We start from the raw sequence: 57,671 nt of genomic DNA, 5'->3' as shown, positions 1-57,671 counted from the left end.
TTCTACCAGCATCCCGCTTTCCTGTAGCGCCCTCTCACCAGATCCCATTCCGTCCGACAAAATTGCCGCCTCTTTTCCACCCGGAAGTGTCTTCATAAGAAAGCTGTCACCAGATATCTTTTGTCCGTTTTTTCCCATTTTTGCCACACCCTGCAGCACATAATATCCCGGTCCTTCCACACATACAATAGTTTCATACTCCTGTCCCAGAACCTGCCTCTCATTCTGAGCTGGGCACATCCTTCTCTTAGTACAGACTGATAAAAGCTCTGCCGCTTTTCTGGTTGGGATACAATTCCCCTTCTCACTTTTTACCGTTACATGAATCTCATATCTGCCATGCTCATCCACAAAAAAAACGGAACTCAGCATCCGGATCCCTGCCTTTTTGAAATGCTGTGCAACCTTTTTTGCAAGCGGCGGATCCGTAAAAATACTCGCATCCAGATCTCTCGTCACATGGCAGAGCATGTCCGCAAAAGAATCCAGCTGTGCCGCACATCCCTCACGGCTCTGTACCATCTTATTATTCCACACCAGAATCCTTTTTGCCTCCTGGAAAGTCTCCAGTGATTCTCGTAAAAACCGTGGTGCCTGAATGCACTCCCTCTGAAGATGCTGTTTCATCTCTTTATTCAGTTCTGCACCATATCCTTCAATCGTACACAAAAGATCATAAAAAAGCTGCCAGTGTTCTGCCTTCTTTCTCTCCAGACACTCTGATTTCCTGCTGCATCCTCTGCACACCTTTTCCGTAATCCGATCATACATTTCTGTCATTTCGTCGGGTGTAAAACACTGCTTTTTCGGCTCCATTTTCAGGAATCTGTCTGCCAGATGCCGAAGCGATACTGCCATCTTATCTGCCTGCGTTACATATGGACTTGTGATCACTTGCTCCTCTCTGTATTTAACCTCCATTTGCCACCACCCTCTAAATTTCTATGAACGAAAAAAGCTTCGGGATATTTTCTTCCCAAAGCTTTTCTTACGTTACTGCTGTGCGCGGAACAGAATCTCATTCTCCTTTACAAGTCCCAGCTTCTCTCTGGCAACTTCTTCGATGTATTCATCTGTTCCTACATATTTTTTCAGTTTATTAATTTCTTCTGAGCGTTCTTTTTCCGCATCGATCTGTGTCTGCAGTTCTTCTTCCTGCACCTTATATGCATCATTGCTCTTTTTGAGCGCCATCCCATGTACAATAACCATGCCGCATAATAATATAATAACTGCGGTAATCGCAACAATACTTCTTTTGTGCTTCTGAAGCCCGCTCCCCGGACGCTTTTTCCGGTTCTTCTTTAAGCTTCCCATCTAATCTATTCACCTTTCGCTATCAGTTGATCTTGTATAGCTTCTTACTACTAAACCCATTTATTCTTCTACAGTGTACCGTTTTTAACCAGATTTATCAACTCTTTTTACTTTTTTTTCACAAATTCGTGTAGAAATCTTCTTATAAGCTCTTACAAAGACAGCTGAAAGCAGCGCCATCCAGATTGCTCCGAGCGCAATCCCCAGTCCGATATACCACCGCAGAACACCATCACTCGTATGATAGATCTGCACAAAGGTATAAACAGAAATTCCTGCCCAGTAACAGGCATCCTCCAGATTGATCAGCCACAATCTGTGAGCAACCAGTCTGCGCAAAACCCTGATCCACAGATAGACTGCCACGATCAGGACACCGGTCAGGATTGCATAGCAGAAAACCCTGATCTCCGTTCCGATACCAGACATTTTTCTCCTCCTACCGAAACAGTTTTGACAACAGATTTTCTCCGGCTTTTGCTCCCGAATGGATATCCGAATAAGAAATATTGTCAATATTGCCTGCCAGGTCGACCTCCCCTTTTTCAAGATTCAGCCGGTTTACATGCATGTCCGTACCTTTTACCATCAGCATTCCCTGCTCTGTCTCAAGCAGAATCTCATTTAAATCAAAAGAAAGAACGTCCAGCACTCCCGTTACTGTACCTGTCTTCCGGTTATTGATAACCAGCCTGTGATTCTGAGGTTTTACCAGCTGTCTCTCTTCCATACAAATCCCAACCTTTCCTATACTGTCTTTCTAGTTATTGTATGAATAACATCCGGTAAATATGCCTCGGATCCGCTGTCGGAATGATCTCAAACCACATCTTTTCTGATGTTCCGGAGCATTAAAGATAACGGAATAAATCTGCCGCCTCTTCTTTTTTAGTCGTATCTCGCAGATCCAGAACCTCTGCCTTTACAGTCTTGGTTCCAAACTGGATCTCAATGATATCACCTTTTTTTACTTTCGTGGAAGCCTTCGCCACCGCCCCGTTGATCAGGACTCTTCCTGCATCACAGGCTTCATTTGCAACGGTGCGCCGTTTGATCAGGCGGGACACCTTTAAAAATTTATCAAGTCTCATTTTGATTTTCCCTTCCCGTAATACGAATAAAGCGCAGCCCTTTTCAGACTGCGCCATTTTTCAAAAATGTTTTACAAATTATGCATTAACAGCATCTTTTAAAGCTTTTCCTGCTTTGAATTTCGGAGCCTTGCAAGCTTCGATCTTCATAGTTTTTCCAGTCTGTGGATTTCTTCCTTCTCTTGCAGCTCTTTCGCTTACTTCGAAAGTTCCGAATCCTACTAACTGAACTTTTTCACCTTTTTTCATTTCTTCTGTAACAACATCAACAAATGCTTTTAATGCTTTTTCTGCATCTTTCTTTGAAATATCTGCCTGTTCTGCAACTGCAGCTACTAATTCTGTCTTGTTCATGACCTACGTCCTCCTGTAAAATATACTCCCGGAACACCCCGGCATTTTGTCTTTTTGCTAGGTTTATTCTGCGTATCCATGCGGTCTGACACGCCCCTTACCCTACATATGTTATATAGGTTTTTACCTTCTTTGTCAAGTCTAAACCCTTAAAATCTAAGAAAACTGAACGCTATATCTGAAACGCAAACAGATTCCGCAAAAACCGCTTTTTTTCTTCTGTCTGTGCGACAGAAAGTGAAAGTTTTTCGACATTTTTTGCAGGGATCCATGCCTTTCCTGAGTGGTAATAAGAATTGGTGATCTTCCAGAATTTTTCCGGATAAGCAAGACGGATTGCAAGGTAATCCCGTTCTTTTTTTCCAAGCTTATTCACCGAATCATACGCTCTCATCATCCGATATCCAAGCCGTTCATCATAATGATGCTTTTCCATACATTTGCGCAGGAAATAATACAGATCTTCCATCTGAACATCCCGGTGTGCATGTTCAAATCCCGTCACCGCCATGCCCTCCTGACAGACCAGAAGATTATGATAATTATAGTCTCCGTGGACCATATGATTTTCTGCCTCCGCTTCTTTAAAAACACTGTCCAGATCCATATTTTCCAGTATTTCCAGCACTCTGTCTGCCCAGAAATACATCTGGTCATATCCCTTTAAAAATGCAATCTCAAACGGGCTTTTCACACTTCTTCTGCAGACAAATTCCCGAACCTTTCTGAGTTCTCTGTTATGCCTTGCATACTCCTTGATCACCGGATTTTCTTCTCTTCCTGCAGATCCGTTTTCTTCCCCGGCCAGACGCATGCGCAGATGGATCCGGGCAAGATTTTCCGCACCGGCGATCAACTCATTTTCACGTCTGACATCACACTCACGTCCCTGAAACCATTTCTTTAAGATATAGCCTGTTCCGTCCTCGGCTTTACTGACATAAACATCCTCTTTATTAAGCAGAGGCGTATCCACGCACTCAAATCCATCCGCATTTAACTGCTCATATATTTTTGCAAGCGCGCAGATCCGACTCTCCTCCATGCGCGTCTCCTTCAAGAGGAGCAGCCCCTTATCTGTATCGCATAAAATAGCACCCCTTACTTTGTGGGTGCCGAATACTTCCATCTGATATTGTGTCAATACACTGATTCCATAATCTTTCATGGCTTCCCCCTGCCGCTTTGTTTTACCGGTCTTTCTAATGTATGCAGGGGGAGACTTAAGTCATGCATGATTTTTGATTATTCCAGCTCTTTTATTCTGGCAAGTAAATATTCCCGTGTATTTTTCTCCGGTTCCTCGATCACTTCCTGTAAAAGTGTCTGGAGTGTCTGACCAATTTTCGGTCCTTTTTCAATACCTGCCGCGATCAGATCCTGACCGTTTACCTTCAGTTCTTTTAAAGAAACACATTGCTTTTTCTTCAGAATCTCCTGGTAGCACTTCTCGATACCAGCCAGGTTTTCCAGCTTCTTATCACGCTGATAATCACTCTGCGCCAACGTATCAGCCATCCGTACCTTCATGTAATACGGGAACAGTTCCTCACTGATCCGGTTCATTGCACGGCGTACATGCTTCATCGTTGCAGGCATCCGGTCATCATGATACAGCACCAGCTTTGACACCTTACGCAGCGTATCATTATCGAATTTCAAACGATGCATGATCGACCTTGTGAGTTCTTCACTGACGTATGCATGCCCTTTAAAATGTGCCGTTCCGTCCGGATCGACCGTCTTTCGTGCCGGTTTCCCCGTATCGTGAAACAGCATTGTAAGACGCAGCACTTTATCTGCCGGAATGTTCATCAGCGCATGGATCGTATGCTCACCTACATTATAACAGTGATGCAAAGTTTCCTGTGTTGTTTCCATCATTGCATCGAATTCCGGGAGGATCACCTTTGTGATTCCAAGCTCATATGCATCCCGGATCTTTTCCGGATGATCGGAAACCAGAAGCTTTACAAGCTCTGTCTGGATACGTTCTGCACTGATATAGGAAAGATTTGGTGCAAGTTTTCTGATCGCCTGTCTGGTCTCTTCCTCGATCTCAAATCCAAGCTGTGCCGAAAAACGGATCGCCCTCAAAATCCGCAGGGCATCCTCCGAAAAACGTGCCTCAGCATTTCCCACACAGCGGATCACACCTTTTTTCAGATCCTCCATCCCATGAAACAGATCCACCAGTCCGTCCTGTTCATTGTACGCCATCGCATTGATCGTAAAATCCCTGCGCAGCAGATCCTCTGACAGGCTTCTGGTAAACTGCACTTTACTCGGATGCCGGTTGTCTTCGTATTTCCCGTCAATCCGGTATGTCGTCACTTCAAATCCTTCTCCATTTAAAAGCACCGTAATCGTTCCATGCTCGATTCCGGTGTCAAAAGTTCTGGCAAATAATGACTTTGTCTCTTCCGGTGCTGCCGATGTTGTGATATCCCAGTCACCCGGCACACGTCCGAGAAAAGAATCCCGGACGCAGCCGCCGACTGCATATGCCTCAAAGCCATGTTTTTGTAATGTAGTTATAATTCGATTCACCTTTTCAGGTAACTGAATTTTCATATACATTCGCTCCTAGTATGCTTTTCCAAAATAAACAACGTGTTTAGCCTGTTTGCCACAGAAAATACAGGTATCTCCATCTTTTACCTGATCCTCTTTGCAGATACAGCGAGTGGTTGCTCCACCTGTTGCTGCCTTGATCTCATCTTCACATTCTGCGCTTCCACACCATTTTGCTTTGATGAATCCACGTTTGGTGTTGAATTTTTCATTCATTTCATCCATGGTTTCAGCAAAATCAATGTGGCTGTCAAGGAATGCTTTTGCGCGGTCATACATATCCTTCTGGATTGTTTCAAGGATCTCGCCAAGTTTTGTCTCGATCTCATCTAAAGAAACAACGATCTTTTCTCTTGTATCACGACGCACAACAACAACCTGGTTCTGTTCGATATCTTTTGGTCCGATCTCGATACGTGTCGGGATACCAAGCATTTCCTGTTCGCTGAATTTCCATCCCGGGCTCTTCTCAGAATCATCAATCTTCACGCTGTAGCCAGCTTTTTTCAGCTTATCGGTCAGTTCATTTGCTTTTTCAAGAACGCCTTCCTTATGCTGTGCGATCGGAATGACTCTTGTCTGAACCGGTGCGATTCTCGGTGGAAGAACAAGTCCGCTGTCATCACCGTGAACCATGATCAGAGCTCCGATGATACGTGTAGAAAGTCCCCATGAAGTCTCATATACACTGTGAAGTTCATTGTTCTTATCCAGATATTTGATATCAAATGCATCCGGGAACGCATTTCCAAAGAAATGGCTGGTTGCAGACTGAAGTGCTTTTCCGTCATGCATCAGCGCTTCTACGGTGTAAGTATCCTGTGCACCGGCGAACTTCTCACTCTCTGTCTTCGGTCCTGATACGAACGGGATTGCAAGGGAATCACGAATCAGTTCCTGATAGACACGAAGCATGGTCAGTGTTCTCTGTTCTGCTTCTTCATAAGTTGCATGGATGGTGTGTCCTTCCTGCCATAAGAATTCTCTGGAACGGAGGAATGGTCTGGTTGTCTTCTCCCAGCGAAGTACAGAGCACCACTGATTCCATACCTTCGGAAGGTCACGGTAAGACTGTACGGTTCTTGCCCACAGGTCGCAGAACAGTGTCTCAGATGTCGGACGGATGCACATTGGTTCCTGAAGAGTTTCAAGACCACCCTTTGTTACCCATGCTACTTCCGGTGCGAATCCTTCAATATGATCGCTTTCCTTCTGAAGAAGGTTCTCCGGAATCAGCATTGGCAGGTATACATTTTCAACACCTGTCTCTTTAAATCTCTTATCGAGGTCTGCCTGGATCTTCTCCCAGATTGCATATCCGTTCGGAAGATAGTTCAGACATCCTTTTACACTTGAATAATCACAAAGCTTTGCTTCTCTTACAACGTCGGTATACCACTGTGCGAAATCTTCATCACGAGAGGTAATCGCCTGTACAAATTTCTTTTCCTTAGCCATTGATAAGTTCTCCTTCTCTTCATTTTTGATTTTATAAATAAGGTTATCATAACAGGGGAACACAAAAACCGCCGAATCTTCATGCCCCTGACAAGGGACCGAAAATTCGGCGGTACCACCCTAATTAATCGTATTACGATTCACTTCATTACCCGTTAACGCCAGGCATACGCCACACTTTTCATGCGGAACTCCAAGGTCGGTTCTATAATTTCCATGCAGCTTCCTCCCACCAGCCGGAAGCCTCTCTGTGCCACTTTCATCATATACTAGTCCTCTTCATCGTCAAATCTCTTCGATTTACTATAGAGTTTAATTGAGATTTTCGGATTTGTCAACCCAATTGACAAGCCCTTTCCGTTATGTTTTAATCAAAGAAACAAAATTTTCGCATATGGGGAGGAATTATTTTGCAAACACCTGAAATTCTATATGAAGACGACCAGATTCTGGTCTGCCACAAACCTGCCGGTGTTCCCGTGCAGACAAAAAAGATCGGTACACAGGACATGGAGAGCATTCTGAAAAATTATCTGTTCATCCATTCTTCACATCATGCCGAACATAAGCCACCTTATCTTGCCGTGATCCACAGACTGGATCAACCGGTTTCCGGCATCCTGGTTTTTGCCCGCACACCTGCGGCTGCGAAAAATCTGAACCAGCAGTTACAGAACGATCGATTTGAAAAATACTACCAGGCTGTAGTATGTGGATCCCTTCCGGACTCCGGCACTCTGACTGATTATCTGGTAAAGGACGGCCGCACCAACACCTCCCGCATCTGCAGTAAAAATACACCCGGTGCCAAAAAAGCTGTCCTTTCGTATGAAATACTGGAAACTTCCGAAGTAACTGGCTTATCCGTTGTTCAGATCCATCTCGGAACCGGACGCCATCACCAGATCCGTGTCCAGATGGCAGGTGCAGGCGCACCACTCTGGGGTGACAACAAATATAACCCGGAATTTGTAAATAAAAGAGGATATTTCCCGATTGCACTGCGGGCTTTCCGGCTTTCTTTCTGCCATCCGACCACCGGAAAACGCATGGAATTTGAAGTCCCATGTAACTGGGAACAGTTGGAAACAAAAGCAGATTAGAATGGAGAATACAAAAAAATGAACTTATTAGAAGAATTCAAAAAAAATCCCGGATTCGTCTACCGAATCGGGACTGATTACTATTATATAGGAAAATGGATCTGCAAGCCATGCACAGACGAAGCCGTTACAGACTGCCATGCCATGTATGAAATGTGCATCCAGGCAAAAGAACAGGCAAACACAGCCCTTTATTTTCAGAAGCTGCGTGCCTACAGTGAATTTGCCCTGGACATTCCATACAATCCGGCGAAAATCCTTCAGGACCAGACCGCTCTTGTCGAAGCACTTTCCGATGCTGATATCCAGTCTCTTACCGACCAGCTTCGACATTTTCACGATCAAGCAGCTTAATCACATCCAGAAGTGTAGGATACACATACCGGCATAATCCTCTCTCTTCTTCATCCGGCTGTGCAAGATCCGGGATCATCACCGGGATCATGCCCGCAGCCGAAGCCGAGCGGATTCCTGCCGGTGCATCTTCAAGCGCAATACTATGTATCGGCTCGGCTCCGATCGCCTCGCACGCTTTGAGGTAAATTTCCGGATCCGGCTTTGCATGTTTCACCGAATCACCAAAAACCCCGCCATCAAAATATTTCCACAACCCCACTTTCTCAAGAGATGCCTTTGCATGGATCTCTCTGGATGACGTCGCAAGTCCGACCTTGTATCCGTGTTCCTTCGCATAGATAAGCAGCTCTCCTGCCCCTTCTTTTACGCCTATCCCTTCTTCGTCACAGATACCGTAATACTTCTCCCGCGTCAGTTCATTGAACTTGTCCATCGGAAAATCTTCGCCATATACACTTTTAAAATACTGCTCTCTGCGGACCACATTAAATCCAAGCGTATGATAAATATGCTCCCCGATCCGTCCGTATCCGAGCTTCTCTCCTGCATAATTCCAGGATCTCTGCACAACACGTTCCGAATCAAGGAGCAGTCCGTCCATATCAAATACCAGTGCTTCTACCTTCATCAGAATTCAATTCCCTTTCCGAGGGCATCTTTTAAATACGTGGTCACGTCTTCCAGTTTTTCCAGAATCTCATCACGTTCTTCCCACTCTTCACCGGTCATATCTTTGCTGACCAGTGCCTGCTTGACATCTTTTAATTTTTTGATCAAATCTTCTGTCATAATAAATCCCCCTTTTCTTATCAATTACTGTTTTTCTATAAATTTATTTTACCGATATTGTCAGCAAATTACAACAGTTCATCCGAAAATGTAAACAAATCTTAACATTCACCGCTATAAAAAACTCTTAGCTAACTTCCATTTTTCTACTTCCATTATATAACAAATGTGCTATAATAATTCAGTATGTAAAAAAGTGTTATATTCATAAGGGGATTAAGAAATTGGATGACAACAAATTAGAAGCAAAACTGCTGAAGATTAAAGCGCTTGCCGAACGGGGAGAAGGTGGCGAGAAAGAGGCCGCCATCAAAATGTATCATAAGCTTCTGAAGAAGTATGATATTGATGAAAAAGCATTACAAAAAGACAAGCTCAGCAAGCACTGGTTTACATATGAGACAGATATCGAGGAAAATCTTCTGGTCCAGATTTTTTACATGGTGACCGGAGATCCCGAATATTTCCGCCGGACAAGCCGTACACGCGGAACCCAGTGCGGATGCATATGTACCGATTTTGAGAAAACTGAAATTCGTTTTTATTTTGAATTTTACAAAGATGCACTCAATCAGGAACTGGAAGCCTTTTTGATGGCTTTCAAATTAAAAAATCATCTGTTTCCGGATGAAAGTGCAAGATGCTTTGTTCCTGAGGAAGAGGAAGAGATATCAGAAATGCTGTTAAAAGCGCAGAAATTTGCAGAAGATATTGATAAGTCCAACCCGGTCCGCCGGATCGCATCTGCCGATCTTTCTGCTGATCCGGATGCACTGGAATCATAGGTATATACGCCGTTCTTTTGCGATACGCATTACAGCCAAAAAGAAGATATTCTTAAAACAGGAGGGTATGACTCATATTGAATCATACCCTCCTGTTTTGATTTCTCGAGCTGTATCTGTGATAAAACTTATCCTCTGTACAATCAATCTATAGCCTGCAGATACCGCCCTTAATAACTCTTTTCCATCTGTCTGACCGCTTATGCAAGATCCCGAAGCCTTGCGATTTCTTCTTTATGTCCCGCATCATCCAGTGGCGTTTCCAGATAAAACGGCAGATCTTTTAACTTCGGGTGACGCATGACATTTAAAAGTGCCTCCATCCCGATCTCTCCGCCGCCGATCACCGCATGCCGGTCTTTTCTTGAACCAAATGGCATCATACTGTCATTTAAATGAATCGCTCTCAAAAGCTCAAGTCCAAGTACTTTGTCAAACTCTTCCAGCACCCCGTCCAGATCATTTACAATATCATATCCTGCTGCAAACACATGACAGGTATCCAGACAGATTCCGATCCGCTCCGGATGGGATACCCCATCGCGGATTGCTTTCAGCTCTTCAAATCTCCAGCCAATCTCTGTCCCTTTTCCGCTCATTGTCTCAAGCAGAACCGTAATATTCTCTTTCCCGGTAATCGCCTGGTCAAGCCCCGCAATGATATTCTGAATCCCTGCTTCTGCGCCAATTCCGGTATGGCTTCCCGGATGAAACACCAGATTCTCGATCCCCAGTCTGTCCATCCGCGCCACATCCTCCCGAATCACCGTACAGGCAAATTCATACACCTCCGGCTTCGCACTCGCCAGATTCATCGTATAAGGTGCATGCGCCAGAATCGCTCCAAAACCGGCCTCTCTTCTGATCCTCTGAAACTCCTCCGCTTCCTTCACTGTCGGATCCTTATAATTCGATCCCCGCGGATTCCTGCTGAAAATCTGCATCGTATCCGCATGCATCTTCACCACGTTCTCTGCAGTCTTCACAATCCCTTTCGCAATCGACATATGTGTTCCTATTACCATATTTATTAGATCGCTCTCGTATACTTCTTCAGCCATTCTTTCTCTTCATCATTCAGATAAGGAGATACCTTGTCATATACAGTTGCATGATAAGTATTCAGACGTTCCTTATCTTCTGCATTCATGATATCCGGATTGATCGCATCCAGGTCAAACGGCACATAAGTAATCGGTTCAAAATACAGGAATTCTCCATACTCATTCTTCTCGCCTTCACAAACAAGCAGTTCATTTTCCAGACGCACACCGTGAGATCCTTCGATGTAGATTCCCGGTTCATCTGTAATGACCATACCTGGCTGAAATGCATCAGACTCACCTGCTCTGTAAGTATAACGGAAGCCTGCCGGTCCCTCGTGGATGTTCAGAAGATATCCAACCCCATGTCCTGTTCCGTGATTGAAGTCCAGTCCTCTGTCCCAGAACGGCTTTCTTGCCAGATAATCAAAGTTCATTCCGCAGCAACCCTTCTTGAAGATCGGACTTGCAAGGTTCAGGTTACTGATCGCAACCAGTGTAAAATGATCTTTCATGATCTGTGAAACTTCTCCAAATGCATACGTTCTGGTGATATCAGTAGATCCTTCGTAGAATCCTGCTCCTGTATCCGTCATCAGGAAAGTTCCCTCATGAAGCTCTACATTGGTCTCCGGTGAAGAAGAATAATGTACGATCGCACTGTGCTCTCCGAACGCGGAGATCGGTCCGAAGCTTGGACGGATAAATCCACCCATCTCGGCACGGAACTCGTCCAGTTTGTCAGAAGCACTCATCTCTGTGATCGTCTCTTTGCCAACATTTTCTTTCAGCCATTTCATAAATCTGACATGAGCTACGCTGTCCTTGATCTCAGCGATACGGATATTTTCAACCTCTGTCGGATTCTTTACACATTTGAATAAGATCGCCGGATTTCTCTCTTCCACTTTCTTCACATTCTCCGGAATGTTCTTGTAAAGTGCAAAGTTCAGTCTTCCCGGATCTACCATCAGGACTTCTTCTGCTGCAACCTTCTTGATGTCCTCATAAATATCATTGTATGGGTGCAGAATAACCCCGTCTGCTGCAAGATGTGCTTTGATCTCATCGCTTAATTTTTTCTCATTTACAAAAAGATCCACCTTGTCCATTCTGATCACTGCATAGGTCAGAACCAACGGAAAATATTCCACGTCATTCCCACGAATGTTCAGTGTCCAGCAGATGTCATCCAGTGTGGTAAGAACGTGTGCTGTCGCACCTGCTTCTTTCATTGCTGCACGTGTTCGTGCAAGCTTGCTCTCCACAGTCTCTCCTGTGTATTTCTGTTCCAGTTCAAATACCGGCTCTTCTGAAAGAATCGGACGGTCTTCCCATACTTCATCGATCAGATCATATGCATAAACGACCTTTCCGTTCTTCTCAGATGCGATCTTCTCGTATTCTTCTCCTTCTGTTACAGAAACAACACGTCCATCAAATCCAACATTTTCGCCTTCTGCCAGAGCTGTTTCCAAATATTCCCCAATCTTCGGAACGCCCGGCTGTCCCATCTTCATCAGTTCTACTGTTGTTCCCTCCAGCTGCTTTGCCGCCTGGATAAAGTATCTTCCGTCTGTCCACAGACGTGCTTCTGTCTTTGAAACCACTGCTGTTCCTGCAGATCCCGTAAATCCGGTAATATACTCTCTTGCTTTAAAATGCTCCCCCACATATTCGCTCTGATGAAAATCTGCAGTTGGAATAATATAAATATCTATTCCCTTTTCCTGCATTTTTTCACGCAATTTTTCAAGTCTTTCCGGTATTGTAGACATTTTAAAAAACCTCCTTTATTGTTTTCATTCTCTGACCATTATAACCCGTAAACTTTTGAAAAGCAACCTAAGAAAAGGAGCTGACTTCGGCAAAACCAACATGCCTGTTCCAGCTCCTTTTTACTGCCTGCATTTTCTGTCACAGACAGCTTTCATCACCTTTCGCAAACTTTCACGGACACTAGCTTACTAGAAAAATTTGTTCTGTCTATGGGAAAATGGTGTTTTTTCTGTGAAATTAAAGCTGATGCATCGCCGCATGCTCCTTTTCCAGCTCTTTAAAAAGTTCCGGCACAGTCCACTGACTGTTTGTATCTGTCAGAACCGCTTTATAATCAATGCCTTTCATACCTTTCTTTCGCATCATAAATAAAATCTGATCCAGATGGCTGCCTGTCACTCCGGCAAATACCATCATCTCATCTGCCAGCTCTTCACCCTCATAAATCCCGTCTGTCTCTGACGCTTCTTTCATTCCGGCAAGTACACCAACCGGCTGAAAATACTCTTCTTTTTTTATCAACCGCACCCGGATCCTGAGTGACATACAGATCATCTGCAGCTCCTGTGCACGCTTCTTATCTTTTATATTAAATAATAATACTGTTTCTCTCATGAATTTCCTCGATTACTCCGCTTTTCTCAAACGGTTCTTTTTATGTTTATTCCACTCCCCGATTACCTCACTGACAGTTGATACCGTAACGAATGCACTCTGATCTGTCTCATGGATAAATGCAAGAAGCTTTGCATATTCACTCTTTTCCAGAATTGTAACCACTTCTGTCTGTTCCTGATTATCCAGTCCTCCGGCTGCCGGATATAGAGTCGCCCCTCTGTGCAGCTCATGTACAACAAACTGCTGGATCTCCGGATATTTCTTTGACAGGATACACACCCTCTTACGGATACTGAAACCGTCAACAAAATTATCCAGAACAATCCCATAAAGATAGGTTCCCAGAAGGCTCACTACCAGTGTCTTTCTGTCGTAGACAAGGATAGACGTCGCAGCGGTCACAAATCCTGCGATCGTAAGACTCTTTCCGATTTCAAAATGCAAATATTTATTTAAAACCTTTGCAACAACATCAAGCCCACCAGAAGATGCATTGACATTAAACAAAATCGCCTGTCCGATGCTGATCACCAGAATATGGCACAGCATATTGATAAACATATCATCCGTGAGTGGCGGAACATCTGGTGTCACTGTTTCAAAAATACGCAGATAAACCGGGAGCATTAAAGAGGTAATGACCGTCTTACCCCCGAATTCTTTTCCGACAAACACAATTCCTATGATCAGAAGTGCTACATTTAAAATCATAGTCATCGTCGAAGCCTTCAGCGGAATAAAGTTTGCCAGAACCATGACAAGTCCCGAAATACTTCCCACAACAAAGGAATTCGGCATCATCAGATAATACACTGATGCCGATACAATAAACATTCCTACCGTGATCGTTGCATACTCTTTCAATATGTTTTTTGCTTTGTTCTTCTCTTTCAATTTTCTTTCCTCTCTTTCATACCGGTGCCTCTTATTTCCCCAAATATGCGGCACACTATATTTCCCAACATTGCACGTTCATCATAACATACTTCTCCACAAACTTCTACGCTATGTTTCTCATTAAAAACATGAAATCTTCTTTCCATTTATAGTAGTTTCAATTATAATAAAGGAAGAGTGAATTTTTTAACAATTTAGAGAAGAGAGGGTTAATTATGAATGCTGATGGAAACGTAATCAAAATCAAACATGACGTACTGTTCGAAATAGCAAAGCTTGCTTTTGCAGGTGAACTTGAAGAACAGCGTGATCACCTCCCGCTGAAGCTTATTCCGGGACCGACACCGCAGTTCCGCTGCTGTATCTACAAAGAGCGTGAGATCATCCGCCAGAGAATCCGCCTCGCAGAAGGCAAAGCTCCGGGACCGGAAGATGATGGCAATATCATCCAGGTTATTTCTTCTGCCTGCGAAGACTGTCCGATCTCCAGCTACACAGTAACAGAGAACTGTCAGAACTGTCTTGGAAAGGCATGTATCAATGCCTGTAAGTTTGGGGCAATTGAACCGGGACATTACCGTTCCCACATTGACGCATCCAAGTGTAAAGAATGTGGTCAGTGCGCCAAAGCCTGTCCGTACAATGCCATTGCACATTTAAAACGTCCGTGTAAATTCAGTTGTCCGGTTGATGCGATCACTTACGACGAGCATGGCATTTCCGTAATCGACAAAAACAAATGTATCCGCTGCGGTAAATGTATCCACAGCTGTCCATTTGGTGCAATTGCTTCCAAAACATTTATTGTTCCGGTAATCAATGCTTTAAGAGAAGGCAAACACATCTACGCAATGGCTGCTCCTGCCACAGAAGGTCAGTTTGGTGCTGACATTACCATGGAAAGCTGGCGCAAAGCAATGAAAGAGCTCGGATTCGTAGATTTCTACGATGTAGGACTCGGTGGAGATATGACTGCTGCTTACGAAGCTGAAGAATGGGCTGAAGCTTACAAAGAAGGACAGAAAAAAGTAACCTCCTGCTGCCCTGCATTTGTAAATATGGTTCGCCTGCATTACCCACAGCTTGCTGACAATATCTCAACAACTGTTTCTCCGATGTGTGCAATTTCCCGTATGATCAAAGCACAGGATCCGGAAGCGATCACTGTATTTATCGGACCTTGCCTTGCTAAGAAATCCGAAGTTGTCGATCAGCAGATTGAAGGAAATGCAGATTATGTTCTTACATACAGCGAGATCCGTGCGATCATGAAAGCAAAAGATGTTGAGCTCGAGGCCTGTCCGAATGACAACCAGACCGCTTCTACCTTCGGAAAACGCTTTGCAAATTCCGGCGGTGTAACAGCAGCTGTTCTGGAAAGTCTGAAAGAATCTGACAACTGCATCGATGCGAAAGTCTGTCGTGCAAATGGTTCTCAGGAATGTAAGAAAGCCCTCCTTCTCATGAAGGTTGGACGTCTTCCGGAAGACTTCATCGAAGGTATGGCATGTGACGGCGGATGTGTCGGCGGTCCAAGTTCATTCAATGACCAGATGGCTTCCAAGAAGAACCGTGATGCCTTGATTTCTCAGGCTGATGACCGTGGAATTCTTGATAACCTGAAGAATTATGATATGGATAAGTTCTCTATGCATAGAGACTAAAATTAAAAGGGCGTGTGAAAAATGAGAAATCATTTTTCACACGCCCTTTTTAACAAAAAATTCTTATTCAAATGCATCAAAAATCGTGCAGGCATTTTCAAATGATGAATAACCGGAAAGATTAATTGTGCAAACATACTAATCGCTTGCATATTAAGGCAAAAATAAGGGAGTTTTGCTCTATCATTGAAATAAGTTATAAAGTAAAACTCCCCTTATTTTAATTATACACACCACGCATCTATTTATTATCCCTTATACCACGGCAGCCTATCCCGCAGCATCATCTTTTCCATCCGCTCCAGATTCTTATCCGAATGCTCAATCTCCCGCGAATACCGGTACACCAGCTCCACAATCTCTTCCTGCGCAAGCGTCCCTTCATTCTCAATCCACCGTGCTTTCCACAGCTCATAAATATGGTAGGTACTTATCACCGCCATCTGCACCTTCGCATAAATCCTTCCATCATAAACCGCACCGCAGAAATAAGTGAAAATAAAATATACCAGAAGCTGCTCTGCCTGGATCTGGATATCACTCTCTTCCTTCACCCACTTCTTAAAGTCAGACGAGATTCCTTTATACGCATCTGCTCCCTGCGCATACAGAAGTTCTTCGCTCTCCATCAAAAGCATATCCCAGTCCTCGCGCAGAAGTTCCAATTCATAAAGTTCCCGGAACATCTTATGCGCCATCTCCCATCTTTCCTGCACAGACAGCTTTTCCTCTTTCCAAAGTTTCCGTACAAACTTTCGGGCACTCTTTGTCTGATAACGGTCAATGACTTCCTCGCAGGAAAATAACTGTTCCCGGTTAAATCTGACCTGCAGGTCATGTGCCATCCCAAGGACCAGACCGGCTCTTACTTTTAAGGAATGCTCCCGGTCCTGCAGGATTGCAAGCATTGCATCTCTCGCATCTACAAGCATAGAATACAGAAACGGATCAAATTCCTCGTATTCCTCTTCTCCTTCTTTTTCATAAGTAAGAAAACGTACCGGCTTCTTCTTCTCCATCAGGATCCTTGCCACCTCCGGACAGGATACAGACAGGGTAATCTCCCGGACATCCTCAAACTCCTCGACATGTCTTGGGTACAGACGACAGGTTTTACACAGACTTTTCTCTCCGAGATTCGCATACATCTCACACAGATTGCAGTCATTTAAAAATGCACATCGCTTTTCTTTATCCTGCCTGAAAATACCACGGATCCAATCTATAGACTTCAACATTGTAAAACGGAATTTCCCTTTTACATGCTTATATTTGTTCAATGATTTTTTGTCAATAACGATCTGCCATCCCGCACAGCAGGTATCCTCGCATTTGTCTGCGATGCAGGTGAACTCTTTATAATAATCCGGAATTGTATATTGCATTTATTTTTCTACCCCTACCTTCTTACAGATATCCGCCAGACAGCATCTGTCGCAGTGCGGCTTCGTCCTTGCCGTACAGACTTCTCTTCCGTGGTACACCAGTCTGTGACAGAAGTCACTTCCTTCCTCCGGCGGAACCAGCTTCCAGAGTTCCATCTCTACTTTCTTCGGATCCTTAATCCCGTCTACCAGTCCAATGCGATTTACCAGACGAATACAATGCGTATCTGTAACGATCGCAGGCTCTCCAAATACATCTCCCATGATCAGGTTCGCGCTCTTTCTCCCAACACCGGGCAGCTTTAAGATCGCATTAAAATCCTTCGGAATCTTACCGCCATATTCATCCCGGAGCATCTTCATACAGGCACTGATATCCCGTGCCTTACTTTTCCCAAGCCCGCAAGGACGGACGATTTCCTCAATATCATTGACATCTGCTTCTGCAAGAGCCTCTACTGTCGGATATTTTGCAAATAAGCCTTCTACAACTACATTTACCCGTGCATCGGTACACTGCGCCGCAAGACGCACACTGACCAGAAGCTTCCATGCCTGATCATAATCCAGGGTACAGTCTGCATCCGGATATTCCTTTCTCAAGCGTTCTATTACTTCCAGTGTTCTCTGTTTCTTTGTCATCTTTTTTATCCTTCTTTATCTCATATTTTGTATGGTAAGATAATTCATCTGCTTCATAAGTTTAAAATCTTCTTTGTTGAATGTAAGAAGATTCATAAGCTTTTCTTTATTTACAATTTCTTTTTCCGAAATCACTGCTTTAAAGGTCACCGGAAGCATCGTATAATTGGAGAGACCGGACACCAGTGCCAGCTGCTGTCCCGGATTCACCAGATTATTTACACAGGAGATCATGATGTGTTCTGATTTCAGCGCCTGGTTATGAAGCATATAGGTTCCGATAAATCCTTCCTTTTCATACTCACCAGCATAAAGTCCTCCACATTCCCCCGGTTCTTTGACCTCACTTACGTCATTAAACAAATGCACTTTATATTTGTTATTCTTTCCTTCCACCGCCTGCTGTTCAATCACACTTTTGACAATTACTTTTCCAATCCCGTCATAGCTGTACATATACAATTTTTCAATCGTCTCCGCATAAGTATATTCTTCCTCTTCCTCGGCAATCTCATCTCCGATAATCGCAAGAGGTGACACCTTAAAAATCTTAGACAATTCAAGAAATGTCGAAATGTCCAATGAAATATCCCCTTTTTCGTATTTAGAAACTGTCGACACACTCTTATGCAGTCTTACGGCAAGTTCTTTCAGTGTCATATTATATGCCATTCGGTATTTTCTAATATTACGCCCTACCTTCTCATCTGCATTCATACCAATTTCCTTTCCTTTAAATCAATTTTTTTATGACATGTGCATAAATTTTAATACATTTCCCCAATTTTCTAACATGCACCATGCTTTTTCTCTTCTTTCAATAATAACACGTCTGATTTTTTCGTGTCAATAAAACGCACCCCTTTTGTCTTTTCTGATTTACCCGGATAAAATCTTTTCCTTCTGCTCTTACTATATTATTTATCGTCCTTATTTTCGCTACACTCGTATCCACTTATGCCTCTAATGGGTATGATAACCGTATTCAGTGCCATCATACTAATCATTCAGTTATATGTATAATCAACTGGCATAAAAAGAAAAACTCTTATGAATTTTGAAAAAGAAGACTGCGAAAGTCTGATCCAGGATATTATAAGTCTGGTATTCATAAACATTGTGGAAGATGCACCAGTCAAATGATTTACAATTAGAGATAGGATAACGTAATGTTTTTGTTAATTTTCACGTTATTCTCTCTTTTTCTGTTCATTTTTTGTTTATTATGCATAGTTTCTATCCATTTCACATACAAATTCGATGACATTCCAGAACATTTATGATATAATTTAGAAAATCTAATTACTTATTTGTTAAGATACTGGGGCAAAAGGTCAGAAAGCCGATGCAGCTTGCTTGCAAGAGGATTTTTGACCTCTTGACCCGACAAAAACATGAGTAAGTAGCCATTTTTCAAAGAAAAATGAGTGGATTACGAATGTTTTTGAGGATTGCGAGAGTGCAAAGCACGTAGCAATCTGGTATCAAAGGGGGCAAAATACCTTTTGACCCCAACATCTTGTTAACGTACAATATGAGGGGGATCTTACATGAAAAAAATATCACGTCATGAACTGATGCAATACGGAACGGCTGTCATTTCGTTCCTGATTGTAATGACGTTCACACTTCTGATTTTTTTCTGGTTTGTACAACAGAGCGTTGATAAGAGTGTACAGAACGTTATTCAAAAAAACACACTGCAGCAAAAGGATCACCTGGAACTGGTTCTGGAAAAAGAATATGAATTCCTGGAGAGTCCTGCTGCATACTTCGGAACAACTTCCGATCTGTTCAGCAACGATAATCTTCAGCTTCTTGCTGAACTGGCTTCTTCCAGCTCCTATCATCGGCTTATGCTTTTTTCTACAGACGGTATCGGGCACTCCAGCGATGGGAAAAAAATCGATGCAAATTCACGGGACTATTTTCAAAAGACATTGGAAGGCAGACGCGTCCTTAGTTCTCCTCTGTCAAGCAGAATAGACAACGAAACCCTTGTTGTCCTCACAGTTCCTGTTTATGACAAAGATCAGAATATTATCGGTGTCCTTGGAGGCTCCATCGATGTCACGGAACTGACTACCATGCTCTTTGAGGATCTTTATTCCGATTCCGGCTACTCATTTATCACAGACTCGGACGGCAACATCATTTCCATTGAATCTACGCACAACGAAATCCGGGAGAACTTTTTTACTTCTTCCTCTGACTGGGTATTTCAGACCTCGGAAGATGGTGCTACCCTTCAGGAAGATTTTAAGCAAGGACACGCAAACTGCCGCAAGATTACAGCAGATTTATCACCCGTATGTCAAGCCCACGACAAAAAAATTTATAACTTTTTTTGAAGTTTTTCGGGCAGCCTCATAGCTGCCCATAGCTGTTTCAAATGGGTGTTCACGGTTATACCTCCTTTTCAGATTCCTTTGTTTTTAAGAAATCCTGTGTTGCATATTCAATCTCAATCCGATCTCCTGGAAAGACGTAAACTTTGTTGATAAGCCGGTCAATCAGAGCTTTTGTCAGCATGTTGGCGTTTCCGACTTCCTGCACAATTTCCTGTTGTTTCAGCTTGATCTCATAATCACTTTTTATCTGCTTTGTCTGTGCAGTAATGACAGCATGAACATTTTTAGCTCGTACCAGTTCCGTGTCATAAACCGCTTTTCGTGTTCGATAGGTTTCCAAATCAATCTCTCCAAGCGCATACTGCTCATAAAGATGCCGCTTGCTGTCTTGAATAGAACGGAGTTTTTCTTCATGTTCGGCCTGCTGGACTGTCTGCAAATCCAATTTATCCTTATTGCTGTCAATTCCCAGTGCCGGACACATTTGAGCCCGAATTGTTTCAAATACAACCTGCTCCAGATCGGCCATCTTTATGCGCACACCATGACAAGGAAGCGTTTCAGCCACCTCGGAATGACGGCAATAAAACCACGCACCATTTCGTAGAGACATTGCATGATCGCAGCATCCACAGAATACCTTACCGCGGAGCAGATAATCACGCGGTTTTTTATTTGACAGAGAGAAACGCTTAATTGAAGCATTGGCTTTTTCAAATAGATCCACACTTATAATAGCCGGATGATGGTTCGGGATTTTGAACCACTCACTTTCATCCTTTAACTGTGTATGTCGGCTGCCAATCTCTTTTACCTTTCTCTTGCCAATTACATAGGTACCGATATATCTTTGATCTTCTAAAATACGCAGAACCGTTGATGTACTCCAAACGCCGTTTGTTCGGGAAACATTGTAATAGGCCTTGCCTTTAAGTTTGCGATATTCCCCAGGGGTTGGGATATTCATGGCATACAATTTTCTTGTGATCTCGGCTGCGGTGTTGCCTTCAGACGCCCATTGAAATATCATCTGCACATTCGGGGCAACATCCTCGTCCGGTTCCATACGTCCGTCTGCACTCTTGCGATAGCCGTAAGGACAGATGACACTCTGATATTCCCCACGACGCATCTTTGCGTATTTTGCACTTTTGGTTTTCATGGACATATCCCGGCTATAACACTCGCTGATAAGATACTTGAAAGCAATATCAATCCCTCCGGTATCACCTTTGAAATTAGCTGTGTCAAAATCATCACTGACGGAAATAAAACGGGTGTGATAAAGAGGAAATACCCGCTCAATAAAATAGCCGGTTTCAATGCTGTTACGTCCAAATCGGGAAAGGTCTTTTACAATAATACAGTTGATTTTTCCGGCCTGAACCATTGTTAAAAGTTCCTGCACCGCCGGACGCTCAAAGTTTGTCCCCGTATGACCATTGTCAATAAATTCCAAAATCTCGCTGTCATCCCATTCCGGCAGAGACATAGCTTTTTCACGAAGAATCAGTTTTTGATTTGGTATGCTCAAACTTTCAGTTTTGAAATCTTCCACAGAAAGACGGATATAAAGGGCAATCACATAGTTGCGCACGGTTCCACCGCCTTTCCCTGAAATTCATTTTTGAAACGGAAGGTAACATGAATATTCCGCTCGTGGTCTATCTCAATTCGTTCAATGAGCCGTTCGATCAGTTCTGCAGTCAGTACGTGATCCTGTGCCAGTGTTTTTGCATCCTTTTCCATTGCACGGTATCTGGCAAGCTGGTTGTCCAGAGAGTCCATAGATTTTTCAAATACTTCAATCTCACCAGACAGAGCATTGATAGCATGTTCATAATCCGCTTTCAATTCAAAGTATTCGTCATTTGTCAAAATACCCTGTACAAAATTTTCATATAGGCCACGAATCAGCCGGCGTGTTTTTTCAATTTTCTGTCGTTTGGCCGACATCTGAATTTTCAGCTTATCTTTTTCCTGTTTTTGTCTTGCCTCCAACTGAAAGAGTGGCAGCGACATTCCCAGCGCAACTGTCAGCTCTTTTTCAAGAATAGCCGTAACAGTAGAAATCAGTTCTTTCTCCTGTATCATCGCACCTTTGCAGCTATCTTTTTCCACCCGGCTGTTTGTAAGGCAGTGGAACCAGTAAGTGTCGGGTCCTTTCCGGCGCTCGGCGCGTTGCCTGTGAAGGCTTCTGCCACAATCAGCACAGAACACTTTACCTTTGAAAATGTTTGGTGTGTAGGGACGTTTTGGAGTTGCTTTGCTTTCTTCACAGATCTGTTTTCTGTATTCCTGAACTGCATTAAACAACTCATGGCTGATGATCGGTTCATGGGTGCATTTTACAATAATCAGATTATCTTCTCCAGCCTTGACCTGCTGATGATCTACAATCTTTGTTTTCCCTTGCACCAGATCGCCTGTATAAACTTCGCTTTCTAAGATTTTCATCACTGTACGGGTCTGCCATTTGCCGCTTCCGATCAGTCCCGGACTGGTAATCTCGCCAGTGGTCTTTTTATAATGGCTCGGTGCCGGAATCCCCATCTCATTTAGGTTGCGGACAATCCGGTTCAGTGCCACATGTTCATGTGCCCATTCAAAAATCTGTTTTACTACAGGGGCAGTATTTTCATCAATCAGAAGTTTATGGCAATCATCCGGGTCTTTCCTGTAACCGTAAGGTGCCCGTGCACCAATATAGTCGCCATCTTTCATAGCCTGCCGCGCCTGTGCTTTGATTTTTCGCCCAATGTCCAGAGCATAGGCTTCATTGATCATATTTTTCAAAGGCAGCATGATACCGCCATGAAGATTTCCGGAATCCGCTGTGTCAAACTGATCCGTAACAGCAATGAACCGAACATTATGCGCATGAAAATATTGTTCGATATAATAACCTGTGTCAATAGAATTTCGCCCTAATCGGGAAAGATCCTTAACAATCACACAGTTAATGTGGCCTGCTTCAATATCAGATAGCATTTGCTGAAATCCAGGGCGGTGAAAATTTGTCCCTGTTGCTCCGTTGTCGATATAAGTATCATACACAACGAAGTCCGGTTTATCTGAAAGAAAGTCATTCAGTACCAGTTTTTGGTTTTCTACTGAGCAGCCCCGCTTTTTGTTATCCTCCACAGAAAGACGGATATACAGAGCCACATGTACATATAAAGATGGTGCCGGCATGGGAGCTGCCGTCTGTTTTCTGCTTTTTCTTGCCATTTAGCCCACCATCCTTTCTTCGTTTTTTGTAGCAATCTGTTCCGCCAAAGAGATTGCTTTCTGATACTCATCCTGGTAATTAAATTCAATATGCAGTTCATCTTTACCCATTACCCGTATGCTTCGGATAAGCTGCATGACTGCCCGACGGTCAATACCCTCCATAGTAGAAAATTTCATAAAATGGTTGATCCAACGGTTTCGTTCGCTTCGGTTTTCCAATACATCTGTAAGTTTTTCGTTCCATTCAGCGATTGCTTTTTGGAACAGTTCAATATCTGCATTGTATTTTCGCTTGTAAGAGAGAAATTCTTCCTTTGTCAGAATTCCACTCACCAGATTTTCATAGAGTTTTGCCTTAAAGCCCTCGGTCTGTGCCACACGCTTTTCATTTACTCTAATCTGTGCGGCATATTCCTGCGCCAATTCCCGGTTAATCCGTTCTTGACTGATACTGGACAGCAGGGCATCCAGAGAAGCAACATTTTCAATATATCCTTTCAAACTGTCCTGTACACATTCAATCAGATCCGACTCTTTCAGCATGACCGACGATGTGCAGCCATTCTTTTTGCCGGTCGGGCAGTAATAATAGTGATACTCTTTATCTTTATAGCGGTTCGTCTTGCGGGTCATACGGCAGCCACAACAGCCGCAGATCAAAATGCCGGAAAACAGGTAAACCTTATCCGATTTGGGAGAAGTCCTTGTGTCAATCCTGCGGAGCCGTTGCACCAGATCAAAATCGTGCTTTTGTATGATCGCTTCATGGGTTCCCTCCACACGAATCCATTCCGAAGAAGGTTTGTCCTCACGCTCTTTTAATTTGAAATGGGGCGTTGTCTGCTTGCCCTGGACCAGTGTTCCGGTGTAAGTTTCATCCTGTAAAATGCGGATGATTGTAGTTGCAGACCATTTGCAATCCTTTCGGTCTGTATAGCCACCTTTTGCATGAGGCATTCCGTGATTGCGCTTATACGCCAACGGTGAAAGAATTCCTAATCGGTTCAGTTCATCCGCTATATGGGAAGCGCTGAATCCTTCCAGCCGTTTTCTGAAAATATCCCGCACAACATTGGCAGCATATTCGTCTACTTCCAGGCTCTTGTGTTTATCGCCGACTTTCACATAACCATAGATGGTAAAAGCACCCACAAAATCCCCGCTGCGCCGTTTTACTTCCAGGGCACTCCGTGTCTTAACGGAAATATCCCGACAGTAAGCCTCATTCATAATGTTTTTGACAGAAACCGTGAGATCATCGGCAGCGTCATTTTCCGTGTCCACATTATCGTTAATTGCGATAAAACGCACTCCATAGGCTGGAAACACCCTGCGCATATAGCGGCCTGTTTCTATGTACTCACGACCTAAGCGGGAGAGGTCTTTGACAATCACGCAATTAGCTTCGCCTTGTTCGATCATCTGCATCATTTCCTGAAATGCCGGGCGATCAAACAAAACGCCACTATAACCATCGTCAATTTTTTCTGCCACAACCTCAATTTCCGGGTGTCGGGCTATGTAATCATCGATCAGGCGCCGCTGATTGGCAACGCTGTCACTTTCTACTGTTTTATCATCCGTATAAGAAAGACGGATGTACTTAATCGCTTTGTAAACCTGCATAAAAAAACACTCCTTTCGTTGCACAGAAAAATCCCCGCAATTCAAGAAGTGTGGTTAGTCCATATTCAATTCCTTTTCCGATTCTTATTCTACCATGCTTTTACGGAAAAGTCAGCCCCTTTCTTAAAATTGCGCCTATCGTAAAATACCCTTGATACATTCTTCCAGGGTAGCACCTTCAGCAGAAAAGCTGGCCTGTACAGTAAAACGCCCACACTTAAAATGGTATGGATTTTTGATTTGCTGAACGAATTCTGCAATCCGTTCATCACGGGAAAGTTCTTTGTTGACAGAGACATCCCGAATGTCTACCAGTGTACCCACTTCACTGACAATGGTATTCAATTCCATAGTATCAACTCCCTTCTGAAAACTGTGTTATCAAAACCACATGAATAGGTCGGATCTATGGTTATTACACACATAAATCCGGCCCATTATATCTGATTTCGATTTTACTGCCGTATTTGCCACGCACCCCGGCAAGTCCTTCTGTTATAAGGACGGGGCTGTTACAGGCTGCGGATAGCGTCACCGCATCATAGTCCCGCATACGCCGCCGCTTTGCCAGAGCAAGCAAACGCCGCAGGAACTCTCCCCAAGTCTTTAGGAAGCTGTGAAGAAGTACCATTATGATCTGCGTCGTTATCGCGTCCGGCCTGCCACAGCCGGTTTCGTAGGTTGCGTTTATCGCTCGGACAGCCTGGATCCATCACCTCCTTAGGCCGCCTGTCACCGCGCCGCCCCATCTGCCGCTCGGAACACAGAATGAAGTACCTGTAACAGCGTATATTCGGTTGTCAAGGAACAAGCAAGGGGCATGGCAGACAAATTGATATTGCAGTTGGGGTGGGAGGATGTATATGCTTCCTTACCACACCCGTCCAGCTTGTCCCGCCGAATATGTCCCTCTACTATTCAGTACATTTTTAGGGGCAAAGTTGCCGTCTGTTATAAAATTTCTTTGAAATATTTTTCCAGACTACGCAATCCGGCTTCGATAGAACGGGTGATCCGGCTTTTGTGTGTTCCTTCCGCTTTGGCAATATCTGCTTTGCTCATGCCAAGAAAAAAGTGTGCATAGATTCGTTGGCGCTGCTTTACCGGAAGTTTGGAAAGACCTTTATAAATCAACTCCGTCATTTGGCGCTGTTCCCAAATTTCTGCCGGGTTAAGAGGCTTTTGCAATATCTCACGCTCAATACCTTCGTCTCGATCCAGAGAGTAAAATGCTTTATAGCGGTATGTACGAATCCGATAGGCTTCTTCCAACAACATATATTCCCGAAGCAACAAAGCAACTTCATCCGGCACCTCAACGATCATGTCCTGTGTATAATACGGGTAATAATCCCGAAGATTGATTTTCTTCATAGTAATTTCCTCCAATTTCGATGTTTGAGTTGATGGCAAAAATCGAAATCAGAGGGTGGGCTGCGGCAGCGATAAGGTCTAAGTCTCTTTCTGATTAAAAAAAGGGTACAAAAAAGCGCGCCCGTACAAAGAACAGGCGCGCCAAAGCAGCAGTATGAAATTTTTCCGGGAGGTTGACAGCGAAAATGCTCAAACTTTGTCGAAACCAAAAACGCCGCAATCCATACGAGCTGGACTACGACGTATAGGTGACTGAATGTAAAGCAGTTTATCTGCAGATCTGTGTTGCATAGACGCATAGGCATTTCCTCCCATCAAGGAGGAACCTGAATCGGCTGCTTGATACCTCCTTGGGAGAAAATTATATCGGTTATGTTTCCTTTATCAGTCCGCAGATATTCGCTTTTTACTCTTTATATTCGCAATTTTCTACATATTCCGCTCTTAGAATATATGCTGCAAAAAGCAAGCCCACAAGGGGAAACAACACCTTGTGGGCTCATGTTATAGATGTTCAAATTTATAGCCGATCCCGGCGACACTCTCAATATAGTTTGGAAGATCCGGTTCAAAGCGCAATTTCTTACGCAACTTACTTATATGATTATGAATCGCTTTTCTCGAATAGAAATCACAATCTTCTTTCCAAACCAAATCGGTAATCAGTTCGTAAGTAAAAACACGTTTGGGATTGGCAATGAGTAATGCCAGTATATCAAACTCCTTACTTGTCAGGTTGATAATCCGTTCGCGAACCCTAACAGTACGATGTTCCAGGCATAGATAAAGCTCGCCTTCTTGTATTTCTGTCAGAGGATTTTTCTCTATTATGGAAGAAGTGTGACAGGAAATGAGTGCCGATCCATGACAGACTTCTTGTTCTAAAATATATTGCATTAGAGCATTCTTTTGTTCCTCGTTAAGAAGCAGAAATAACTTTTCGCCAATCTGTTTGCCGGATTCTTCTATATCAAAAACAGCTAATGTCCCATCACGTCACCATCCCTTTTTTCTAACTACTTTTTTCTTCTTAGTGACAGTCAATGTGCTGGGTTCTTTCTTTTTATTTGCAAGAATAATCACAGAAATCAAGAAAGTCAAAACTATTGTGATGAAAGCAGGGAAAATGTGATAAGTATAACCATATTCCGCACCACAAGTAGGGTCTACTAAAATCATGCTTGCTTTAATCGGATAATAATTTAACAGTGTTCCTTCAAAAGTTCCGAAATATCCATACACAAATGCTAACGCAACCCCACCCAAAAAATTGTTTACCGAACAACAGAATAGTAAAATAATCGGCAAAACTGAAATGTAAATTCCTAAATTTGCTCCGGTAACACGAATAAACATATTGAGCAGATTGCCAAAATGCACTCCTGGAAATCCAGCAATAACATTGATTACTAATGCTAGCACGCATCCTATAAAGCTAAAGCAGATTGTCAACAACAATAGGACAAGTAGTTTTCCTGAAAGTAACTGTTTATATGAAATAGGAATTGTTGATATATTCTTCATCGTATCGTCTGTATATTCCCTTGTTATAATATAACCTGCTATCAGTGCAATGATAATCGGAAAAAACAAGGTACAGTTACTAATCATAACTTGCTGCATAAAATAGTCAAATGTCCATGTCTGTCCACCGTTGGCTGTGGAATAAAACAGTGACAGCAGCGGCGAAAGCACTGTCATAATAATTCCGGCTTTTATTACAGAATAGCGTTTTAGTTTTAAAAATTCCGTTTTTATTATCTTTCCCATATCATTTACCTCGTCCATTTTTTATAAAAGCGAATGATCAACCACAACGAAAGTATAACAGTAATTGCCAGAATAAAAATTGTATGGAAGGTGGTTGGTACAATCGCATAGGCTTCCGGCAAAAGATTGTCTTTTTGCAAATGATCCATCATTAAGCCGCTTGTCCAGTTCATAACACATATAACTGGGAAAGAATTTAAGAAAGTAATTTTTGCAGCACTTATAGATGTTCCAATCGTCCCCAGTATGCCCCAGTTAAAAATAGAATAAAAAAACGCAAGCAGGATAGAAAGCAAAAAACTTTTGTTAAAACAAATAATTAAAAATACAATCGGCAAAGAAGCTGCTACGATAAGAACTCCAAAAATAAGGCTCATAAATATCTTATAAGTCATACCATAAACCATTCCTACATGAAACAGTTTACAAAACAACGCAACAGATAATGTGCTTGTCAGACAAAACGCAATGCTAAAAATAAAGAGCATAGAAATTTTTGCCATAATGAGTTGTGTATTTGTAACAGGAATTGTTCTAAGGTTTTTGGAAGTATCGCAATCTCTTTCTATAAAAAACAAAATAGCGGCAATGATACCAATTAGACATGGAAGCAAAAAAACCAATCCATATCCCAACATCATTGTATAAACATAATCAAATCGGGTTTGAAGATAATGTTCCGTTGTATCTGCACCTGTTCCCGCCTTTGCCATATATGCCAAAATCAACGGAAAAAATAACGATAATGACATCAGTGCGTATAATAATCTTTTTCGCTTTAATTTCCAAAATTCGCATTTGATCAGTTTAAGCAATTCCCTCGCCTCCCGTCACACGCTTGAAGTAATCTTCAAGACTTTCTTCACAAGTATGCGCCTCCGATACCTCCAATCCATTTTCAACAAAGGCAGTTACAATTTTCCCCACAGGTAGATCAAGGTTGTGCAGGCGCAGATTGTGGTCATCCTGTATAGAGAAATGGTTTTCACGGAAATTGCGTTCCAAAATTCTTGCCGCCTGTGCAGTATCAGAGAGCGTAAACCGGATATGCTTACTGCTTTTTTGCTCCAGCTCAGCAAGACTTTCTTCTTCCAGCAATGCACCGTGGTCGATAATTCCAATATCGTCAGCCAGCAAGGAAATCTCCGAAAGAATGTGACTGGAAATCAAAATCGTTTTTCCCTTTGCGTCGCAAAGCTCCCGAATAAAGGAGCGTACCTCCGCAATACCGATGGGATCAAGACCGTTGATCGGCTCATCCAAAATCAAAAGTTCTGGATCGTGCATAACGGCAAGGGCGATGGCAAGCCGCTGCTTCATACCAAGAGAATACTGTGAAAAGAGCTTTTTATCTTTGTAGGGCAGTCCTACCAAATCCAGAGCGTCTTTGATGGCATGATTGTTTGGTACGCCCCGCAGAGTAGCAAAGATACGCAAGTTCTCTGTGCCGGTCAGATTTGGATAAAAACCGGGGGACTCAATCAAGCTGCCGATACGGGGCAGCAATTTCTTTTCATTCCCCTGCAAGGGTTTTCCCCAGATTTTGACCTCCCCGGAAGTCGGATTTGTTAAGCCCAACAGCATTTTCATGGTAGTAGTTTTTCCGGCTCCGTTTCTGCCCAGCAGACCATAAATTCTCCCACGCATCACATGGATATTTAAGTCAGCCACACTCTTTTGTGAACCGTATTGCTTCGTCAGATTTTTCGTTTCAATGATGTAATTTGTGTCCATATTCAAAACCTCCTGTTCTGTAAAGTATTCTATCACGCCAACCTTGCATTAACCTTGCCGCAACCTTGCATTAACCTTGCAATTTGAAATCCGGCAAAATGACAAAGGTTCCCGCCATAAAGACGGGAACCCACTTAAATTTCCAAAGGAAAAAACAACATAAATTCAGTTCCTTTTCCCGGCAAACTTTCAACTGTTATGCTTCCACCCATCTTTTCTACAAGCTGATGGACAATAGAAAGACCAAGACCGCTGCCTTTTTCAGACCGACCTTTATCACACTTATAAAGCCGTTCAAAAATGTGTTTCAAATCTTCTTTCTCAATTCCTACACCATTATCCGCCAGCAGCAGCCTCATGTTATTTCCCTGCTTTGACAGGGCAATTTTAATTTTGTCCGCATGGCTGTGAGCGATTACATTTTGAATGAGATTATTGATAATCCTCATATAGCTGTCCGTATCCAATCTTACCCGGACAGGCTGTTCGAGAATATCAATGTCATAATCGACCTGCTTATCTTCAAAAATCGGTATCCAGTCGATCAGGATATTTCTTGTCAGCTCTGCGGCCTCAATAGGATGGATTTCCAAAGCAAACTCGTTGGAATTTAACTTGAACCAGTCAAAGAGTACATCAATATATTCTTTCAAATCATGGGCTTTCCGGCGGGCGATTTCGATATAATCATCCCGGTCTTTCCCTGTAACAAGCCCTTTATGTGCAGCGTCAAGATAGCCGATGAGGGTTGTAAGGGGTGTCCGAACATCGTGGGAAAGGCTCGTCATAAGCTGGCGGTTGGTTTCCTCTGCCTGCCGGACAATCGAAAGTCTGCTTTCATAGGACACAACGATCTCATTGATTTCATAGGCAAGAGGTGCTATCAGTTCATTTGTTGCAGACAAAATACGCCGATTGCCATTTCCATTTTTCACATCAACCAGCGCATCGGTCATTTCTGCTATTTGCTTTTTTACGCGACGAATGAGAAGGATGGAGGTTAGCACAGCTACAATAGCAATCACAACGGACAGGAAAACGATGATCTTCATACCAGCTATACCTCCTTATTAAAGCGGTAGCCAATCCCTTTGACCGTTTGAATATACTTTGGACTGGAAGGATTGACTTCTAATTTTTTACGAAGCCGGCTGATGATCGCCATAATGTTGCTGTCATCATAGAAATATTCTTCGCCCCAAACTTCCTCATAAATCTGCTGTTTTGTCAAAATTTTTCCTTGATGTTTTGCACAGTACAGGAGCAGATCAAATTCCTTTGGTGGAAGTTCAAAAGTGCCGGTTTCCGTCGTAACAGAACGATTTTCAAGGTCAATTTGCAACCCATCAAAATCCAGTTTTTGCATAGTTCCCGTTTGCTGATTAAAGCGGGTGTAGCGGCGAATGAGGGACGCAATACGGGCAATCAGTTCGTCCATATCAAACGGCTTTGTTAGATAATCGTCCGCTCCGGCCCGTAAGCCCCGCACTTTAGAAGCGCTGTCATTTTTGGATGTGAACATCAAAATCGGCCGGCTGTTCTCTTTGCGGATTTCTTCCAGCGTTTCAAAGCCATCCATACCGGGCATCATCACATCTAGCACCACAAGCTGGTATTCTTGCTCTTTTAATTTCTGCAAGCCCTCTTTTCCGGTATTACAAAAATCGGCTTCTATATGTTCTGATTGTACGCTGTGTTTAATCAAAGCGCACAGTTCTCTGTCATCATCTATAATCAAAATTTTATTCATGGCGCAATTCTCTCCCTTGTTTTGTCCGACCATCAATCGGCTTTTCTGCAGTTTTGGGAATCAGCCAAATACCGGCCATCTTTACTGCTCCAGAAATACGTTCACCAGCACAATAATAATTTACTCTACGAGGTGTCACGCCCCACTTCTCGGCGGCCTCTTTTAATGTCATATATTCCATATCGCACCTCCATAGAATCTATTATAGTTCTTTAGCTCGAATAATACAACCTTCAATATTAAGCGTTCGGAAGTGGATGTTAATTAAAGCCACAAGAAAATCTCGTGGCTTTAGCTTACAAATGTTCAAATTTATAGCCGATTCCGGCGACACTCTCAATATAGTTTGGAAGATCTGGTTCAAAGCGCAACTTCTTACGCAGCTTACTTATATGATTATGAATCGCTTTTCTCGAATAGAAATCACAATCCTCTTTCCAAACCAAATCGGTAATCAGTTCGTAAGTAAAAACACGTTTGGGATTAGCAATGAGTAATGCCAGTATATCAAACTCTTTGCTTGTCAGGTTGATAATCCGTTCACGAACCCTGACAGTGCGGTGCTCCAGACATAGATAAAGCTCGCCTTCCTGTATTTCTGTTAGAGGATTCTTCTTTGCTGCGGAGGAAGTGTGACAGGAATTGAATACCGTTCCATGACAGACTCCCTGTTCCAAAATATATTGCATTAGAGCATTCTTTTGTTCCTCGTTAAGAAGCAGAAATAATTTTTCTCCGATCTGCTTACCAGATTCTTCTATATCAAAAACAGCTAATGTCCCATCACATCATCACCTCCGTAAAATTTTTCAATTACTCCACAAAGAACAGAACTCGCCGGATCAGCTCCGGGATATTGACCGGGGCGGTGATATAGTCGTTTACGCCCTCATGCCGGTATTCATATTCCGTGGCAAGGTCGTTGTTTTCGGTGAGGATAAAGAACGGCAGAAGCCGGACAGGGGGATTCTTCATTTGGAACATCCCCGCCACCCGTCGCAGCGTATGAAACAGCTCCATTGCTGTGCCGTCCGGCAGTTCCAGATCGCACAAGATCAGTTCTATTTCCTTATCCTCAAAAATCCGGCGCTTGGCCTTCCCAATCGAGGAAACCAGAATTAGGTCAAAGCCCTTTTGCAGCATAGCCGCCCGCAGCACTCCGGCGTTGGTATCTTCCGCATGGACAAAGAGCAGCTTGTGAAAAGTCGGGGCTTTTTCGCCGGATAACTGCCGGTAGGCGTATTCCACCAGCTTATCTTGTAGCAGCAGCCCTTTCATTTTGTCCATGCACAGCGTTGCGCCCCGGCGCATAGCCTCCTGTTCATAGTCCTCCCTGTCATGGCAGGACGCCAGAATAAACGGCAGCTCCTTGTCTGCGGCCCGCACCTCGTCCAGAAAGTCCATGCCGGAACCGTCCGGCAGGTCGAGATCACAGCAGACCACCAGCGGCATTTCCTCTTGGATGGCGGCCCGCGCTTCTTTCAGAGTGGAAGCCGTTTTTACCGGGTAGCCCCGGTGCTGTAAGTATTTTTGCAGACACCATGTATAGGTGTCGCTGTCGTCAATCAGCAGTATCTTTTTCATGTGTCCTCACCCCCAATATTGATTTACCACAAGCATAAACTACAAATGTTACACAAATGTCCGAGGTGCCTTTGATTTCGACAGAAAAACAGGCTGAATTGTTACAAAGCTCGGACATTTCAAAAATTTCTTTGGAAAATGGCGAAAAAGGCGGGGCAGCACACGCCGCCCCGCCGATCCCATACGGTTATTCCATTGACCGCATTTGTTCAATCAGGGATTGTTTTTTCTGTCTGCGGACTGTCCATACAGACAAAATCAGTTCCATTCCGAACAATACCAGAATAAACAGACCCATTTCCAAAACCGGGAATTTGTAAGGCACTACTTTTCCGGCAAAAGCTCCTACACTAAATTTGCCACAAGCAAAGATGGAAGCCGGAAGCCCAACGATCAGCGTCGCCAATGTTGCAAAGAACGCATAGCATAGACCCTCGCAGATGTTCATTTTACATAGCTGCTTTTGGGTCAGTCCGATGGAACGCAAAACACTGTTTTCCTGTTTTCTGGACATTTGATTAGAGAGGGTCGTGTTAATCAGGTTGATAACACCAAAGAGGAATACCAGCCATGAAAGTACCTCCATACTGCCAAATACAAAAGAATTTATATTTTTTTCATACTCAATTATAGTGTCAATATTTTCTAACGCAATATCAGTATGAGTGGCTACAATATTTTTCAATTCAGACTCTACATTGTCCGCTTTTTTCGGATCACTCACAATGTTCCATGAATAGTCAAACGAAGCTATTTCTGGATGTAATTCATGGAATAATCCTTCCGGTGCAAATTCAAGCGGAGAGTCAACTGGGACTGTTCCATGTCCATCAGTTGGTATGGCATCGTTGTCAAACACCCCTGATATAGTAACAGGAATGGTTGATTTCCCAGAGGTAACTTCAACCGTTTCTCCCACTCTTATATTATCACGATTACTTGTATGCGAATCAATTATGATGCTGTGTGCATCCGCTGGCATAGTTCCCTCTATCAATGCAGCTTCAACCGCAGAATAATTTTGTTCAGTTAGTATATCACACCAACCAGCCTCATCAATTCCGTTGGCACGATAATTTATATGAAGGCTTTGTCTTTTTGTAATCACATCGGTTACACCATCAATGGCCAAAATTTCCTGCTTCAATTTCTCATTCAATGGATTTCCCGCTGCCATAGCTTCTTCTACTGCCAACTCGGAATGTAAATAAATTTTATAGTCACCATACGGATAAATCTGCCTTGCAAGTGCCTCTGGGGAGCGCAGCAAAACAATGGAGGATACCACAAGCAGGATAATTCCGCCCAAACTCAAAGACGCTATAATAGAGATCGTCTTTTTTCGGTCACGCTTAAAATTCGCAATTCCCATTGAAACGGGATTGAGCTTGATATTCTTTTTCCGGCTGCGGATGTCCTTTTGCACCGGGGTAAAACGGACGGCTTCAATGGGGGAAATCCCTGCCGCGATTTTCACCGGCTTACGGATGGAAATAGACACCATGATCCAACTGCTTATGAGTGTCAGGGAAACCATAACAACATAGAAAACAGCGTTAAATCCCTTGGAAAACAGAAGAAAACCGCAGCATACGCCCAGCACTGTACCAACCAAAATTCCGATACTGCCGAGTTTGCGTCCCTCCCGCTTTACAATCCGCTTGATTTGCTTTGGCGTTGCACCAATCGTCCGAAGCTGTCCGTAGCTCCTGATTTTGTCATTGATGGAGATACGGAAGATACTCTGAATCACAATATAGCCGCCGATCAGAACAATAACAATCACACCAACAATCGGTAAAAAATCAAAGGATTTAGAAGCATAAGCAAAATACTTGTTGTTCATGCTGGGATTAGGAAGCTGATATTCCTCTGCAATCTCCCTGCAATAAGAGGTTATCAGTTTCTCGCCCAACTGGTCGCTGTTTTTGAAATGGACATAGGCGCGATACCCAGCCGGATCAAACCCTTTCCATTCTGTCAGGGCAGCTTTGGAAAGAATGATCACGCAGGTATTCGCTTCTTTTTCATTTACGCTGTCCATAATGCCGGTAACGACATAATCACCATGAAAACTCTCGGTATCTAAGGTCACAGTGTCCCCGATCTTGGCATTGTTTCCATAGGTGGAGAGAAAGTATTCGCTTACGACAACTTCATTTGCTTTTTGGGGCAGATTCCCCTCCAATAGCTTCATTTGGTCGCGCCCAATCTCCATCATTTCTGCGTCATTATATACATAAGAGGCATGATAGCCCTGTTCCGAAAGTTCCTCACCGAGCATATAGTAGCCGCCTACGCGCTCAAACTCCGGCAGTCCTTTCAGGGTTTCAATGTCGTTTTCCTCTACGCCCAGCCAGACCGCCTCATAAGTATCGACAACCTGATTGCGCTGCATTTGTGTCAGGGAAGTAGCTACAATTCCCGTAAAGCAGATCAGAAATGCCGCCAGCGCAACGGCGATCACTACCATCAGATTCCGGCGCTTCTCGCTTTGCAAACTTTTCTTTGCCAGCTTCTTTGTAATGGCGCTGGTATCATTTTCAAAAGGCCATGTCATAGCCTGCCACCTCCTTATTCCACAATCTTGCCATCCTCAATGCGGACAATCCGATCTGCAAGGCGGGCTATGTCGTTGTTGTGGGTAATCATCACGACAGTTTGCCGGAACTCCGCACTGGTACGCTTGATAAGTCCCAGCACCTCGGCGCTGGTCTTACTGTCAAGGTTGCCGGTCGGCTCGTCGGCCAGCACAATAGCCGGTTTGGTAATCAGGGCGCGGGCAATCGCCACACGCTGCTGCTGGCCGCCAGAAAGATTGTTCGGCATATTTTTCAGTTTATCTTCCAGCCCCAACAGGCGAACGATCTCGTCCAAAAACTTCTGATCCACCGTGTCCCCGTCCAGCTCCACCGGCAGGACGATGTTCTCATACACATTCAGGATAGGAACAAGGTTATAGTTCTGGAAGATAAATCCAATGTTGCGGCGGCGGAAGATGGTAAGCTGTTCGTCGTTCTTCTTTGCCAGTTCTTCGCCTCGGACGATCACAGTTCCGCTGGTGGGGGTGTCCAGCCCGCCCATCATGTGAAGCAGGGTGGACTTGCCGCTGCCGGAGGTTCCCACAACGGCCACAAACTCGCCGTCCTCCACGGAGAAGTTCACGCCGTCAAGGGCGCGGGTAATGTTCGTCTCTGTGCCGTAATACTTTTTCAGGTCGATAGTCTGTAAAATACTCATAAAATTCAATCCTTTCTTTGTTTGTTGTAAATGCGGAACGCTGCCGCGCCGGTGGCCGCCAACTGTACCAGAATCAGCCCAGCGAACAGCCCGAAGCTCTCATAGTAGAACAGTTCATCCCAAAACAGGAGAACATCACAGAGAGCAGTCAAGGCAACCGTCCAGCGGATGTGCCGGGCCAGCCATTGCCGGAACACCAGCACAAGGACAGCGGGCGGGACGATCAGCAGCGCCAGATTCAAAATCAATGTCGGGGTCAGTTCCATTGCGTCGCCTCCTCGCTTTTGTTGATAAGGCTATTGTAAAACCCAAATGTCCGCGAAATGTTACAGCGGCCAAAAAATTTCATTGAAAATCGGGGTGAAATGTTACAACACTCGGACATTTCAAAAATTCTTATGACAATTCCCGTATTTGATCTACCAGAGATTGTTTTTTTATCTGCCGAATTGCCAAATACGAGAAAAGCATTTGGACGGCAAGCATCAGTATAAAATAACTGAACATTTCAACTGTCGGAAAATGATAGCTTACTTTTCCAAAAATACTCATTGCACTAAAGACGGTGCAGAGAAGATACCCGATAAGAGTTCCGCATGATATGGAAAGAAGAAGCACCCCTAATGTATAGAACAAGCCCTCTATCAATAACATTTTTGAAAGCTGTTTACTGCTCAAACCAACCGCTTGCAAAACACCCAGTTCTCGCTTCCGGGTCAAGATGTTTGTTATCAGTGTGTTTAGCAGATTGATAATGCCAAAAACCCCGATAAACATAACAAAAATGTAGACTGGCATACGATAGTTCAATAGTTTTTCGTTGTATGCCTCTACCCAATCATTCAAGGTACTAACATAGAGGCTGGAAGTCGGTGGAATTATCTTTTGGATTTCATCTTTTGCGGCTGCCCATTTACTGTCATCTGTATCTACAATAAATTGATAATTGAGGTTTTCAATAGGAACGATCTTTGACAGCATTTCTAAAGGAATAAATAGCGTATCATATCCGCCATACGGGATATTAGCGTCCACAATTCCCATTACTTTTACTTCCAATGTTTGTCCGCCAACTTCAATCAGAAGTTCGTCCCCAATCGCTGCATCCCACCCAAAAGTTTCTTTCCACTGTGGGCCATTTTCAATAATAATGCCATTGTTTTTAAGTAGTTCCTGCAAATCTGCTGTACCATCAATCAAATATTGCTCAATCAATTTTTGAGAGCTTCGTGTATATGCGTCTGAAACAATCGGTTCAATATCTCCCGTTGGCATACGAACATTCAAAACGGTGCCTTGGTATTCTTTTATTTCTTCCACACCATCTATGTCCAAAATGGATTCTCTAAAATCTTCTGTAAGCAGATTCGATTTTTGGAGTTCTGAATATTGTTCGCTGTTATGTGCCTGTGGCCCGTAATCGCCTAATTCAAGGCGAATTTCTCCGTAAGGAAAACTCCTACGCGCCATCGCTAAAGGATCAATGGAATTAAAATATGCAGAGCTTGCCATCAGCAAAATTCCACATACCCCTAACGACAGAATCGTTAAGGCGGTTTTCTTTCTGTTTCTTGCAAAATTAAGAAAAGCTAAGTTTTTTGCGGATAGAGAACGATGTAACACTTTTGTACTGTTGGACATTACATCATTATTGCTCGCCATATAACGGACTGCTTCAATAGGCGTAACATGAGCAGCAATCTTGGCTGGCTTAATTACAGCAATCATAACGCATAAATACACAAACAGAGCTGTGACAGCGGCAATTACAAATACCATTAAAGTGTTCCAGCCTTGCGGGACAAGGACATATCCCGCTATTGCACCGGCTAATATTCCAATCGGAATACCAATTTTGGAAAGATGAAATCCCTCTCTAAAAACGATTCTTTTCATCTGTTTTCCAGTTGCCCCTATTGTCCGCAGTTTTCCATATTCTTTTGTTTTTCTGGCTATGGACACATAGAACAGACTGTAAATAACAAGGGTACACGCCAAAGCGATAATAAGACTGATAAATGCTATTACAGTGACATATTGACTGCTTCTCTGTTCAATGAGAGAAAAATAATATGTTGAAAACTGCATTTGCTCCGGCTGTATTTTCAATTCTCTGCACAATGTTGATAATTCAGCTTGTATAGCAGCCTTAGACCAACCATCAGATTCATTCAAACGGATATAAGCGGAGTATGCCGGTTCGCTGAGCTTGTTTTCAATATAGGACTGCGACACGAATACGGAATAATTTGAATTTTCGACAGGCAAAATACCACATAAGGTATAATCTTTTTCTCCATCTCCCAGATTTAACGATATAATATCGCCCACGGATTTGGACAATCCAGCTCTATCAAGAAACGCCTTTGTGATAGCAATTTCATTTGTAGATTTGGGCAATTCCCCCTCCAAATCAGGATATTTTGCTAATTTCATTAGTGTTTCATCCATTGAACGGACGGTTAATTTGTAGTCCCCATAAGATACTAAACCCAATAAATGACTTACACCCACTTGAACCCTACTGTCATTTACTAATTTTGTAATGGTATCATTATCGACTTCATTGATAATTGCTTGATAACGCCCAGCTGCATCATTTAATGATTTTCGCTGCGAAGCAAAAAAATACAAGGTCGTTGTCATTATCAAGCAGGTAGCTAAGGCAATCGTAATGATAATGAGAATGTTTCTACTTTTATCTGCTTTTAAGTTTCGTTTTGCCAACTTTTTTGTAATGGCGCTTGTATCGTTCTCAAAAGGCCATGTCATAGTTGTATCACCTCCATATTTGATAAGGCCATTGTAAAACCCAAATGTCCGCGAAATGTTACAGCGGCTAAAAAATTTCATTGAAAATCGGGGTGAAATGTTACAACGCTCGGACATTTCAAAAAAATTTACGGCGGGCAGCCGGGAATGGCCGTCCGCCGCGATTTATTTTGTAGGCAGCATAATGGAAAATTCTGAACCCTTGCCCGGCTCCGAAACCACTTTGATATAGCCACCCTGCCGCGTTACGATCTCGCGGGCCAGATACAGGCCAATGCCCACGCCCTGCTGTTCGTGTACTTCTTCCTCACGATAGAAGCGCCGGAAGATGGCGGCCTGATTGCTTTCGGAAATGCCCTTGCCGGTGTCGGTCACTTTGATCTCCACATACATTTCCCACAGCACCACCGACACAGCGATTTTCCCGCCTGCCGGGGTGTACTTCACCGCATTGTCCAGCAGGTTAAAGAGGGCTTCGGATGTCCACTTGCTGTCATGAGAAAAGGCCAAATCCTCCGGGCAGTCCACGGACACGGCGATTTCCTTTTTCTCCGCTGCATACACGATCCCACTCATGGCCTGCGCCACGGTATCAAAGAGGCGGCCCGGCTTCTTATCCAACTGGATCACGCCCGTTTCCAGCCGTGAGGTTTTCACAAGGGCCTGAAAGAGAAAGTCCAGCTTATCCGTCTGGCTGCGGATTCCCCGGATAAAGTCGGTGCGCTCCGCCTCGGTCATAGGCTTTTCCAGCAGGGTGTCCGTCGCCATTTTCAGATTGCTTACCGGCGTTTTCACCTGATGGGAAATGTCCGATACAAGGGTCTGTAACTCCTGCCGTTCCTCGTCCACCCGGCGGCGGTTCTCCTGCATGATCTGATAAAGCCTTGCCAGCCGGTGTCCAATTCTGGCAAGCTGGGTTTCGCTGTCCTCTGGCCGTTGGGGTGCTTCATTTCCGGCGATCATGTGGTCTAAAGTCTGGCACAGGTCAGCGGTAAACTGCGACAGCCGCTTTCCAAACGCCTGCGTCAGTACAAAAATCCCCACAAGGGCACACAGCAGCAGCGCCCCGCCCGTCAGCAGCACCGCCGTCTGTTTTGTCACAAGAAACAGGGCTATGGTGATCCCGGACATGGAGAGGACAAGCCCCATTGCCACCCGGCCAAACAGCCGCTTTACCGAGAGATTTTGAAACTTCATTTTGCCTCGCCTCCCGTCCATTGATAGCCCATGCCGTAAACGGTCTTGATGTAGGGCGCGCCGCCGTCGGCTTCAATCTTGCTACGAATCCGGCTGATGGAGGTTGTCAGGGTGTGTTCGTCCACAAACCTTTCGTCTATATCCCACAGCTTTTCCAAAAGCTGCCCACGGGTCAGCACTTGCCGGGGATTTTTACGGAACAGGTTCAGCATTTTGTACTCCATCGGGGATAGGGTCAGGGGCTTGCCGTTTAAGGAAGCCGTCTGCTCCGAGAAGTCCAGAAACAGCCGCCCGTCGTCGTAAATGTCCTTGGCCGGTTTGTGGTGTTCCAGCATGGCGAACATGGCTTTGATTTTTCGCTGCAAGGCCCCGATCACAAAGGGCTTTGTGATGTAGTCCACCGCGCCCACCTCATAGCCCCGTATCTGGTCGCTCTCCTGATCGTTAGCGGTCAGGAAAATCACAATGGTGTCCGGGTGCTGGGGCTTTATCAGTTTGCACAGCTCAAAACCGTTGCCGTCCGGCAGGTTGATGTCCAGCAGCACTAAGTCAAATTCCCGCTGGCGTATGGCTTCGGCTGCGGTTCTGGCGTTTAGGGCAGAAGTCACGCCGTAGCCGTCTGCGGTCAGGTTATAGGCCACCATCTTATTCAAAAAACTGTCGTCCTCGACAATTAAAATCTGCTTCATATCCTCACTTCCTTTGCTTTTTGTAGATAGTATAACAGGCAAATGTCCTTTGTTGCAGAAAACACAATTTTCTGATAAAGGAAAATTTACTCCATTGTTTTAATGCGCTCGATCACAGGATGTCTTTTGCTATATCGTACAGAGAAAACGGAGTAAGCGGCCAGTATGAAGAAAAGCGCTACAAAATATATGCTTATTTCTAAAACTGGAAAATGATAAGTCAATGTCCCGAATGTCCCAACCTGATTGAAAACTTTGCAAAGTACAAATCCTGTTAAAGTTCCAATCGTTAAAGTTAAAATAGCCGTACCAGAAACATAATAGAAACATTCTGTTTGCAGCATTTTGGAGAATTGCTTACTGCTCAATCCCACAGACTGTAAAATACCAAATTCCTGCTGTCTTGATATAATGTTTGTCATTAGCGTGTTGATAAGGCTGATTAGCCCAAAAACAGCAATGAAAAATACCAATCCGTATAACGGCATTTTTATGTTATCCATTTCCTCTTGCAGATAAGTAATAATATCGCTGATACTGAAAACTTCTATACCTCCACGATTTTCCGCCAACTGGAAAATCTTATTCTCAACTTCTGTAAGCTGATCTCTTTCCACATCTACAATGCAGGTTATGTTGAAGTTGGAAACATTTTCTTTCATCATAGGTAAGAGTTCCTGCGGAAAATAGAAAGAAGCTGAATCCCCACCGAGATTAGGAGCTTTCCCAATCCCCATTACAGTAAATTCTTCCCATTGTCCATCCGCTGTTTCCACTTTGACTATATCGCCAATTTGAGGAGTGTAATTATAATAGTCGCTTAACAGCTTGGCGGAATTATCTACGATAACTCCTTTTCCGTTGATAAGTTTCTGGCGGTCTGCGGTTCCCTCAATTAGTCCTTGTGAAAAGGCCTCGTACTGATTTTCGGGGATTCCAATTTGGGTAAAGAAATGGCTGTTACCATCCTTGAAAGGAGTGGGAAATTCCATATTTGAAACACAGCCCTGTATAAATTCAATATTCTTTACGCCATCCATATCTGAAATCGTTTCTTCCAAAACTTCATCCAATGGATTTTTCGTTTGAAGTGCATTGATCCCGGCGGGGCGATCTTCCGCATTTGTGTTGGCGGGATCAAGGGAAAGTACAATGTCGCCATTTGCAAATTGCTGTTTTGCCATGCTTTCTACATCAGTTGAATTAAGGTAGGTGGCGGCACACATCAGTAAAACTCCGGCAAATCCCAAAGACAATACGGTTAGTATAGCTTTTTTCTTGTTCCGGGCAAAGCTCATTCGGGCAAGCGAAGATGGCGTAATTTTTCGATGTTCGATCCGCGTTTTTTCTGTCGCCGGTGTATCAGTCGTATTGATTCGCAGCGCCTCAATAGGCGATACCATAGAGGCTTTCTTTACAGGGGTATGGACAGCAATTTTCAAGGCAATTTCTGTAACAAGGGCAATCACAACGGCACATTCCAGTGTAGTCATCCAATGCCAGCCGTCCGGGACGAAACAATAGCCCAAAACACTTCCCAATACAACACCGATAGGAATTGCAGCACAGGATAACAAAAAACTTTCTTTTCGCACGATACGCTTGATCTGAACCGATGTAGCCCCCAGCACACGCAGTCTGCCATATTCATGTGTTTTCCCGATAACAGAAATGTAGAACAGGCTGTAAATAACCAAAGAACAGGCCAGTACAATTAAACTGCTTGCTCCGATAATCACCAATAGCTCCAGCGTGGATTTTTCTTCTGCCAATCCAAAGTAGGTAGAGCTATACATAACATACTGTTCAGGTACACCGCTTTGTTCCGCAATTTCGTTTATCAGCAGTTTCAAAGTTTCGCTGTCCATATTTTCGGTATTTTTCACGCGAACCAAAAGATCGTAACAGTTTGCTTTTTCATACCGGCTATATAAGCCATCCGATACAATGACTTGATAAATACGGGACGCATTACTGCTTTGAATAATGCCGCAAACATGATATGTCTGATTTTTTCCAAAAGGCATATCCAGTGTAACGGTTTGATCCAGTTGAACCGGCAACCCTAAATGCTCCAAATAGGACTGTTCCACAATGATTTCATTTTCTGCCTCCGGCATTTTTCCCAGCAAGTCAGTAACGTCTTTTAGTTCAAGTGCATTTTGATCTCTGTAATACACATCCAAAGTATAGTCATTGATACGGCTCGTTCCCATTGCAGCCTCTTTGCCGACTGCTTCAATCTGGTTGTTATGTTCCAGTTTTTCAAAGACGGTACTGGTACTGTTAATAAAGCTGCCCTGATAGCGTCCTTGCAGATAAAGCCTATTTTCACGGTCTGTTCCGAGATTATATAGTGCTAATACCATCATCAAACTAACTGCAAAAGCAATCGTTATGATAATAAACGCATTGCGTCTTTTATCCGCTTTCATGCTTCGGTCTGCTAATTTTTTTACAATGGCGCTGGTGTCATTCTCAAAAGGCCATGTCATAGTTGTATCACCTCCATATTTGATAAGGCCATTGTAAACCCCAAATGTCCGCGAAATGTTACAGCGGACAAAAAATTTTATTTTTTTGCATTTCTCTGTTATAGCAGTTCAAAATAATAACTCTATTATAGGCAGTTATCAAAGGTTTATCAATGCGGCAACTGTAAACAGATTCTCTGCCAAAGACTCTTAAAACTACTGGCAAGCAATGCAATCTTACGTAAGATTGCGTATTTAGCAGAAATCCCGTTTCCGGAATTCCTGCTAATGCTTGTTGGTGACATATCCCCAAACCCCTGAGATCATTGCCGGTGGCAATGGCTGCGCGTTCCGTTGGAACGCTGAAAACCAAAAGCAGACAAATCTTATTGACGGGATTTTTCTGTGCTGCGCTGCGGTTGTGCTGATTGTAGTTTACGCAAGGCTTCTGCCAATTCATCATCATAAACACGAATATCGTAACCGCATACATTGAAAATCGTATAGTCCGTTTCATAATCGTCCCAGACAGCCAGATTTTCTACAACGATTTCTGGGAGTTCGCAAAAGAGCGTTTCTTTCTCTTGTCGTCGTTTTAATTTCTGCTGGTAGTCCTTAACAACATGACGGACAACTTTCTTCAAACAACTTTCAAAACGGCATTGAACTGTTTTCTGGAAGTCAGACGGTTTCATCAATCTCACCCCCTTTCCGCTATGACGTGAAAAGTGGTTCTCCCTCTTTCCGCACCATATAGGGAACGGCAGGTGTGATTTGTTAAGTTGAGAACTCAAAAAATCCAAAATTTTTCCAGAATGAAAAAAGCCCGCACAAAACAGACTGTTTGCACGAGCGAATGAATTTATATATCTAATTAACGATTTTATTGATTGCTTTTTCCATTTATAGCCGATAGATTTCTTTAAAACATTCCATGAAACATACTCCTTGATTTACACATCAAAATTATTTTCCAAAATCATAAAGTATATTTCTAAATAATTTCTAAATGTACCATAGACTTCTTTGTTTGATGTGGATAGCATAAAAACCTTATGATACAATATCTAATTAAAGGAGATGAAATCACATGAATAAAATTGCTATTATTGAAGATGATATAGACATTTGCAATATGATTGCAAAATTCTTAGAAAATAATAAATATATCGTTCATTATGCCTTGAATGGTGCAGAGGGAATAGAATTATGTAAATCGCTTGTTCCAGATTTAATAATACTTGATATTATGTTACCGAAGTTAAATGGAAATGATGTATTACAGAGATTGCGTAAATTTACAAACGCTCCTGTCATTGTTGTTTCCGCCAAAACAATGGTACAGACAAAAATAGATTTATTAAAATTAGGTGCTGATGATTATATGACTAAGCCGTTTGACCTGCATGAGCTTCTTGCTCGTATTGAAGCAAATTTGAAAAGGACTTCAAATACGTCCTGTCAAAATGATACTTTGACATATAGAGATATTGAAATCAATAACTCTCTAGTTTATATCAAAGAGGTATTAGTATCTTTTACATCAACCGAGTTAAAGATTTTAAGACTATTATTGCAATATCCGCAAAAAATTTTTTCAAAGCAAAATTTATATGAATCCATTTGGAATAAAACTTATGCTTATGATGATGATACGATAAATACCCATATCAGTCATATTCGTAAAAAAATTAAGGCGATTACAAATGAAGATTATATACAAACCATTTGGGGAATCGGTTATAAAATTAAATAACTTTAGATTTTCTTTAGACTTATTAGATATAGTGGCATAGAAAGGAGTGTTTAGAATGACAAAATTTATATGCGAAACAAAAAATCTAAGCAAAAAATATAAAGATTTCTATGCTTTAAAGAATGTGAACTTAACTATTCCAAAAGGAGAAATCTACGGTCTTGTAGGCGAAAATGGGGCAGGAAAAACGACTTTAATCAGGTTATTAACAGGTCTTAATTTTAAGAGCGAGGGAGAAATTATCCTATTTGGACATAAGGATAATCTGCAACATGAAAGGTCAAAAATCGGTTGCACGATTGAAATGCCTGCGTTATATAAGGATATGACAGCTTCTCAAAATTTGGAAGTACAAAGAATACAACGAGGTATTCCAAATAAAAAATGTATTACCGATACTCTAGAGTTGATAGGCTTATCCAATGCTGGTAAAAAAAGAGTAGCAAACTTTTCTTTAGGAATGAAACAAAGGCTTGCTTTAGGCGTTGCATTATTAGGCGAGCCAGAATTTTTGATTTTGGACGAACCCGTCAACGGACTTGACCCAACAGGAATTATTGAATTAAGAGAACTTCTTAAAAAATTAGTAAAAGAACGAGAGGTAACGATTTTAATATCCAGCCATATATTAAGTGAATTACATCAGCTTGCTACCTGTTACGGATTTCTTCATAAAGGAGAACTTTTGAAACAAATTTCTACCGAAGAATTAAACGAAGAATGTAAACGCCATATTTGTTTAAGGACAGATAATATCCAAAAAACCACTCTTTTATTAGAGCAAAAGGGAAATATTAACAATTACTCCGTTTACCCCGATAATTCTATTCGGATATACGAGTGCTTAGATAATGTAAGAATGATTTCTAAATTACTATCCAGTAATGGAGTTATTATTGATGAAATTTCTGTGCAAGGAGAAAATTTGGAAACATACTTTGAAAATCTAATAGGGGGACGAAAAAATGTTTAATCAAATAAGAGCAGAATTTTATAAGTTATTTCATACAAAGGCATTGTACTTAACCTTTGCTTTGATTTTAGCAGTCTTTGGAATTTTCTCCATAGGCGGTCAGCAACAATTTGTGGCATCAAGTTCAAGTTTAGACAAAACATGGAAAATAGGAGAAACTGTTGGATTTCTTGCTCGTGCTTATAGCGATACAGCACACCCATTGATTGAAGAAATAATAAGGACAGCCACATCTTATACTGTATTTTTCTGGCTGATTGTTCTTATATTTTCTGTCATTTTCTTTTCAAGAGAATATACGGATTCAACAATTAAAATTGCAATCGCAAGCGGACAAAGCCGAATTAAGTTTTTTGTTGCGAAATATATTGTGATTTCGATTACCAGTATATTTCTATACTTTTCATTTATTATGATTGCATTTATAATAGAATGTGCGAAATTTAATATTCCAATACAACTGTTTCCAATGCTGAAAATTGCAGGACTAAATTGTATGATTATGGGAGCATTTATCGGAATTACACTTATGTTATGTGTAATATTCAAACATACGGCAATCGTTGTAGGTGCTATGTCATTGTTTACATTTAGCGGACCGCTTATCTATATGATGACATGGGATAATATGTCAACTCAATCATGGAGAGTTCTAACCTATTTAAAAATAAATCCTATGTATTACTGGATGAATACCTGTTCTTATAATATGATAAATAATTTAGAAATCAATATTTTGATTTATTTCGTGGGAACTGTAATTATTACATTTCTTGTTTCAGCATTGATACTAAGAAAGCAAGAAATACGCTAATCATAACAGAAAGGGGAAATGCGAATATGTTATATTTCTTATTGATTTGCTTTATTTTCATATTAGCATTTTCCTTATTCTCTATTATCAGAACAATTCGCAACATAAATAAGCAAATAAAGCAACAACGGAAAATACGAGTATCTTTATCAAATAGGGACATTGAAGAATTAGCTTATGCAATCAATCAAAAAGATAATCTACATAAAAAATTACAGGTTCAAATTAAGCAGGAAGAAGAACAGTTAAAACAGTCTATATCTAATATAAGCCACGATTTAAGAACACCTTTGACATCTATACAAGGCTATTTAACACTTCTGCAAGAATGTGAAGATAAACAGGAACAAGGACAATGCATTAAAATCATTAAGGCAAAAACAGATTATCTCACGGATTTAGTACAAGAGTTTTATGATTTATCTGTGATAGAAAATGAGCAAGTTGATGTTGAATGTGAGCGTGTTGACATAAATAGAATTGCTACAGATTGCTTAATTGAAAAGTATTATGAATTTGGAGAAATCCAACCAACCATTCAAACAGAAAATACTCCTGTATGGATATACGGAAATAACCTTATCTGTAAACGAATTATTGAAAATTTAATTGTAAATGCACTTCGTTATTCAGATAATTACATTGAAGTTTCTATCAATCAAAAAGGAGTGTTCACAATTAAAAATTCAACAAAATCCCTTGATGATATTGATGTAAACTTATTATTTAACAAGTTTTATACTGTTGATAAATCACGCACCAAAGGAAGTTCTGGTCTGGGCTTGTATATTGTAAAGGAATTGCTGAAAAAGATTGACGGTAAAATTGAAAATGTAAGTTACGAAAAAAATATTTTGTCTATTAGCATTTGTTTTCCCTTGTATAATGATAAAAAGTTACTGTGATCAGAACATCTGAATACAGTAACTTTTTTAGTAGCTTTAACTCTCTTTTATAAGTTTTTCAAAATATTCTCTTTTCTTCTCTGGAAGTTGATTTAAAAATTCTTCCAGCCATTTTTCTTCTTCTTCTAAAATTCCCTCGTCCTCATAATACTCTGGATATTCCAAATATATTTCATGTTCTCTTTCTTCTCGTTCTTCGTCAGCTTGTGCTAAGTCCATATATTTTCCAATAAGGAATTGAAGATATTGACTATACCCAAGAGAACTAACTAAATAAGTAATTCGTTCATAGTCTTTCAATGTCATTTCTTTTTTTCCAGTTAAAAGGTCATGGTCGTAAGAAGAACAAACTTCTAAAAATTCCTGTTCCTGCGTTTCTGCTTTTTTCATTGTTCATACGGAATTTTCCATAAGGTAAGAGGTCAGCAGAAGTAGAAGCGATACCCTCAATATCGGTACGAATTATCTTTACCACTTCATTTTTCTTGTATAACTTGCCCTCAACCAATACCGCATTATCATTTAAGGAAATGATGTCAAAGGCAGTATCTTTCAAAGTAGCACTTCCTTGTGGCTTTGTATCGCCCGTTTCTAAATCTCGTTTCTGAATTTTGACACCGCCACGGATAACCTTGTCTGATACGGAAAACTGGTTACTTCCAGTAAGTACGGCAAGGTCGCCGTCCTCTGTAATTTGTGTAAGGTATAAGCCCTTAATCTGTTCGGACTTATCGCCAGCCTGCATATATGCACCGTCCAGCAAGTAACCGTTTGGAGCTTTTGTTTCTTCTACGGTTAGTGTTCCAAGTGGAAGAACTGCCTTGCCGTCCTGCATATAGAAACTGTCGCCAGATACTTTGTATGTGTCCGCTAATTTTGTAACATAATGGATTGTACCGTCGCTGTCTGTTTCGGCGATTGTCTTTGTAACCCATGTTCTTGTAGCTTCGGCAGGGAGATTGTCTTTATTGTAGAAGCCAGTATAATACTTCCATGTAAATTCCGCACCTGCTAAAGAAGCGTTCCCCTGCGGATTGTCTTTCTGTGTTTCCATATCAATCTTGAAGAGTTCAATCAAAGTGTCTGTTACCTTTGGTGTATCTGATACGTTCAAGGTCGCTGTCTTTCCAGCTTCAACCTTTAAGGAATATATATTTGTATCAACCTTATATCCTGCTGGTGCGGATAATTCCTTGATATAGACTGTGTCAGCCTTTACCTCTACGACATCTGTATTTCCGTTTTCATCAGTCGTAAGGGTGGCAAGCTGTTTCGTGCAGTCCTTATCAGCAAAGACACCGTATGTCGCACCAGCGATAGAGTAATTCCCGTTACCGTCTGTAATGCTGGTATTACTGGAAGTCTTTTGAAGTTTCGCATTTCCAACATTGAGTTTCGCCCAGAATTGTCCCAATTCCTGCCCCTCGCCAGAGTAGATATAACCGCCACATTCATAGCGTCCTTTATTCTCTTTGACAAAGGCTCTTGCACCAGAGAAAACTTCGTCCTGCGTAGCTTTTGGAATTTCATCATAAGAAGCTCGCACGTTGTCGCACTGCCAGCCAAGATGTACGCTCAATCTCTGCCAGACCACACATTGTTCCAACAGATAGACTTGCTTGTAGTTCAATTCCTTGTGAGTTTCGCCATACTGTTTGACATACTCTAAGGATAACGCCACATCTGAAATCTGGTCGGCACTCATACGTGAGCTTGCGTCAGCTCTGGTCTTGTAACCATTCTTAAAATCTGTATTGATGTCGATACAATAGGCAGTTTCGCCCTCGACTTTCATATAGCCCTCATTGAATGTCGAACCGATAGAACCGTCATTCATTACTTTTTCAATGATACCGACACGCTCTGCACTTTCCGTCCAGTATTGCTTACTTTCTGCATGGACGGGTGTAGTCGGTAAAGCAGTAACGACAGTTGCAAGAGCTAAGAAGCCCGTACACAATCGTTTTAACATCTTTTTCATAAAATCTAATGCTCCTTTCATTTTGGGTATAAAAATAGACGCTCATTTCTGAACGTCTACATTATTGAAAGGCTTGTCCTCTCACACATATTCTATTTTAATAGGTACAACAGTTGCCTTTCTCCTTGTATTTTCGTTGTTTTCATCACTTGCGTTATCTACAACCTCCATGTGGTGGGGAAGAAATCTCTAATAGATATTCCACATTGGCCCGAACATTATGAAGTTCTTTCATATCATTTTTGGCCTGCTTATAGGCAGAATAGGCTTTCCGTTTTTGTTCCAGAAGATCGGTGTATTCCTCTCGGAGAGATTTGACAGAGGGGAGCTTTTTGATTCCCAGTTCGTCAAAATGATTCTTCGCTGTCTGGTGCAGTAAGATTTCCGCCTCATGTGCAACACGGAATTAAAAGGCTGAGCGCCAGCGGAAAAGATACCTCCTGTCTACGCATTTAGGGCGTTAAAAGTCCACGGAAATCAAGGGTTTTTCCGCATGGCCGGCAGGCAGGTGGATAAAGTTATCCTGTTCCCCGCAAAACGGGGTTCTAAATGCGGGAAAAAGGACAAAAAAGAAGCGCCAGATGCAGAGGCTTTGATACCTCTGCGCCCGGCGCTTTTTCAGCCTATTAGCTGATCTACATAGGTAATTAGAGGGTGCAGATGTTTCAGGCGAAACATCTCAAATAACTTATCTGGATTTACCCATTGAACATCCACAACTTCTGTTTCCTGTAAACGCATTTCTTCAATCTTTATATCCTTATGAAATAGCCAAACATCGTAAAAATCCTGCACATTTTCCCGTCTGCTCTGATAAATCAATTTTTCACTTCCGGGAGTAAGCAGTATTCCTAATTCTTCTTTTACCTCTCGGATTGCTCCTTGTAAACTGGTTTCCCCGGAAAGTACAGAACCACCCGTACATTCCCAATAAAGAGGGTATTGCTTTTTCGGATGCCGCTGTGATAAAAGATACTGCCCCTGCTGGTTGACGATCCATACACTCACAGATAAATGATACAGCCCTTTGGGTATGATTTCTCCACGGCACACTGTTATTCCAGACTTTTCCCGTTTTGCATTATATAAATCCCATTTTTCCATTTTCATACCTCTTTGTGTGGGATCGGTGCTTGCCGAAAATCAAGTAAGTAAATATCCGCAATCCTTTCTATTTCTGTACGCTGATCTGCGGAATACTTATCATAAATCCCGCCTGCTAACATACGGGCTGCCTTTGCGCTTTTAATTGCTGGAAGCACATCATCAAACACAATACAGTGTTCAGGTGCAACCCCTAATTTTCTTGCGGCCAATTCAAAGACATCCGAATATTCTTTTCCCCGCTGAACCTCATCTGTTGAACATAGAGCGTCAAATAATTCTAAAATAGAATTGTTCTTTAAGCATGGAATATAGAGCTTTTCCGGCAACCCCGTAGCAACTGCAAGTTTTATTCCATGTTCTTTTAAGCGCAGAAGATAATCAAGGGCATGGGGCAGCAGACCGACATGGTTACTGTATTCCTCGACCGCCATATTATTCCATTCCTCAATAATTCCCTCTACCGTTTCCTGCAATCCAAAAAGATCAATGGTATATTGTGCGGCTTCCTCAAAACTCCTTGCACATATTTCAGTTACATAATTTTCCGGGACAGGAAGATTTCTCTTTTTCAAAAACTGAATATCTATATGCTCCCATACATCCATTGAATCCAGAATTGTTCCATCTAAATCAAAGATTGCCGCATTAAAATCCATGTTTCTTTTCCTTTCCGCAAAATAAATCTTTCAGTTCCGCAGCAGCAGCTTTTATATCGGACTGCGCTATGATGGCAGATACAACAGCCAGCCCGTCAATTCCCATGGGCTTGAAACGCCCTGTATTTCCTTTATTGATACCGCCAATAACAACGATCGGCAAAGAAACGGCTGTGCGGATTTTCTGTAATTCCTCCATTGATACAGAATCAGCGTCGGTTTTAGTTCCAGTAGGGAACATTGCGCCAACTCCCAAATAATCTGCACCATCCTGTTGTGCCTGTATTGCTTCTGCAATGGAAGATGCAGATACTCCCAACAGCATATTTTCCCCAATTACTTTGCGGACGGCAGCCGCAGGTAAATCATGCTGTCCAATATGTACCCCCGTAGCCTGCACAGCCATTGCAATATCTATCCGGTCGTTTATGATAAGGGGAATATGGTATTTATCCGTAACCTGTTTCACGGCAACAGCCTGATTGTAAAATTCTAATGAGGACAATTCTTTTTCTCGGAGTTGTATCATTGTGCAGCCTCCTAAAATTGCCTGTTCTACCGCTTCTGTCAGGCTATCGCAGCTCATTAGTTGACGATCAGTAACAAGATAAAGTGTATAATCAAAGTTCATTTTGCACCTGCCTATTCTTTAGATAAACCATGCTGATACAATTCGTAGAAATGGTGCGTTGGGCCACAGCCTTTTCCAATCGCAAGAGAGTGTTCGATTGCCATTGTGACATAAGCCTTTGCAGATTCGACTGCAAGCGGAACACTTTTTCCCTTTGCAAGCTGGGAAGCGATTGCAGAAGAAAAGGTACAGCCTGTCCCATGAGTATTTTTCGTATCAATGCGGGATGTTTCAAAATGGTAGAAATTTTCTCCATTAAATAGGACATCAACAGCATTTCCTATATGATGTCCACCCTTGACAACAATCGCCTTACAACCCATGGCATATATTTTTCTTGCGGCAGCCTCCATATCTGAAACTGTGGAAATCTGCATATCTGCTATTTTCTCTGCCTCTGGAATATTCGGAGTAAGTACATCGGCCAGTGGAATTACTGTGTCTATCAAGGTGGAAACCGCCGTAGGATTCATCAATGGGCAGCCATTTTTGGCATACATAACCGGGTCGATTACGACATTTTGGGGCTTATATTGTAATAGTTTCTTTGCCACCGCTTTCATACATTCTGGTGTAGAAAGCATACCGATTTTTACTGCGTCCACTTCAATATCTTCAAATACGGCGTCAATCTGTTTTTCAATCATATCCGGGGTAATATCTTGGATGTCGATAACACGGCTGGTGTTCTCTGCAACAACAGAAACAATAACACTCATTCCAAATACACCGTGAGCAGAAAAAGTTTTCAAATCAGCCTGAATACCTGCACCTCCGCTGCAATCTGATCCGGCAATGGACAATACTTTTTTCATTTTGCATTTTCCTCCATTCTCTCGTTCCGATAGGCCATCTTCCAAAAAGCAAGCTCTAACAAACTTGCTTTTTCAAAAATATCAGCCAGATACTTTTTATTTGCTACTGATAACCCGGCACATTTATGCTCTGCAAAAGCAGACCATTCTTTGCAGCTTTCTGCATATTGTTCATCCGCATAATCTTTGATAAAGTCCCAATATCTTGACTGTCTGCTTGTAGGAACAGCCGCCAATTTGCGGAATATATAGCTGTAACTTAGCATACAGGGAAGAACCGCCATTAAAATTTCTTCATTCTTTCCATGTGACGCAATCTCAAACATGAAATCAATGTAATTTTGATTTTCAGGCAGAGGAGCGATCAGTTCAATATCATTATCCGTCATGCAAAATTGCTTTAGATAATCCAGACGCACTTCTGATTCCGTATCATTTACAAAATTCAGCATGGAATAGTAAAGCTGAATTTCTCTTAATGTATCAGCATGAAAAATTGCCTTGCCGTATATACGGGCATAGTTTTTCAGATAGATACTATCCTGAATCATATATCTCTTGAACTTTTCAAGAGGTAGCTTTCCAGTTTGCACTTCCTGCACAAATGGGGTAGCTGCACATTCTTCCCAAATGGGGATGTTGCGGGTTAAAATGTCTTTCATAAATGCCATGTTTGTTCCTCCTAAAATAAAAAAATAGAGCCTCTAAAACAATTAGAAGCTCTTTCAGACGCAATACGAGCGTAAGAAATTGCTTCCCTACGCCGGTATTAGCCGACAGGTCCAGAGGTCAGGTCTTACCTTTTTCAACTTGTTCAGTTCCCTCGCAAACACATATCATATCTTATTCAATTAAAAAGGACATTCCCAAAACAGAGAATGTCCAAAAAATACGAATCTGTATTCTTTAGCTCCCTGCGTTGGTATTAGCCAACAGGTTCAAAGGGTCAGGTTTTAACCTTCTCAACTACAAGGTAGTCCCCCTGCTTGAGTATTATTATAGTTAAGAAGTCCCGGAAAGTCAAGGTCTATAGAATTCAAGTTAGCAAACCTTATTGACGGGATTTTTCTGTGCTGCGCTGCGCGGGAGTTTGACAGTTGAATATCAAGAAAAGTACTTGCAGGTCTTATAAAACCTGCATTTTTTATGTCAATTTTTATGTTTTATATGCTGTTATTTTATGTTATTGTGTGTTATAATAAGCATTGGAGGGGTGCTTATGAATCTACATATAACAAAATCCAAAAATGCAGAATCCTTTTATATTGCAAAATCTTATACCAAAGCCAATGGCAAAACATCCTCTGTCATTGTCCGTAAACTCGGCACTTTGAACCAGCTCATTGTCGAACATGGGCCAACCAGGGACGACGTTCTTGCATGGGCAAAAAATGAAGTTAAGCTTGAAACCGAAAAATATAAAAAAGATCAGCAGACAAAAGCTGTCCAGATAACCTTCCATTCTGATCATAAGTTAGATTATGGCCAGCAGGTTCTCTACCGTGGCGGTTATCTTTTCCCACAGACTTTTTATTACCGCCTCAAGCTTGATAAGATCTGCCGGAAACTCCGCGATAAATATAAATTTAAGTATGATATCAACGCGATCCTATCTGATCTCATCTATGCCAGGATCTTAGAACCTGCCAGTAAACGGTCTTCCTATAAAACAGCTTCTGAATTTCTGGAAAAACCATCCTACCAGCTGCATGACATCTACCGGGCACTCGACGTTCTTGGAAATGAATGTGATTTTATCCAGTCGGAAGTTTATAAAAACAGTCATCTTCTCGGAAAGCGAAACGATGCTATCCTGTATTATGACTGTACAAACTATTTCTTTGAGATTGAGCAGGAAGATGGGGACAGAAAATACGGCAAAGGCAAAGAACACCGTCCTAACCCGATCATCCAGATGGGGATGTTTATGGACGGTGATGGGATACCTCTTGCTTTTTCACTTTTCCCCGGAAACGCAAATGAACAGACTTCCCTGAAACCGCTGGAAGGAAAAGTCCTCCAGGACTTTGGCTGTACAAAATTTATTTACTGCAGTGATGCCGGACTTGGTTCCGAAGCCATCAAAAAGATAAACCATGTCGGTGAACGTGCTTTTATTGTCACCCAGTCCATTAAAAAGCTGAATAAAGATGATAAAAAATGGGCTCTGGACAAGACCGGCTTCAAACGCGTATCAGATGATATGCCTGTTGAACTTTCAGAAATCCCGGAAGACGATAACGGATTGTATTATAAGGATGAGCCTTATACACCCCACACGCTGCACCAGCGTCTGATCGTAACCTATTCGCCTAAATTTGCAAGATATCAAAAAACAATACGTGATCTTCAGGTTGAACGTGCCAAAAAAATGCTGCAGTCAGGAAACATAAAAAAAGAACGGAGAAATCCAAACGATCCGGCACGTTTCATAGGAAAGACAGCCGTAACGGAAGACGGTGAAGCCGCAGACATCCGCCATTATCTGGACACAGACAAAATCGAAGATGAAGCACTTTATGATGGAATGTATGCAGTTACTACTGATCTGTTGGATGATGATGTAAAAGACATCCTAAAAGTCAGTGAAGGGCGTTGGGAAATTGAAGAATGTTTCCGCATCATGAAAACGGATTTTGAAGCAAGACCTGTATTTGTCCATGCTGACGCACGCATAAGAGCACATTTTCTCATCTGTTTTCTTTCCCTGGTGATATACCGGTATCTTGAAAAAGATCTGGGACAGGATTTTACCTGCGAGATGATCCTGGATAAGTTGAAGTCCATGAATTTCGCAAATATACAGGATCAGGGATTTATCCCACTTTATACACGCGATAGACTGACAGATTCCTTACATAAGATCTGTGGTTTTGATACAGATTTCAAATTTATCACCAAAAGCCAGATGAAAACCATCCAGAAAAAAAGTAAAGGAAGGGAATAAAATACTATAGTTTAAAACAACAGTCAAAATCGCTACAACGCCTATATTTTCTGGCGTTGCAGCGATTTTATTTTTTGAAACTGTCAAAAACAGGATTATAGTTAAGAAGTCCCGGAAAGTCAAGGTCTATAGAATTCAAGTTAGCAAACCTTATTGACGGGATTTTTCTGTGCTGCGCTGCGGTTGTGGTGGGGAAGAAATCTCTAATAGGTATTCCACATTGGCCCGAACATTATGAAGTTCTTTCATATCATTTTTGGCCTGCTTATAGGCAGAATAGGCTTTCCGTTTTTGTTCCAGAAGATCGGTGTATTCCTCCCGGAGAGATTTGACAGAGGGGAGCTTTTTGATTCCCAGCTCGTCAAAATGATTCTTTGCCGCCTGGTGCAGCAGAATTTCAGCTTCATGTTCTGTTCGGAATTTTTTGCTGTACCCGGCTTTGCGATATTCTACATAGACAGCCCGCGTTTTCGCATAGTTTACGATCTGTTTTTGCAGCTCGGCATTGGCGTTCATTTTTGACTCCAGATCTTTGATCTGAACGGATAAGGTATTGAAATTAGTGGTAGTGGCGTTGGCTTTTTCCAGAAGATCCTCATAACCCATATCGCCATGTTCTTTTAAGTAGAGCACTGCCTGAGAAAGCTGCTTTAGGTTGAACACTTTTGCCCAGCGCTCATAACCAGGGCCCTTGCCGGAACGGATTGCAACTTCAATATCAACCAGCAATCCAACTTTGGAAACCGTTTTTTTAGAAAAGGCATGGCGGGGTTTTACTGTCCGTGTACCGGCAATCCGTTCTTTGATGGCTTGTTCTGTATAATCGCCTTTGAGCGTATCGCATCGGGTATAATTTTCTTGTCCCGGAACTCGGAACCGAAGATGTTTTCTTTCACGGTTGACTTCCAGCCCAGCAGTTTCCAGCTTCTGTAGAAGTTCCTCAAAATCTTTTGGCTTTTCCTCTAATGCAGCATCAATAGCAATGCGTATCTGCTCCTGAAAGGAAGGCTGCTTTTTATTCCCCAGCCATGTGCCATAATGCTCCCGGCTGGGTTTCGGATTTTCTACAATCGAAAGTCCATGTTCCAAACACAGCTTGTCATTCATTCGCCGGATTGCCCAGGTAGAACCCCAGAAGTTGCGAAATTTTTTCTGACAGTCCAGTGTAGTAGAGTTGATAATGATGTGATTATGGACATGGTGCTTATCCACATGGGTGCAGACAACAAAGGCATGGTTTCCTTTTGTGAGCTTCAGTGCCAGCTCCCTGCCGATCTGATTAGCTTCTTCTGGCGTAACTTCGCCGGGCTTAAATGCCTGACGGAGATGGTAGGCGATCACATCATCTGCACCCTGATTTCTGCCGGTCAGATTTGCATACTGTCGTTTGGACAGAAGAAACTCTGCATCAGCAAGCCGGGTATCACACTCATAG

56 protein-coding genes, 2 pseudogenes, 1 riboswitch and 1 other annotated feature (2 of these 60 running past the window's edge) are annotated in these 57,671 nt (G+C 42.4%); of the genes and pseudogenes, 10 read left to right on the top strand and 48 right to left on the bottom strand.

Annotation, left to right across the window (positions count from 1 at the left end; genetic code table 11):
- The 9 genes from ACYQ5K_RS08535 to proS form a co-directional block, all read right to left on the bottom strand.
- On the bottom strand, window positions 1–921 hold the 5' portion of the coding sequence (locus ACYQ5K_RS08535) for a SpoIIE family protein phosphatase (protein WP_173687959.1). 498 nt of this gene lie to the left of the window's left edge; 921 of the gene's 1,419 nt are visible here — the first part of the coding sequence; it begins with the start codon at window positions 919–921; its stop codon lies off the left edge, out of view.
- A 72-nt stretch (window positions 922–993) separates the two neighbouring features.
- Window positions 994–1,317, bottom strand: a complete 324-nt coding sequence (locus tag ACYQ5K_RS08530) for an FtsB family cell division protein (protein WP_008370019.1) — start codon at window positions 1,315–1,317, stop codon at window positions 994–996.
- An 84-nt stretch (window positions 1,318–1,401) separates the two neighbouring features.
- On the bottom strand, window positions 1,402–1,746 hold the full coding sequence (gene yabQ / locus ACYQ5K_RS08525) for a spore cortex biosynthesis protein YabQ (RefSeq protein ID WP_173687960.1): 345 nt from the start codon (window positions 1,744–1,746) through the stop codon (window positions 1,402–1,404).
- A 10-nt stretch (window positions 1,747–1,756) separates the two neighbouring features.
- Complete coding sequence (gene yabP / locus ACYQ5K_RS08520) at window positions 1,757–2,047, bottom strand: sporulation protein YabP (RefSeq protein ID WP_008370015.1); 291 nt, start codon at window positions 2,045–2,047, stop codon at window positions 1,757–1,759.
- A 121-nt stretch (window positions 2,048–2,168) separates the two neighbouring features.
- The gene (locus ACYQ5K_RS08515) at window positions 2,169–2,408 is read right to left on the bottom strand and encodes an RNA-binding S4 domain-containing protein (protein ID WP_022220222.1); all 240 of its coding nucleotides are present in this window, start codon (window positions 2,406–2,408) and stop codon (window positions 2,169–2,171) included.
- Between the two features lie 78 nt (window positions 2,409–2,486).
- The gene (locus tag ACYQ5K_RS08510; protein ID WP_117557536.1) at window positions 2,487–2,762 is read right to left on the bottom strand and encodes an HU family DNA-binding protein; all 276 of its coding nucleotides are present in this window, start codon (window positions 2,760–2,762) and stop codon (window positions 2,487–2,489) included.
- A gap of 172 nt (window positions 2,763–2,934) precedes the next feature.
- A complete protein-coding gene (locus ACYQ5K_RS08505; protein WP_173687961.1) occupies window positions 2,935–3,930 on the bottom strand; it encodes a CotS family spore coat protein in 996 nt (331 codons plus the stop codon).
- Window positions 3,931–4,007: 77 nt separating this feature from the next.
- Entirely contained in the window at window positions 4,008–5,336 is a 1,329-nt protein-coding gene (locus ACYQ5K_RS08500; RefSeq protein ID WP_173687962.1) for a CCA tRNA nucleotidyltransferase, read from the bottom strand.
- 12 nt (window positions 5,337–5,348) lie between these two features.
- Complete coding sequence (proS, locus tag ACYQ5K_RS08495; protein ID WP_173687963.1) at window positions 5,349–6,794, bottom strand: proline--tRNA ligase; 1,446 nt, start codon at window positions 6,792–6,794, stop codon at window positions 5,349–5,351.
- Between the two features lie 90 nt (window positions 6,795–6,884).
- Window positions 6,885–7,086, bottom strand: a binding site (T-box leader).
- A gap of 118 nt (window positions 7,087–7,204) precedes the next feature.
- Between proS and ACYQ5K_RS08490 the strand changes: the two genes are divergently transcribed.
- Together ACYQ5K_RS08490 and ACYQ5K_RS08485 are read left to right on the top strand one after the other, a co-directional pair.
- Window positions 7,205–7,897 (top strand): RluA family pseudouridine synthase, encoded by a 693-nt coding sequence (locus tag ACYQ5K_RS08490; RefSeq protein WP_179963100.1) that lies wholly within the window; start codon window positions 7,205–7,207, stop codon window positions 7,895–7,897.
- An 18-nt stretch (window positions 7,898–7,915) separates the two neighbouring features.
- Complete coding sequence (locus ACYQ5K_RS08485) at window positions 7,916–8,251, top strand: hypothetical protein (protein WP_173687964.1); 336 nt, start codon at window positions 7,916–7,918, stop codon at window positions 8,249–8,251.
- Here the strand turns inward: ACYQ5K_RS08485 and ACYQ5K_RS08480 are convergent.
- Together ACYQ5K_RS08480 and ACYQ5K_RS08475 are read right to left on the bottom strand one after the other, a co-directional pair.
- A complete protein-coding gene (locus tag ACYQ5K_RS08480; protein WP_173687965.1) occupies window positions 8,211–8,882 on the bottom strand; it encodes an HAD family hydrolase in 672 nt (223 codons plus the stop codon). The genes ACYQ5K_RS08485 and ACYQ5K_RS08480 overlap by 41 nt on opposite strands.
- A complete protein-coding gene (locus tag ACYQ5K_RS08475; protein ID WP_173687966.1) occupies window positions 8,882–9,043 on the bottom strand; it encodes a hypothetical protein in 162 nt (53 codons plus the stop codon). Before ACYQ5K_RS08475 ends, ACYQ5K_RS08480 begins: the two co-directional genes overlap by 1 nt.
- A gap of 224 nt (window positions 9,044–9,267) precedes the next feature.
- Here ACYQ5K_RS08475 and ACYQ5K_RS08470 point away from each other — a divergent pair, with 224 nt between their 5' ends.
- Complete coding sequence (locus ACYQ5K_RS08470; protein ID WP_022220216.1) at window positions 9,268–9,828, top strand: hypothetical protein; 561 nt, start codon at window positions 9,268–9,270, stop codon at window positions 9,826–9,828.
- 200 nt (window positions 9,829–10,028) lie between these two features.
- Here ACYQ5K_RS08470 and ACYQ5K_RS08465 read toward each other — a convergent pair whose 3' ends face one another.
- The 4 genes from ACYQ5K_RS08465 to ACYQ5K_RS08450 all read right to left on the bottom strand — a co-directional run bounded on the left by ACYQ5K_RS08465 (window position 10,029) and on the right by ACYQ5K_RS08450 (window position 14,162).
- Window positions 10,029–10,889: a deoxyribonuclease IV gene (locus tag ACYQ5K_RS08465; protein ID WP_173687967.1), complete on the bottom strand. Its 861-nt coding sequence runs from the start codon at window positions 10,887–10,889 to the stop codon at window positions 10,029–10,031.
- On the bottom strand, window positions 10,859–12,649 hold the full coding sequence (locus ACYQ5K_RS08460) for an aminopeptidase P family N-terminal domain-containing protein (protein WP_173687968.1): 1,791 nt from the start codon (window positions 12,647–12,649) through the stop codon (window positions 10,859–10,861). The genes ACYQ5K_RS08465 and ACYQ5K_RS08460 overlap by 31 nt, the downstream gene beginning before the upstream one ends.
- 238 nt (window positions 12,650–12,887) lie before the next feature.
- A complete protein-coding gene (locus tag ACYQ5K_RS08455; protein WP_173687969.1) occupies window positions 12,888–13,265 on the bottom strand; it encodes a DUF3783 domain-containing protein in 378 nt (125 codons plus the stop codon).
- A 12-nt stretch (window positions 13,266–13,277) separates the two neighbouring features.
- Entirely contained in the window at window positions 13,278–14,162 is an 885-nt protein-coding gene (locus tag ACYQ5K_RS08450; RefSeq protein ID WP_173687970.1) for a YitT family protein, read from the bottom strand.
- 218 nt (window positions 14,163–14,380) lie between these two features.
- Here ACYQ5K_RS08450 and ACYQ5K_RS08445 point away from each other — a divergent pair, with 218 nt between their 5' ends.
- A complete protein-coding gene (locus ACYQ5K_RS08445; protein ID WP_118217412.1) occupies window positions 14,381–15,829 on the top strand; it encodes a 4Fe-4S dicluster domain-containing protein in 1,449 nt (482 codons plus the stop codon).
- A 248-nt stretch (window positions 15,830–16,077) separates the two neighbouring features.
- Here the strand turns inward: ACYQ5K_RS08445 and fliB are convergent, their stop codons facing one another.
- The 3 genes from fliB to ACYQ5K_RS08430 are packed head-to-tail and all read right to left on the bottom strand — an operon-like array spanning window position 16,078 to window position 18,573.
- On the bottom strand, window positions 16,078–17,214 hold the full coding sequence (gene fliB, locus ACYQ5K_RS08440; protein ID WP_173687971.1) for a flagellin lysine-N-methylase: 1,137 nt from the start codon (window positions 17,212–17,214) through the stop codon (window positions 16,078–16,080).
- Window positions 17,215–17,856 (bottom strand): endonuclease III domain-containing protein, encoded by a 642-nt coding sequence (locus tag ACYQ5K_RS08435; protein ID WP_117557555.1) that lies wholly within the window; start codon window positions 17,854–17,856, stop codon window positions 17,215–17,217.
- Between the two features lie 15 nt (window positions 17,857–17,871).
- Window positions 17,872–18,573 carry a helix-turn-helix domain-containing protein gene (locus ACYQ5K_RS08430; protein WP_055297659.1) on the bottom strand — a complete coding sequence of 234 codons (702 nt, stop codon included), beginning with the start codon at window positions 18,571–18,573 and terminating at the stop codon, window positions 17,872–17,874.
- Between the two features lie 833 nt (window positions 18,574–19,406).
- Between ACYQ5K_RS08430 and ACYQ5K_RS08425 the strand changes: the two genes are divergently transcribed.
- Window positions 19,407–20,207 carry a cache domain-containing protein gene (locus ACYQ5K_RS08425; RefSeq protein WP_459777458.1) on the top strand — a complete coding sequence of 267 codons (801 nt, stop codon included), beginning with the start codon at window positions 19,407–19,409 and terminating at the stop codon, window positions 20,205–20,207.
- A 55-nt stretch (window positions 20,208–20,262) separates the two neighbouring features.
- Here the strand turns inward: ACYQ5K_RS08425 and ACYQ5K_RS08420 are convergent, their stop codons facing one another.
- From ACYQ5K_RS08420 to ACYQ5K_RS08315, 22 genes and pseudogenes are all read right to left on the bottom strand, one after another.
- The gene (locus ACYQ5K_RS08420) at window positions 20,263–21,804 is read right to left on the bottom strand and encodes a recombinase family protein (RefSeq protein WP_459777457.1); all 1,542 of its coding nucleotides are present in this window, start codon (window positions 21,802–21,804) and stop codon (window positions 20,263–20,265) included.
- On the bottom strand, window positions 21,789–23,438 hold the full coding sequence (locus tag ACYQ5K_RS08415; protein ID WP_459777456.1) for a recombinase family protein: 1,650 nt from the start codon (window positions 23,436–23,438) through the stop codon (window positions 21,789–21,791). The genes ACYQ5K_RS08420 and ACYQ5K_RS08415 overlap by 16 nt, the downstream gene beginning before the upstream one ends.
- Window positions 23,439–25,067 (bottom strand): recombinase family protein, encoded by a 1,629-nt coding sequence (locus tag ACYQ5K_RS08410; RefSeq protein ID WP_459777455.1) that lies wholly within the window; start codon window positions 25,065–25,067, stop codon window positions 23,439–23,441.
- Window positions 25,068–25,202: 135 nt separating this feature from the next.
- On the bottom strand, window positions 25,203–25,418 hold the full coding sequence (locus tag ACYQ5K_RS08405; protein ID WP_005361189.1) for a DUF6870 family protein: 216 nt from the start codon (window positions 25,416–25,418) through the stop codon (window positions 25,203–25,205).
- A gap of 600 nt (window positions 25,419–26,018) precedes the next feature.
- Window positions 26,019–26,441: a hypothetical protein gene (locus ACYQ5K_RS08400; protein WP_015542925.1), complete on the bottom strand. Its 423-nt coding sequence runs from the start codon at window positions 26,439–26,441 to the stop codon at window positions 26,019–26,021.
- Window positions 26,442–26,945: 504 nt separating this feature from the next.
- Complete coding sequence (locus ACYQ5K_RS08395; RefSeq protein WP_033143723.1) at window positions 26,946–27,338, bottom strand: winged helix-turn-helix domain-containing protein; 393 nt, start codon at window positions 27,336–27,338, stop codon at window positions 26,946–26,948.
- Between the two features lie 99 nt (window positions 27,339–27,437).
- Window positions 27,438–28,211, bottom strand: coding sequence for an ABC transporter permease (locus tag ACYQ5K_RS08390; protein WP_117538752.1), 774 nt, complete (start codon window positions 28,209–28,211; stop codon window positions 27,438–27,440).
- Window positions 28,212–28,216: 5 nt separating this feature from the next.
- The gene (locus tag ACYQ5K_RS08385; protein WP_117538751.1) at window positions 28,217–29,026 is read right to left on the bottom strand and encodes an ABC transporter permease; all 810 of its coding nucleotides are present in this window, start codon (window positions 29,024–29,026) and stop codon (window positions 28,217–28,219) included.
- Window positions 29,019–29,945, bottom strand: coding sequence for an ABC transporter ATP-binding protein (locus ACYQ5K_RS08380; RefSeq protein ID WP_117538750.1), 927 nt, complete (start codon window positions 29,943–29,945; stop codon window positions 29,019–29,021). Before ACYQ5K_RS08380 ends, ACYQ5K_RS08385 begins: the two co-directional genes overlap by 8 nt.
- 134 nt (window positions 29,946–30,079) lie before the next feature.
- On the bottom strand, window positions 30,080–30,997 hold the full coding sequence (locus ACYQ5K_RS08375; protein WP_117538749.1) for a sensor histidine kinase: 918 nt from the start codon (window positions 30,995–30,997) through the stop codon (window positions 30,080–30,082).
- A gap of 5 nt (window positions 30,998–31,002) precedes the next feature.
- A complete protein-coding gene (locus ACYQ5K_RS08370; RefSeq protein ID WP_459777454.1) occupies window positions 31,003–31,695 on the bottom strand; it encodes a response regulator transcription factor in 693 nt (230 codons plus the stop codon).
- Complete coding sequence (locus ACYQ5K_RS08365) at window positions 31,688–31,876, bottom strand: helix-turn-helix domain-containing protein (protein ID WP_055221059.1); 189 nt, start codon at window positions 31,874–31,876, stop codon at window positions 31,688–31,690. The genes ACYQ5K_RS08370 and ACYQ5K_RS08365 overlap by 8 nt, the downstream gene beginning before the upstream one ends.
- Window positions 31,877–31,991: 115 nt before the next feature.
- On the bottom strand, window positions 31,992–32,384 hold the full coding sequence (locus ACYQ5K_RS08360) for a winged helix-turn-helix domain-containing protein (RefSeq protein ID WP_117538747.1): 393 nt from the start codon (window positions 32,382–32,384) through the stop codon (window positions 31,992–31,994).
- Window positions 32,385–32,508: 124 nt separating this feature from the next.
- The gene (locus tag ACYQ5K_RS08355) at window positions 32,509–33,279 is read right to left on the bottom strand and encodes a response regulator (RefSeq protein WP_117538746.1); all 771 of its coding nucleotides are present in this window, start codon (window positions 33,277–33,279) and stop codon (window positions 32,509–32,511) included.
- A gap of 187 nt (window positions 33,280–33,466) precedes the next feature.
- Window positions 33,467–35,839 (bottom strand): ABC transporter permease, encoded by a 2,373-nt coding sequence (locus ACYQ5K_RS08350; RefSeq protein ID WP_459777453.1) that lies wholly within the window; start codon window positions 35,837–35,839, stop codon window positions 33,467–33,469.
- A gap of 14 nt (window positions 35,840–35,853) precedes the next feature.
- The gene (locus ACYQ5K_RS08345) at window positions 35,854–36,519 is read right to left on the bottom strand and encodes an ABC transporter ATP-binding protein (RefSeq protein WP_033143516.1); all 666 of its coding nucleotides are present in this window, start codon (window positions 36,517–36,519) and stop codon (window positions 35,854–35,856) included.
- A gap of 5 nt (window positions 36,520–36,524) precedes the next feature.
- Entirely contained in the window at window positions 36,525–36,785 is a 261-nt protein-coding gene (locus ACYQ5K_RS08340) for a hypothetical protein (protein ID WP_008816373.1), read from the bottom strand.
- A gap of 130 nt (window positions 36,786–36,915) precedes the next feature.
- Window positions 36,916–39,291 (bottom strand): ABC transporter permease, encoded by a 2,376-nt coding sequence (locus ACYQ5K_RS08335; protein WP_459777452.1) that lies wholly within the window; start codon window positions 39,289–39,291, stop codon window positions 36,916–36,918.
- 165 nt (window positions 39,292–39,456) lie between these two features.
- On the bottom strand, window positions 39,457–40,488 hold the full coding sequence (locus ACYQ5K_RS08330; RefSeq protein WP_033143518.1) for a sensor histidine kinase: 1,032 nt from the start codon (window positions 40,486–40,488) through the stop codon (window positions 39,457–39,459).
- Window positions 40,485–41,177: a response regulator transcription factor gene (locus ACYQ5K_RS08325; protein ID WP_249325795.1), complete on the bottom strand. Its 693-nt coding sequence runs from the start codon at window positions 41,175–41,177 to the stop codon at window positions 40,485–40,487. Before ACYQ5K_RS08325 ends, ACYQ5K_RS08330 begins: the two co-directional genes overlap by 4 nt.
- A gap of 86 nt (window positions 41,178–41,263) precedes the next feature.
- Window positions 41,264–43,672, bottom strand: coding sequence for an ABC transporter permease (locus ACYQ5K_RS08320; protein ID WP_459777451.1), 2,409 nt, complete (start codon window positions 43,670–43,672; stop codon window positions 41,264–41,266).
- Window positions 43,673–44,082: 410 nt separating this feature from the next.
- Window positions 44,083–44,355, bottom strand: a pseudogene (locus ACYQ5K_RS08315) (sigma-70 family RNA polymerase sigma factor); the annotation flags it as partial.
- A gap of 386 nt (window positions 44,356–44,741) precedes the next feature.
- On the opposite strand from ACYQ5K_RS08315, the gene ACYQ5K_RS08310 reads away from it, so the two are divergent.
- Genes ACYQ5K_RS08310 through ACYQ5K_RS08295 form a run of 4 tightly spaced genes read left to right on the top strand, consistent with a single transcriptional unit; the run spans window position 44,742 to window position 48,099 of the window.
- The gene (locus tag ACYQ5K_RS08310) at window positions 44,742–45,407 is read left to right on the top strand and encodes a response regulator transcription factor (RefSeq protein WP_077326101.1); all 666 of its coding nucleotides are present in this window, start codon (window positions 44,742–44,744) and stop codon (window positions 45,405–45,407) included.
- 55 nt (window positions 45,408–45,462) lie between these two features.
- The gene (locus ACYQ5K_RS08305; protein ID WP_004611594.1) at window positions 45,463–46,380 is read left to right on the top strand and encodes an ABC transporter ATP-binding protein; all 918 of its coding nucleotides are present in this window, start codon (window positions 45,463–45,465) and stop codon (window positions 46,378–46,380) included.
- Window positions 46,373–47,194, top strand: a complete 822-nt coding sequence (locus tag ACYQ5K_RS08300; RefSeq protein WP_117552654.1) for an ABC transporter permease — start codon at window positions 46,373–46,375, stop codon at window positions 47,192–47,194. Before ACYQ5K_RS08305 ends, ACYQ5K_RS08300 begins: the two co-directional genes overlap by 8 nt.
- A 26-nt stretch (window positions 47,195–47,220) precedes the next feature.
- Entirely contained in the window at window positions 47,221–48,099 is an 879-nt protein-coding gene (locus ACYQ5K_RS08295; protein WP_459777450.1) for a sensor histidine kinase, read from the top strand.
- A 36-nt stretch (window positions 48,100–48,135) separates the two neighbouring features.
- Here ACYQ5K_RS08295 and ACYQ5K_RS08290 read toward each other — a convergent pair whose 3' ends face one another.
- The 7 genes and pseudogenes from ACYQ5K_RS08290 to ACYQ5K_RS08260 all read right to left on the bottom strand — a co-directional run bounded on the left by ACYQ5K_RS08290 (window position 48,136) and on the right by ACYQ5K_RS08260 (window position 53,960).
- Complete coding sequence (locus ACYQ5K_RS08290; RefSeq protein ID WP_005361149.1) at window positions 48,136–48,489, bottom strand: hypothetical protein; 354 nt, start codon at window positions 48,487–48,489, stop codon at window positions 48,136–48,138.
- A 4-nt stretch (window positions 48,490–48,493) separates the two neighbouring features.
- Window positions 48,494–50,080: pseudogene (locus ACYQ5K_RS08285) on the bottom strand (SrtB-anchored collagen-binding adhesin); the annotation flags it as partial.
- A gap of 618 nt (window positions 50,081–50,698) precedes the next feature.
- Window positions 50,699–51,184 (bottom strand): NUDIX hydrolase, encoded by a 486-nt coding sequence (locus tag ACYQ5K_RS08280; RefSeq protein WP_223385983.1) that lies wholly within the window; start codon window positions 51,182–51,184, stop codon window positions 50,699–50,701.
- Between the two features lie 2 nt (window positions 51,185–51,186).
- Complete coding sequence (locus ACYQ5K_RS08275) at window positions 51,187–51,843, bottom strand: HAD family hydrolase (RefSeq protein WP_005361145.1); 657 nt, start codon at window positions 51,841–51,843, stop codon at window positions 51,187–51,189.
- On the bottom strand, window positions 51,833–52,474 hold the full coding sequence (thiE, locus tag ACYQ5K_RS08270; RefSeq protein ID WP_055200143.1) for a thiamine phosphate synthase: 642 nt from the start codon (window positions 52,472–52,474) through the stop codon (window positions 51,833–51,835). Before thiE ends, ACYQ5K_RS08275 begins: the two co-directional genes overlap by 11 nt.
- An 11-nt stretch (window positions 52,475–52,485) precedes the next feature.
- Window positions 52,486–53,289, bottom strand: coding sequence for a bifunctional hydroxymethylpyrimidine kinase/phosphomethylpyrimidine kinase (thiD, locus tag ACYQ5K_RS08265; protein WP_055200142.1), 804 nt, complete (start codon window positions 53,287–53,289; stop codon window positions 52,486–52,488).
- The gene (locus tag ACYQ5K_RS08260; RefSeq protein WP_055200141.1) at window positions 53,286–53,960 is read right to left on the bottom strand and encodes a TenA family protein; all 675 of its coding nucleotides are present in this window, start codon (window positions 53,958–53,960) and stop codon (window positions 53,286–53,288) included. Before ACYQ5K_RS08260 ends, thiD begins: the two co-directional genes overlap by 4 nt.
- A 223-nt stretch (window positions 53,961–54,183) precedes the next feature.
- A riboswitch (TPP riboswitch) is annotated at window positions 54,184–54,283 on the bottom strand.
- Between the two features lie 225 nt (window positions 54,284–54,508).
- On the opposite strand from ACYQ5K_RS08260, the gene ACYQ5K_RS08255 reads away from it, so the two are divergent.
- Entirely contained in the window at window positions 54,509–56,236 is a 1,728-nt protein-coding gene (locus ACYQ5K_RS08255) for an IS1634 family transposase (RefSeq protein ID WP_459777449.1), read from the top strand.
- A gap of 150 nt (window positions 56,237–56,386) precedes the next feature.
- Here the strand turns inward: ACYQ5K_RS08255 and ACYQ5K_RS08250 are convergent, their stop codons facing one another.
- On the bottom strand, window positions 56,387–57,671 hold the 3' portion of the coding sequence (locus ACYQ5K_RS08250) for a relaxase/mobilization nuclease domain-containing protein (protein ID WP_117657329.1). 125 nt of this gene lie beyond the right edge of the window; 1,285 of the gene's 1,410 nt are visible here — the last part of the coding sequence; the start codon falls outside the window, past its right edge; its stop codon occupies window positions 56,387–56,389.

This window comes from Allocoprococcus similis (genome assembly GCF_054660775.1).
This window is presented reverse-complemented; position numbering and strand designations above follow the sequence as displayed.

Bases quoted from the DNA above. Each gene is read 5' to 3' on its own strand.
- ACYQ5K_RS08280 (WP_223385983.1), bottom strand. From the start codon at position 51,184: ATGGAAAAATGGGATTTATATAATGCAAAACGGGAAAAGTCTGGAATA.
- ACYQ5K_RS08290 (WP_005361149.1), bottom strand. From the start codon at position 48,489: ATGAAAAAAGCAGAAACGCAGGAACAGGAATTTTTAGAAGTTTGTTCT.
- ACYQ5K_RS08430 (WP_055297659.1), bottom strand. From the start codon at position 18,573: ATGAATGCAGATGAGAAGGTAGGGCGTAATATTAGAAAATACCGAATG.
- ACYQ5K_RS08480 (WP_173687965.1), bottom strand. From the start codon at position 8,882: ATGAAGGTAGAAGCACTGGTATTTGATATGGACGGACTGCTCCTTGAT.
- ACYQ5K_RS08405 (WP_005361189.1), bottom strand. From the start codon at position 25,418: ATGGAATTGAATACCATTGTCAGTGAAGTGGGTACACTGGTAGACATT.
- ACYQ5K_RS08350 (WP_459777453.1), bottom strand. From the start codon at position 35,839: ATGACATGGCCTTTTGAAAATGATACCAGCGCCATTACAAAGAAGCTG.
- ACYQ5K_RS08275 (WP_005361145.1), bottom strand. From the start codon at position 51,843: ATGGATTTTAATGCGGCAATCTTTGATTTAGATGGAACAATTCTGGAT.
- ACYQ5K_RS08400 (WP_015542925.1), bottom strand. From the start codon at position 26,441: ATGAAGAAAATCAATCTTCGGGATTATTACCCGTATTATACACAGGAC.
- ACYQ5K_RS08500 (WP_173687962.1), bottom strand. From the start codon at position 5,336: ATGAAAATTCAGTTACCTGAAAAGGTGAATCGAATTATAACTACATTA.
- ACYQ5K_RS08435 (WP_117557555.1), bottom strand. From the start codon at position 17,856: ATGACAAAGAAACAGAGAACACTGGAAGTAATAGAACGCTTGAGAAAG.
- ACYQ5K_RS08345 (WP_033143516.1), bottom strand. From the start codon at position 36,519: ATGAGTATTTTACAGACTATCGACCTGAAAAAGTATTACGGCACAGAG.
- yabQ (WP_173687960.1), bottom strand. From the start codon at position 1,746: ATGTCTGGTATCGGAACGGAGATCAGGGTTTTCTGCTATGCAATCCTG.
- ACYQ5K_RS08460 (WP_173687968.1), bottom strand. From the start codon at position 12,649: ATGTCTACAATACCGGAAAGACTTGAAAAATTGCGTGAAAAAATGCAG.
- ACYQ5K_RS08325 (WP_249325795.1), bottom strand. From the start codon at position 41,177: ATGAAGCAGATTTTAATTGTCGAGGACGACAGTTTTTTGAATAAGATG.
- ACYQ5K_RS08335 (WP_459777452.1), bottom strand. From the start codon at position 39,291: ATGACATGGCCTTTTGAGAACGATACAAGCGCCATTACAAAAAAGTTG.
- ACYQ5K_RS08305 (WP_004611594.1), top strand. From the start codon at position 45,463: ATGACAAAATTTATATGCGAAACAAAAAATCTAAGCAAAAAATATAAA.
- ACYQ5K_RS08255 (WP_459777449.1), top strand. From the start codon at position 54,509: ATGAATCTACATATAACAAAATCCAAAAATGCAGAATCCTTTTATATT.
- proS (WP_173687963.1), bottom strand. From the start codon at position 6,794: ATGGCTAAGGAAAAGAAATTTGTACAGGCGATTACCTCTCGTGATGAA.
- ACYQ5K_RS08445 (WP_118217412.1), top strand. From the start codon at position 14,381: ATGAATGCTGATGGAAACGTAATCAAAATCAAACATGACGTACTGTTC.
- ACYQ5K_RS08510 (WP_117557536.1), bottom strand. From the start codon at position 2,762: ATGAACAAGACAGAATTAGTAGCTGCAGTTGCAGAACAGGCAGATATT.
- ACYQ5K_RS08320 (WP_459777451.1), bottom strand. From the start codon at position 43,672: ATGACATGGCCTTTTGAGAATGACACCAGCGCCATTGTAAAAAAATTA.
- fliB (WP_173687971.1), bottom strand. From the start codon at position 17,214: ATGCAATATACAATTCCGGATTATTATAAAGAGTTCACCTGCATCGCA.
- ACYQ5K_RS08395 (WP_033143723.1), bottom strand. From the start codon at position 27,338: ATGCAATATATTTTAGAACAAGAAGTCTGTCATGGATCGGCACTCATT.
- ACYQ5K_RS08355 (WP_117538746.1), bottom strand. From the start codon at position 33,279: ATGAAAAAGATACTGCTGATTGACGACAGCGACACCTATACATGGTGT.
- ACYQ5K_RS08415 (WP_459777456.1), bottom strand. From the start codon at position 23,438: ATGGCAAGAAAAAGCAGAAAACAGACGGCAGCTCCCATGCCGGCACCA.
- thiE (WP_055200143.1), bottom strand. From the start codon at position 52,474: ATGAACTTTGATTATACACTTTATCTTGTTACTGATCGTCAACTAATG.
- ACYQ5K_RS08465 (WP_173687967.1), bottom strand. From the start codon at position 10,889: ATGGCTGAAGAAGTATACGAGAGCGATCTAATAAATATGGTAATAGGA.
- ACYQ5K_RS08410 (WP_459777455.1), bottom strand. From the start codon at position 25,067: ATGCAGGTTTACAAAGCGATTAAGTACATCCGTCTTTCTTATACGGAT.
- ACYQ5K_RS08375 (WP_117538749.1), bottom strand. From the start codon at position 30,997: ATGAAGATCATCGTTTTCCTGTCCGTTGTGATTGCTATTGTAGCTGTG.
- ACYQ5K_RS08425 (WP_459777458.1), top strand. From the start codon at position 19,407: ATGAAAAAAATATCACGTCATGAACTGATGCAATACGGAACGGCTGTC.
- ACYQ5K_RS08300 (WP_117552654.1), top strand. From the start codon at position 46,373: ATGTTTAATCAAATAAGAGCAGAATTTTATAAGTTATTTCATACAAAG.
- ACYQ5K_RS08260 (WP_055200141.1), bottom strand. From the start codon at position 53,960: ATGGCATTTATGAAAGACATTTTAACCCGCAACATCCCCATTTGGGAA.
- ACYQ5K_RS08485 (WP_173687964.1), top strand. From the start codon at position 7,916: ATGAACTTATTAGAAGAATTCAAAAAAAATCCCGGATTCGTCTACCGA.
- ACYQ5K_RS08360 (WP_117538747.1), bottom strand. From the start codon at position 32,384: ATGCAATATATTTTGGAACAGGGAGTCTGTCATGGAACGGTATTCAAT.
- ACYQ5K_RS08295 (WP_459777450.1), top strand. From the start codon at position 47,221: ATGTTATATTTCTTATTGATTTGCTTTATTTTCATATTAGCATTTTCC.
- thiD (WP_055200142.1), bottom strand. From the start codon at position 53,289: ATGAAAAAAGTATTGTCCATTGCCGGATCAGATTGCAGCGGAGGTGCA.
- ACYQ5K_RS08390 (WP_117538752.1), bottom strand. From the start codon at position 28,211: ATGGGAAAGATAATAAAAACGGAATTTTTAAAACTAAAACGCTATTCT.
- ACYQ5K_RS08370 (WP_459777454.1), bottom strand. From the start codon at position 31,695: ATGAATAAAATTTTGATTATAGATGATGACAGAGAACTGTGCGCTTTG.
- ACYQ5K_RS08330 (WP_033143518.1), bottom strand. From the start codon at position 40,488: ATGAAGTTTCAAAATCTCTCGGTAAAGCGGCTGTTTGGCCGGGTGGCA.
- ACYQ5K_RS08530 (WP_008370019.1), bottom strand. From the start codon at position 1,317: ATGGGAAGCTTAAAGAAGAACCGGAAAAAGCGTCCGGGGAGCGGGCTT.
- ACYQ5K_RS08475 (WP_173687966.1), bottom strand. From the start codon at position 9,043: ATGACAGAAGATTTGATCAAAAAATTAAAAGATGTCAAGCAGGCACTG.
- ACYQ5K_RS08455 (WP_173687969.1), bottom strand. From the start codon at position 13,265: ATGAGAGAAACAGTATTATTATTTAATATAAAAGATAAGAAGCGTGCA.
- ACYQ5K_RS08505 (WP_173687961.1), bottom strand. From the start codon at position 3,930: ATGAAAGATTATGGAATCAGTGTATTGACACAATATCAGATGGAAGTA.
- ACYQ5K_RS08380 (WP_117538750.1), bottom strand. From the start codon at position 29,945: ATGGACACAAATTACATCATTGAAACGAAAAATCTGACGAAGCAATAC.
- ACYQ5K_RS08365 (WP_055221059.1), bottom strand. From the start codon at position 31,876: ATGGAATATATGACATTAAAAGAGGCCGCCGAGAAGTGGGGCGTGACA.
- ACYQ5K_RS08515 (WP_022220222.1), bottom strand. From the start codon at position 2,408: ATGAGACTTGATAAATTTTTAAAGGTGTCCCGCCTGATCAAACGGCGC.
- ACYQ5K_RS08340 (WP_008816373.1), bottom strand. From the start codon at position 36,785: ATGGAACTGACCCCGACATTGATTTTGAATCTGGCGCTGCTGATCGTC.
- ACYQ5K_RS08310 (WP_077326101.1), top strand. From the start codon at position 44,742: ATGAATAAAATTGCTATTATTGAAGATGATATAGACATTTGCAATATG.
- yabP (WP_008370015.1), bottom strand. From the start codon at position 2,047: ATGGAAGAGAGACAGCTGGTAAAACCTCAGAATCACAGGCTGGTTATC.